The organism is Selenomonas sp. WCT3 (genome assembly GCA_900100835.1).
GTDB classification, from domain to species: domain Bacteria; phylum Bacillota; class Negativicutes; order Selenomonadales; family Selenomonadaceae; genus Selenomonas_A; species Selenomonas_A ruminantium_E.
Genome location: FNCM01000002.1, coordinates 1 through 57,671, shown reverse-complemented (window position 1 = coordinate 57,671; position 57,671 = coordinate 1). Strand labels below are relative to the sequence as shown.

The 57,671-nt window shown below is 50.1% G+C and carries 55 protein-coding genes and 1 tRNA gene (1 of these 56 running past the window's edge); 44 read left to right on the top strand and 12 right to left on the bottom strand.

The features are described from left to right. The 10 genes from sdhA to ilvN form a co-directional block, all read left to right on the top strand. Positions 1-1,481: the 3' portion of a succinate dehydrogenase flavoprotein subunit gene (sdhA, locus tag BLQ36_RS01920; protein ID WP_033169999.1), read on the top strand. Its footprint begins 427 nt before the window's first position; 1,481 of the gene's 1,908 nt are visible here — the last part of the coding sequence; its start codon lies beyond the left edge, outside the window; it ends in the stop codon at positions 1,479-1,481. A gap of 18 nt (positions 1,482-1,499) precedes the next feature. Next, a complete protein-coding gene (gene sdhB, locus BLQ36_RS01915) occupies positions 1,500-2,252 on the top strand; it encodes a succinate dehydrogenase iron-sulfur subunit (RefSeq protein ID WP_074513728.1) in 753 nt (250 codons plus the stop codon). A 184-nt stretch (positions 2,253-2,436) separates the two neighbouring features. Beyond that, positions 2,437-4,137, top strand: coding sequence for a GGDEF and EAL domain-containing protein (locus BLQ36_RS01910; RefSeq protein ID WP_074513727.1), 1,701 nt, complete (start codon positions 2,437-2,439; stop codon positions 4,135-4,137). Beyond that, positions 4,137-4,631, top strand: coding sequence for a preQ(1) synthase (queF, locus tag BLQ36_RS01905; RefSeq protein ID WP_074513726.1), 495 nt, complete (start codon positions 4,137-4,139; stop codon positions 4,629-4,631). Before BLQ36_RS01910 ends, queF begins: the two co-directional genes overlap by 1 nt. 34 nt (positions 4,632-4,665) lie before the next feature. Next, on the top strand, positions 4,666-5,490 hold the full coding sequence (locus tag BLQ36_RS01900; protein WP_143558662.1) for a pyridoxamine kinase: 825 nt from the start codon (positions 4,666-4,668) through the stop codon (positions 5,488-5,490). Position 5,491: 1 nt separating this feature from the next. After that, on the top strand, positions 5,492-6,151 hold the full coding sequence (locus tag BLQ36_RS01895; protein ID WP_074513724.1) for a TatD family nuclease-associated radical SAM protein: 660 nt from the start codon (positions 5,492-5,494) through the stop codon (positions 6,149-6,151). A 765-nt stretch (positions 6,152-6,916) separates the two neighbouring features. After that, complete coding sequence (gene yqeB / locus BLQ36_RS01890; RefSeq protein WP_074513723.1) at positions 6,917-7,759, top strand: selenium-dependent molybdenum cofactor biosynthesis protein YqeB; 843 nt, start codon at positions 6,917-6,919, stop codon at positions 7,757-7,759. Between the two features lie 139 nt (positions 7,760-7,898). Next, entirely contained in the window at positions 7,899-8,420 is a 522-nt protein-coding gene (locus BLQ36_RS01885; RefSeq protein ID WP_318260894.1) for a ComF family protein, read from the top strand. A gap of 123 nt (positions 8,421-8,543) precedes the next feature. Further along, positions 8,544-10,235, top strand: a complete 1,692-nt coding sequence (gene ilvB, locus BLQ36_RS01880; RefSeq protein ID WP_081342197.1) for a biosynthetic-type acetolactate synthase large subunit — start codon at positions 8,544-8,546, stop codon at positions 10,233-10,235. After that, positions 10,235-10,735: an acetolactate synthase small subunit gene (ilvN, locus tag BLQ36_RS01875; protein ID WP_074513944.1), complete on the top strand. Its 501-nt coding sequence runs from the start codon at positions 10,235-10,237 to the stop codon at positions 10,733-10,735. The genes ilvB and ilvN overlap by 1 nt, the downstream gene beginning before the upstream one ends. Before the next feature lie 705 nt (positions 10,736-11,440). Here ilvN and BLQ36_RS01870 read toward each other — a convergent pair. Then, on the bottom strand, positions 11,441-11,785 hold the full coding sequence (locus BLQ36_RS01870; protein WP_074513721.1) for a cupin domain-containing protein: 345 nt from the start codon (positions 11,783-11,785) through the stop codon (positions 11,441-11,443). A 144-nt stretch (positions 11,786-11,929) separates the two neighbouring features. Here BLQ36_RS01870 and BLQ36_RS01865 point away from each other — a divergent pair, with 144 nt between their 5' ends. From BLQ36_RS01865 to BLQ36_RS01795, 15 genes are all read left to right on the top strand, one after another. Beyond that, positions 11,930-12,688 (top strand): YdcF family protein, encoded by a 759-nt coding sequence (locus BLQ36_RS01865; protein ID WP_074513720.1) that lies wholly within the window; start codon positions 11,930-11,932, stop codon positions 12,686-12,688. Beyond that, entirely contained in the window at positions 12,685-14,031 is a 1,347-nt protein-coding gene (locus BLQ36_RS01860) for an MATE family efflux transporter (RefSeq protein WP_074513719.1), read from the top strand. Before BLQ36_RS01865 ends, BLQ36_RS01860 begins: the two co-directional genes overlap by 4 nt. 120 nt (positions 14,032-14,151) lie before the next feature. After that, a complete protein-coding gene (locus BLQ36_RS01855; RefSeq protein WP_074513718.1) occupies positions 14,152-15,834 on the top strand; it encodes a phospho-sugar mutase in 1,683 nt (560 codons plus the stop codon). Between the two features lie 22 nt (positions 15,835-15,856). After that, the gene (locus BLQ36_RS01850) at positions 15,857-16,429 is read left to right on the top strand and encodes a hypothetical protein (protein ID WP_074513717.1); all 573 of its coding nucleotides are present in this window, start codon (positions 15,857-15,859) and stop codon (positions 16,427-16,429) included. Between the two features lie 150 nt (positions 16,430-16,579). Continuing rightward, positions 16,580-18,040: a glucose-6-phosphate isomerase gene (locus BLQ36_RS01845; protein WP_074513716.1), complete on the top strand. Its 1,461-nt coding sequence runs from the start codon at positions 16,580-16,582 to the stop codon at positions 18,038-18,040. A gap of 160 nt (positions 18,041-18,200) precedes the next feature. Then, positions 18,201-18,782: a hypothetical protein gene (locus BLQ36_RS01840; RefSeq protein ID WP_074513715.1), complete on the top strand. Its 582-nt coding sequence runs from the start codon at positions 18,201-18,203 to the stop codon at positions 18,780-18,782. 9 nt (positions 18,783-18,791) lie between these two features. Continuing rightward, positions 18,792-20,159 carry a type II secretion system protein GspD gene (locus BLQ36_RS01835; RefSeq protein WP_074513714.1) on the top strand — a complete coding sequence of 456 codons (1,368 nt, stop codon included), beginning with the start codon at positions 18,792-18,794 and terminating at the stop codon, positions 20,157-20,159. Positions 20,160-20,174: 15 nt separating this feature from the next. Then, positions 20,175-20,846, top strand: coding sequence for a response regulator (locus BLQ36_RS01830; RefSeq protein ID WP_033169982.1), 672 nt, complete (start codon positions 20,175-20,177; stop codon positions 20,844-20,846). 201 nt (positions 20,847-21,047) lie between these two features. Continuing rightward, positions 21,048-21,695, top strand: a complete 648-nt coding sequence (locus tag BLQ36_RS01825; protein WP_074513713.1) for a precorrin-2 dehydrogenase/sirohydrochlorin ferrochelatase family protein — start codon at positions 21,048-21,050, stop codon at positions 21,693-21,695. Beyond that, positions 21,664-22,983 carry a glutamyl-tRNA reductase gene (gene hemA / locus BLQ36_RS01820; protein WP_074513712.1) on the top strand — a complete coding sequence of 440 codons (1,320 nt, stop codon included), beginning with the start codon at positions 21,664-21,666 and terminating at the stop codon, positions 22,981-22,983. Before BLQ36_RS01825 ends, hemA begins: the two co-directional genes overlap by 32 nt. Further along, a complete protein-coding gene (gene hemC / locus BLQ36_RS01815) occupies positions 22,943-23,884 on the top strand; it encodes a hydroxymethylbilane synthase (protein WP_074513711.1) in 942 nt (313 codons plus the stop codon). The genes hemA and hemC overlap by 41 nt, the downstream gene beginning before the upstream one ends. A 32-nt stretch (positions 23,885-23,916) precedes the next feature. Next, on the top strand, positions 23,917-25,431 hold the full coding sequence (gene cobA / locus BLQ36_RS01810) for a uroporphyrinogen-III C-methyltransferase (RefSeq protein ID WP_074513710.1): 1,515 nt from the start codon (positions 23,917-23,919) through the stop codon (positions 25,429-25,431). A 19-nt stretch (positions 25,432-25,450) separates the two neighbouring features. Next, a complete protein-coding gene (gene hemB / locus BLQ36_RS01805; RefSeq protein ID WP_074513709.1) occupies positions 25,451-26,431 on the top strand; it encodes a porphobilinogen synthase in 981 nt (326 codons plus the stop codon). 3 nt (positions 26,432-26,434) lie between these two features. Continuing rightward, the gene (hemL, locus tag BLQ36_RS01800; protein ID WP_074513708.1) at positions 26,435-27,754 is read left to right on the top strand and encodes a glutamate-1-semialdehyde 2,1-aminomutase; all 1,320 of its coding nucleotides are present in this window, start codon (positions 26,435-26,437) and stop codon (positions 27,752-27,754) included. A 390-nt stretch (positions 27,755-28,144) separates the two neighbouring features. Further along, complete coding sequence (locus tag BLQ36_RS01795) at positions 28,145-28,897, top strand: sigma-70 family RNA polymerase sigma factor (protein ID WP_143558653.1); 753 nt, start codon at positions 28,145-28,147, stop codon at positions 28,895-28,897. Between the two features lie 49 nt (positions 28,898-28,946). Here the strand turns inward: BLQ36_RS01795 and BLQ36_RS01790 are convergent, their stop codons facing one another. From BLQ36_RS01790 to ilvA, 7 genes are all read right to left on the bottom strand, one after another. Further along, complete coding sequence (locus tag BLQ36_RS01790) at positions 28,947-29,705, bottom strand: C40 family peptidase (RefSeq protein WP_074513706.1); 759 nt, start codon at positions 29,703-29,705, stop codon at positions 28,947-28,949. A gap of 33 nt (positions 29,706-29,738) precedes the next feature. Beyond that, positions 29,739-30,110, bottom strand: a complete 372-nt coding sequence (locus BLQ36_RS01785) for an ArsR/SmtB family transcription factor (protein ID WP_081342183.1) — start codon at positions 30,108-30,110, stop codon at positions 29,739-29,741. Positions 30,111-30,151: 41 nt separating this feature from the next. Beyond that, positions 30,152-31,234: a DUF871 domain-containing protein gene (locus BLQ36_RS01780; RefSeq protein ID WP_074513705.1), complete on the bottom strand. Its 1,083-nt coding sequence runs from the start codon at positions 31,232-31,234 to the stop codon at positions 30,152-30,154. A gap of 45 nt (positions 31,235-31,279) precedes the next feature. Continuing rightward, on the bottom strand, positions 31,280-32,653 hold the full coding sequence (locus BLQ36_RS01775) for a PTS transporter subunit EIIC (RefSeq protein ID WP_074513704.1): 1,374 nt from the start codon (positions 32,651-32,653) through the stop codon (positions 31,280-31,282). Continuing rightward, entirely contained in the window at positions 32,650-33,561 is a 912-nt protein-coding gene (gene murQ, locus BLQ36_RS01770; RefSeq protein WP_074513703.1) for an N-acetylmuramic acid 6-phosphate etherase, read from the bottom strand. The genes BLQ36_RS01775 and murQ overlap by 4 nt, the downstream gene beginning before the upstream one ends. Positions 33,562-33,711: 150 nt before the next feature. Further along, entirely contained in the window at positions 33,712-35,247 is a 1,536-nt protein-coding gene (locus tag BLQ36_RS01765; protein WP_074513702.1) for an L-lactate permease, read from the bottom strand. A 208-nt stretch (positions 35,248-35,455) separates the two neighbouring features. Beyond that, positions 35,456-36,706 carry a threonine ammonia-lyase gene (gene ilvA / locus BLQ36_RS01760; protein ID WP_074513701.1) on the bottom strand — a complete coding sequence of 417 codons (1,251 nt, stop codon included), beginning with the start codon at positions 36,704-36,706 and terminating at the stop codon, positions 35,456-35,458. Positions 36,707-36,942: 236 nt separating this feature from the next. Here ilvA and BLQ36_RS01755 point away from each other — a divergent pair, with 236 nt between their 5' ends. Further along, positions 36,943-37,374, top strand: coding sequence for a universal stress protein (locus BLQ36_RS01755; RefSeq protein WP_074513700.1), 432 nt, complete (start codon positions 36,943-36,945; stop codon positions 37,372-37,374). Positions 37,375-37,405: 31 nt separating this feature from the next. Further along, positions 37,406-37,822 (top strand): universal stress protein, encoded by a 417-nt coding sequence (locus BLQ36_RS01750; RefSeq protein WP_074513699.1) that lies wholly within the window; start codon positions 37,406-37,408, stop codon positions 37,820-37,822. A gap of 89 nt (positions 37,823-37,911) precedes the next feature. Here the strand turns inward: BLQ36_RS01750 and nrdG are convergent, their stop codons facing one another. The 3 genes from nrdG to BLQ36_RS01735 form a co-directional block, all read right to left on the bottom strand. Next, positions 37,912-38,415, bottom strand: a complete 504-nt coding sequence (gene nrdG, locus BLQ36_RS01745) for an anaerobic ribonucleoside-triphosphate reductase activating protein (protein ID WP_074513698.1) — start codon at positions 38,413-38,415, stop codon at positions 37,912-37,914. A 63-nt stretch (positions 38,416-38,478) separates the two neighbouring features. After that, a complete protein-coding gene (gene nrdD, locus BLQ36_RS01740) occupies positions 38,479-38,766 on the bottom strand; it encodes an anaerobic ribonucleoside-triphosphate reductase (RefSeq protein ID WP_074513697.1) in 288 nt (95 codons plus the stop codon). Positions 38,767-39,085: 319 nt separating this feature from the next. After that, positions 39,086-40,144, bottom strand: coding sequence for a mechanosensitive ion channel family protein (locus BLQ36_RS01735; protein ID WP_074513943.1), 1,059 nt, complete (start codon positions 40,142-40,144; stop codon positions 39,086-39,088). A gap of 120 nt (positions 40,145-40,264) precedes the next feature. Between BLQ36_RS01735 and BLQ36_RS01730 the strand changes: the two genes are divergently transcribed. The 17 genes from BLQ36_RS01730 (at position 40,265) to BLQ36_RS01650 (ending at position 57,278) form a co-directional block, all read left to right on the top strand. After that, positions 40,265-40,813 carry a GNAT family N-acetyltransferase gene (locus BLQ36_RS01730; protein WP_074513696.1) on the top strand — a complete coding sequence of 183 codons (549 nt, stop codon included), beginning with the start codon at positions 40,265-40,267 and terminating at the stop codon, positions 40,811-40,813. A gap of 202 nt (positions 40,814-41,015) precedes the next feature. Beyond that, complete coding sequence (locus tag BLQ36_RS01725; protein WP_074513695.1) at positions 41,016-42,197, top strand: phosphopentomutase; 1,182 nt, start codon at positions 41,016-41,018, stop codon at positions 42,195-42,197. 56 nt (positions 42,198-42,253) lie between these two features. Continuing rightward, the gene (locus tag BLQ36_RS01720; RefSeq protein WP_074513694.1) at positions 42,254-43,576 is read left to right on the top strand and encodes a pyrimidine-nucleoside phosphorylase; all 1,323 of its coding nucleotides are present in this window, start codon (positions 42,254-42,256) and stop codon (positions 43,574-43,576) included. Between the two features lie 24 nt (positions 43,577-43,600). Then, positions 43,601-43,987, top strand: a complete 387-nt coding sequence (locus tag BLQ36_RS01715) for a cytidine deaminase (RefSeq protein ID WP_074513693.1) — start codon at positions 43,601-43,603, stop codon at positions 43,985-43,987. Positions 43,988-44,076: 89 nt separating this feature from the next. Further along, positions 44,077-45,276, top strand: coding sequence for a NupC/NupG family nucleoside CNT transporter (locus tag BLQ36_RS01710; protein ID WP_074513692.1), 1,200 nt, complete (start codon positions 44,077-44,079; stop codon positions 45,274-45,276). Between the two features lie 205 nt (positions 45,277-45,481). Next, positions 45,482-45,868, top strand: coding sequence for a response regulator (locus BLQ36_RS01705; protein ID WP_033169959.1), 387 nt, complete (start codon positions 45,482-45,484; stop codon positions 45,866-45,868). Continuing rightward, positions 45,858-46,499: a hypothetical protein gene (locus BLQ36_RS01700; RefSeq protein ID WP_074513691.1), complete on the top strand. Its 642-nt coding sequence runs from the start codon at positions 45,858-45,860 to the stop codon at positions 46,497-46,499. Before BLQ36_RS01705 ends, BLQ36_RS01700 begins: the two co-directional genes overlap by 11 nt. 154 nt (positions 46,500-46,653) lie before the next feature. After that, positions 46,654-46,745 (top strand) — tRNA-Ser (locus BLQ36_RS01695). Between the two features lie 249 nt (positions 46,746-46,994). Further along, positions 46,995-48,710, top strand: coding sequence for a DNA polymerase III subunit gamma/tau (dnaX, locus tag BLQ36_RS01690; RefSeq protein ID WP_074513690.1), 1,716 nt, complete (start codon positions 46,995-46,997; stop codon positions 48,708-48,710). Next, positions 48,707-49,549, top strand: coding sequence for a MurR/RpiR family transcriptional regulator (locus tag BLQ36_RS01685; protein WP_074513689.1), 843 nt, complete (start codon positions 48,707-48,709; stop codon positions 49,547-49,549). Before dnaX ends, BLQ36_RS01685 begins: the two co-directional genes overlap by 4 nt. A 271-nt stretch (positions 49,550-49,820) precedes the next feature. Continuing rightward, positions 49,821-51,182 carry a PTS sugar transporter subunit IIC gene (locus BLQ36_RS01680; protein WP_074513688.1) on the top strand — a complete coding sequence of 454 codons (1,362 nt, stop codon included), beginning with the start codon at positions 49,821-49,823 and terminating at the stop codon, positions 51,180-51,182. A gap of 40 nt (positions 51,183-51,222) precedes the next feature. Then, on the top strand, positions 51,223-52,491 hold the full coding sequence (locus BLQ36_RS01675) for a hypothetical protein (RefSeq protein WP_074513687.1): 1,269 nt from the start codon (positions 51,223-51,225) through the stop codon (positions 52,489-52,491). Positions 52,492-52,541: 50 nt separating this feature from the next. After that, the gene (locus BLQ36_RS01670; RefSeq protein WP_033169954.1) at positions 52,542-52,844 is read left to right on the top strand and encodes a PTS sugar transporter subunit IIB; all 303 of its coding nucleotides are present in this window, start codon (positions 52,542-52,544) and stop codon (positions 52,842-52,844) included. 14 nt (positions 52,845-52,858) lie between these two features. Then, entirely contained in the window at positions 52,859-53,176 is a 318-nt protein-coding gene (locus BLQ36_RS01665; RefSeq protein ID WP_074513686.1) for a PTS lactose/cellobiose transporter subunit IIA, read from the top strand. Between the two features lie 14 nt (positions 53,177-53,190). Then, the gene (locus BLQ36_RS01660) at positions 53,191-54,609 is read left to right on the top strand and encodes a 6-phospho-beta-glucosidase (RefSeq protein WP_074513685.1); all 1,419 of its coding nucleotides are present in this window, start codon (positions 53,191-53,193) and stop codon (positions 54,607-54,609) included. A 66-nt stretch (positions 54,610-54,675) separates the two neighbouring features. Continuing rightward, positions 54,676-55,467: a beta-glucanase gene (bglS, locus tag BLQ36_RS01655; protein WP_318260893.1), complete on the top strand. Its 792-nt coding sequence runs from the start codon at positions 54,676-54,678 to the stop codon at positions 55,465-55,467. Between the two features lie 17 nt (positions 55,468-55,484). After that, positions 55,485-57,278, top strand: a complete 1,794-nt coding sequence (locus BLQ36_RS01650; RefSeq protein WP_074513684.1) for a glycoside hydrolase family 9 protein — start codon at positions 55,485-55,487, stop codon at positions 57,276-57,278. A gap of 143 nt (positions 57,279-57,421) precedes the next feature. Here BLQ36_RS01650 and BLQ36_RS01645 read toward each other — a convergent pair. Beyond that, positions 57,422-57,671: IS3 family transposase (locus tag BLQ36_RS01645; protein WP_143558652.1), on the bottom strand; the 250-nt coding region annotated here is incomplete at its 5' end.

Here is a 57,671-nt window from a genome sequence, read left to right as displayed (position 1 = left end):
ATGAGCAGGTTCGTCGTTGGGAAGTCAAGGGTGGCGTCAAGAAATATGAGTTCTGGGAATTCATTAAAATCATCAAGAACAAAGATGGTGTCTGCCGTGGTATCGTTGCTCAGAACATGAATTCCAACGAAATCGTTTCGTTCCCGGCTGATGTTGTTATCCTCGCAACGGGTGGCCCTGGCCAGGTATATGGCCGTTGCACGGCTTCCACGATTTGTAACGGTTCGGCAGTATCCGCTGTTTATCAGCAGGGCGCTGAAATCGGTAACCCGGAATTCCTGCAGATCCATCCGACGGCAATCCCAGGTTCGGATAAAAACCGCCTGATGTCTGAGGCTTGCCGTGGTGAGGGTGGCCGTGTATGGGTTTACCGCGAAAATCCGGAAACTCACGAGAAAGAGCGTTGGTACTTCCTCGAGGATATGTATCCGGCATACGGCAACCTCGTTCCGCGTGACGTTGCTTCCCGTGCTATCTACAAAGTCGTCGTTCACATGGGGCTCGGCATGCAGAACCCGAACCGTGTATACCTCGACCTTTCCCATATCCCGGCTGATTACCTCGAGCGCAAACTCGGCGGTATCCTCGAGATGTATGATGATTTCGTAGGTAAAGACCCGCGTAAGGTACCGATGGAAATCTTCCCGTCCATCCATTATTCCATGGGCGGTATTTGGGTTGACCGTGAGCATCATACGAACATCCCGGGCCTCATGGCTTCCGGCGAGTGCGATTATCAGTATCATGGTGCTAACCGTCTGGGTGCAAACTCCCTGCTGTCGGCAACCTACTCCGGTACGATTTCCGGTCCGGAATCCCTGCGTCTGGCTCGCAGCGGCAAACTCGGCGATGCGCTTACGGAAGCAGAGCTCGAGGCAGCTCGCAAAGAGTGCGTAGAAGAATTCGACCGTATCCGCGCAATGAATGGTCCGGAGAACGCACATCAGATGCATCATGAGCTCGGCGATATCATGTACAAATATGTTTCCGTTGAGCGTGATAACAAAGGTCTTGCGCAGTGCATGAAGGAGCTTCATGAGCTGCTCAAACGCTGGGAGAACATCGGTGTTACGGACCATGGCAACTGGGCAAACCAGGAAGCAATGTTTGTTCGTCAGCTCCGCAACATGATTATCTATGCAATGGCCATCACGAAGTCCGCACTGCTGCGTGACGAGAGCCGTGGTGCTCATGCGAAGATTGTCCTCAAATCCGACTATGATCAGTGGGATGATGCAAAGAAGAAAGCCTTCGATGAGAAGACCGGCAAGTATCATTTCGATGCTGAGACTGGCCGTGCTATGACGGATGATGGCAATGATGATCTCGTATTCTTTGGCCGTGATGATGAGAAATTCATGTACACGACCGTTGTTTCCTTCGATGCTGCTAATAACGAGCCGGAGGTTTCCTATCGTGAATTCGAGCATTCTCTCATCAAGCCGCGTCTGCGTAACTACGCTGTAGCTAAGAAAGAGTAATGGGGGAGGACAAATAGAATGGCAGAACAGAAGAAAGTCAGACTCGTTATCGAACGCCAGGACGGCCCAAATGACAAGCCGTACACGCAGGAGTTCGAAGTAGATTATCGTCCGGGCCTCAACATCGTTGCCGCCCTGATGGAAATCCAGAAAAATCCGGTGACCGTTGACGGCAAAAAAGTCGCTCCGGTTGTTTGGGAATGCAACTGCCTGGAGAAGGTTTGCGGCGCTTGCATGATGGTTATCAACGGCAAAGCTCGTCAGGCTTGCTGCTCGCTGGTTGATAACCTTGAGCAGCCGATTCATCTGGCTCCGGCTCGCACGTTCCCGGTTATCCGTGACCTGCTCATCGATCGTTCCGTTATGTTCGAGAGCCTCAAACGCATCCATGGCTGGATTGAAGTCGATGGCACTTGGGATGTCAAAGATGCACCGATCCAGAATCCGCATACGGCTGAGACGGCCTATGAGATTTCGCACTGCATGACCTGCGGCTGCTGTCTCGAGGCTTGCCCGAACGTTGGCCCGCAGTCCGACTTCATCGGACCGTCCCCGACGGTACAGGCATACCTCTTCAACCTCCATCCGCTTGGGAAGTTCGATGCTCCGACGCGTCTGAACGCCCTGATGGAAAAAGGCGGTATCACGAGTTGCGGCAACAGCCAGAACTGTGTCGAGGCTTGCCCGAAGAACATCAAATTGACGACGTATCTTGCACAGCTTAACCGCGATGTCAACAAACAGGCACTCAAGAATATCTTCAATAAGTAAGCGTTAATTTGAACGCAAAAGACCTGCTCGTTATGAGCAGGCCTTTTTGTATTTTTAGAAAGTTTTTGGAGCAGATGAATTGCAGCCGGGTATAAGACTTGATTCTTATTAGTGTTTTGGTATATGATAAGAGGAGAATGGGTGAATACCCTATACGTATAATTTGGCAAATAGGATGATAATTATGAGAAAGAATAATCGTATCCCCTTGAGCCCATGTTTGAAACGTTTTAAGTTCTTTTTTGATCTGCTGAAGAAGACCACCGAGGATTATCTGTTTTTTGCGGATTTACAGGAAAACATCGTAATGGTATCGCCAAATCTGGTGCAGGATTTTGAACTGCCCAGTGAGGTTATGGAAGACTTTGATGCCAATTGGGCACCGCTTATCCATCCGGAGGAGCGAGGCCCCTATTTAGCTTCGATGCGCAGTATTCAAACTTCGCAGAGTTTTTTTGAGCATGCGATGGAATACCGTGTTAAGAATCGGAAAGGCGAGTACACATGGCTTCGTTGCCGTGGCCGCGTTGGGACAGACCGGGACGGAAATCCGAGTATGTTTGTGGGCATGATGTCGAGGATGGCACAGCGCAATCAGGCTGACGAAGTTACAGGACTCTTAAATAAATATCAGTTTGAGCACGCGGTTAAGCGAGCCTTGGCAGAATATCGTGCAACGGGTGAAGGCGGCGCAATCCTGGTAGTTGGGTTGGATAATTTCAAGATCGTCAATGAAACCTACAATCGCTTGTTGGGGGACCAGGTATTAAAGCGCGTATCGCGTTTGATTGCCAACGTCCTTCCTCCGGCTTTGACGCTTTTTAAACTCGATGGCGATGAGTTCGGTATCATCTATCCGGGCGCTGGCGAAGAAGAGGTAAATGATATCTTTGCCAGTATGCAGAGTGCGCTTTCGCGGCCTCAGGATATTGATGGTCATCAGTATTTTTGTACGGCGTCCAGTGGTACGGTATTTTATCCGGCTGCTGGTAAGGATTATCTGGTCCTTCATAAACATGCAGAAGCAGCGATGGATATTGCGAAGCGAGAGGGAAAAAATCGCAATGTGATGTTCAGTAAAGAGGAATATAATCGTTGGGTCCGCTCAATCTCCATGCGCGATAGTCTTTGGGATAGTGTAGAGAATGGCTGTACGGGGTTTAGCCTGTTTTTCCAGCCACAGGTCAGCGCGGTGGAGCAAAAGCTTATCGGTGCCGAGGCACTGTTGCGTTGGAAAAATCCCAAGGGCCGCATGGTAGCTCCGATGGAATTTATTCCGATTTTGGAAGAGACAAAACTCATCATTCCCGTAGGCAAGTGGATTTTTGAGGAGGCTGTCAAAACCTGTAAGCGTTGGCGGCAGGTTGTCCCGAATTTTCGTGTCAGCATTAATATGAGCTATGAACAGGTCAAAGACCTTTCGTTCAAAAAATTCGTCGCCGAATGTCTGCAGCGTTACGATATGCCGCCAGAGGCGATTATTCTGGAGCTTACGGAAAGCAAGATTGTTGCGGATTGGAGCTTTGTCAATAAGCAGTTTGATGAATTCCGTCAGCAGGGCCTGGCCATTGCTATGGATGACTTTGGTACTGGCTACAGTTCCTTGGCTTCTCTCAAGTATCTATGTTGCGATATCGTAAAGATTGATCGCGAGTTCGTAAAGAAGATTCTCGAGAATGATTTTGACCGCCGTTTGGTCAAATACGTAGTAGCCCTTTGCCATAGCATTGGGATTAAATGCTGTATTGAGGGTGTTGAAGAAGAAGCCGAGTACGAGCTTTTGACTAAGGAATGCAAAGCGGATTCCATTCAGGGATATTTGTTTGGACACCCTGAAAGCGTTGAAAATTTCGAAGAAAAGTTTTTGCATATGGAGAAAGATTAATGTCACGCGATAAAGTTGCCGAAGAGATTACCCTTCTGGGAAAGAAGAAGGTAAATTATCATTACGATTACTGTCCGGAGATTTTGGAGACTTTCCAGAATAAACATCCGGAAAACGATTATTGGGTTAAGTTCAATTGTCCGGAGTTTACGGCACTCTGCCCCATCACGGGACAACCGGACTATGCGACAATCTATATTAGCTATGTTCCCCAGGAAAAAATGGTGGAAAGCAAATCGCTGAAATTATACCTGGTCAGCTTCCGCAATCATGGCGATTTTCATGAGGATGTAGTCAATGTCATCATGAAAGATTTGATTAAGCTCATGGATCCGAAATACATCGAGGTTTGGGGCAAGTTCCTGCCCCGTGGCGGCATTTCCATTGACCCGTATGCCAACTATGGAAAGCCTGGTACGAAGTACGAGGAACTGGCTTGGCGTCGTTTTGCTGAGCATGACATGGTAGCAATGGACAAGGTGGATAATCGTTGATTGGTTTGTGAACAGGAAAGGGGTCAGTATGCCGTTGAAACATCAGAAGCGTATCGCATTGGTCAATGATATTACTGGTTTTGGCCGATGTTCTGTGGCAGTAGAACTGCCGTTGATATCCGCCATGAAGATACAGGCATGTCCGATGCCGACTGCCATTCTTTCCGTTCACACGGGATTTCCTGACCATTTTATTGACGATTATACAGACCGCATGCGGCCTTATATGGACAGCTGGGAAAAAAACCGGCTGTCCTTTGATGGTATATGCACCGGTTTTTTAGGTTCTGCCCATCAGATTGAGATTGTGGCAGATTTTATCCGCCGCTTCAAGCAGCAAGCGACCAGAGTGATGGTGGACCCGGTTATGGGGGACTATGGTAAGCTCTACAGTTCCTATACGCAGGAAATGTGCGACGAGATGCGAAAACTTTTGGTCTATGCGGATTTGGTTACGCCAAACCTCACGGAGGCTTGTCAGTTGCTGGGGATTCCCTATCCAGAGGATGGGCGGGTTTCCAATGAAGAACTGGAATACATGGCAGGGGCATTGGCTGACCAGGGGCCTTCACAGGTTATTATCACGGGCCTCAGTGAAGGGGAGACCATCCGAAACTTTATTTATGAAGCGGGACGGGGAACCGTTCTGGAGTCAGAAAAAATTGGCGGTGACCGATCTGGCTCCGGGGATGCCTTTGCCGCCATCGTGGCCGGGAGCCTGATTAATGGCGAAAGCTTGGAGCAGAGCGTTCGCAAGGCAGCTGATTTTATCAGTAAATGCCTGGCCTATGCGGTAAAACTGGATTTGCCCTGGAACTACGGTCTGCCATTTGAAGAATATCTTAGGGAGCTGAAATGATATGTTGGTTTATGCAACCCATGAAGGCGGCAGGTACCTGCCGTTTGCAGAGAGTTTGCGCATTCAGCCGGAGGGCAAGCGCAATCTCTATGTCAATGTGACGAATGAATGCAATTGTGCCTGTACTTTTTGCCTGCGCAATATGAAGAAGATGGCAGAAGAATCTTCCTTGTGGCTGAAGAAGAAGCCGACGGTTGAGGAGTTCAAGAAAGCATTGGACGAAGCTCCTTGGGATTATATAAAAGAAGTTGTCTTTTGTGGATTTGGTGAACCCACCATGCAGCTCGGTACGTTGGTGGAGCTTTTGCACTATGTAAAAGAGAAGCACCCAGAGTTGCCGACCCGTCTGAACACCAACGGGCTGGGGGAATTGGAATATGGCCGTGAGATTTCTAAGGATTTCCAAGGGGTTCTGGATACGGTTTCCATCAGTCTCAATGCCTCCAATGCCCAGCGCTATTACGCCCTCACCCGGGCAAAATACGGGGAGAAGTCTTATCAGGCTATGCTGGATTTTGCCGAGCACAGCAAAAAGTATATTCCACAGGTTGTCTTGACGATTGTGGATCAGGTGGAGGGGCCGGATGAAATCGCCCGCTGCCAGGAGATTTGCCAGGAGCGGGGCCTCACTTTGCGGATCCGCCCTTATGAGGATAATTAAAAAGAAGCAACATAAAAAGCCGGTTCGCATCTTCTGTGAACCGGCTTTTATTTGTTGATAACCATAGATATTAACTGTCCTTCATATTCATTTGTCTGCCTGATTCTCTCTCGAGTAAGAACCACGCGCACTAAGGTTACTACGTATGTAGACGTTCAGCTGAAACCTTGTGATAATGAATCACGATGTGTACACTTTCTCGATTGTCATCTTGCCGTTATCGATAACGATAGGGTTCCTAAAGTTTCGATGGTTTCTAGATGATTCGTAAAGATTTACCCGGGATAGCTGCTACTTCCTTTGGACTTCTGACGTTGTGCTGCAGACTTCCACTGGCTCAGAGTACGACTGGCGGCCACCTGACCATCATTACGTCTCGCTTCCGCCGGATGGATAATCTCTTTCTTCACCGATGCACTTGCTAGTCAGTGCTAAAAGAAGCAGTGTAGCAAAGCGATATCTTCAATAAACAACCACATCCTTTCATAGTTCCAGATATGTTGTTCTTGAAGAGAGCCTGTTTCGGCTGATAAACACCTTGTACAATTTCGACCTCCAGGACTACTTCTGTACTGGTTTGATTATCAATCTCTTCTTTACGCTTTTATATTAACATATTATTCAGACGATTGCAATACTTCACGGGATTTTTTTACAGGTTTCCCCAACGGATAGCGTTCTTTTGGACGTTTGTCTGTCGACAAAAAATGAATAATAGCGTTATAATAAAAGGGATACATAGAAGATTGAAAGGGAGCAATGGTAATGAAACATCTCATAATCGTGCGGGGTGGCGGTGAGCTCGCCAGTGGTGTAATCCACGCGCTTTATCGGACGGGATTTCGCGTGCTGGTGTTAGAGCAGAAAGAACCTACGGCAACACGTCGTCGCGTTGCCTTTTCGGAAGCCATCTATCGTGGAGAGGCAACTGTTGAGCGCATTACTTGCTATCGGGCAAAAAATGTGGAAGATGCGAAGAAGCGTTTGAAGGAGGGTCAGCTGGTAATGTTAGTTGACCCAGAGGCAAAATGTGTTCGTGAGTTCAAACCCCAAGTGCTTGTTGATGCAATTGTTTCCCATGAGAATAAAGGCACGAAGCGGGATATGGCGGAGCATACCATCGCCTTGGGGCCGGGATTCTGTGCTGGCCGCGACGTCGATGCGGTGGTGGAGACCGGTCGTGGCCATAACCTGGGCCGGCTGATTTATGAGGGATTTTCCTATAAGAATCCCGATATTAAGAATTCGACGGTTGGTTTAGAGCATAATTTGGAGCATCTGTTGTTTGCGCCGGAAAATGGCCGGCTGGAGATGCTTCGCAGCATTTCGCTGATGGTTAAGCGCGGTGAGTCGGTAGCCCATCTCCATACTGATGATGGCAAGACCATTGAGCTTAAAGCCACGATTGATGGTGTGTTGCGCGGCGCCCTTCATACTGGGGTGACGGTCCGCAAAGGCCAGAAGATTGGCGATATTCATCCGACAATGGGACAGGAAGAGTGTTTCACGATTTCCGATAAAGCCCGTTGTATTGCCGGTTCGGTTTTGGAAGCCGTCATGGTTTGGGATAGCAAGCGTCCGAAAAGGAGATTTTTCCATCGTGGGTAATTGGTTTGAGGCGTTGATGAATTTTATATTTCCTCCGCATTGCCCCTTGTGTCACAAATACGTAGAAAATCGGGGAGACTGGTGTAAAGTCTGCCTTTCTTTGGCCTGTCAGCCACATCGGCTGCCTATTACAGCGCCCATGCAGTCAGTGATTGACAGTGCATGGGCGCTTAGTGTTTATCGGGGCGGCACAAGAGATCTTATTCGTGGCCTCAAATATCATGACAAGCGCAGCAATCTTCCCTATATCAAGGGCTTATTGCAGGCGGCAGAGCAGTCAGCGGGAGTGGGAAAGCTGCTGGAAGAAAGTGTCTGTGCGGTTCCGGTGCCCCTGCATGAGAAACGGCAGCGGGAGCGTGGCTTTAATCAAGCGGAATTGATTTTTGCTGATTGGCTGCAGGCACATGCGGTGCCAATGGAAAATATGCTTCGGCGTGTCCGGCAGACCAAGCCTTTATATCAGCTTACGGCCAGGGAAAGAATGGCCAATCTGAGTGGTGCCTTCCGTCTGGAATCAGAGGTAATAGTCAGGGGAAAAACAATTCTGCTGGTGGATGATATCATGACCACCGGGGCAACCCTTTATGCCTGTGCTAAGGTTTTGAAACAGGCAGGAGCAGGGAAAATACAGGCGCTTGTTCTGGCCAGTGACCAGGGATAATTCGTGGAACTGCCTTGAATGTATTTTTGAGTTGTAAATATGTATACAAATAGTGTATAATATAACAAAAGAATTTGAAATTGTGTAAAGATGGAGATAGACGAAGGAGGCTTTCGCTTGTTGATGAATGGTGCTCAGGCTGTACTGGAGAGTCTGAAAAAAGAAGGCGTTGACGTCGTATTTGGTTATCCTGGTGGCGCGGTATTGACGCTGTATGATGCCGTGTACAAGATGAAATTCCCTCATGTATTGACCCGTCATGAGCAGGGGGCAGTTCATGCGGCGGATGGCTATGCCCGGGCTACGGGAAAAGTTGGGGTAGTGTTTGCCACGTCGGGACCGGGAGCTACCAACCTCATTACCGGTATTGCCACGGCTTGCACCGATTCGGTGCCGCTGGTCTGCATCACGGGGCAGGTAGCGAATCCATACATCGGTAAGGACTCCTTTCAAGAGGCAGATATCTTTGGGATTACGACGCCGATTACCAAGCATAATTATCTGGTCAAAGACGTACATGATTTGCCGCGGGTGCTGAGGGAAGCCTTTTTCATCGCCCGGACGGGGCGGCCGGGGCCAGTAGTCATCGATGTCGCCAAGGATGTCTTTGACACGAAATTTGACTATCACTATCCTGAGTCGGTTCAGCTTCGTGGCTATTCGGGAGAATATACGGGCCGTGAAGAAGAAATCGACGCGGTGGCCGAAGCCGTAAAAAAAGCCGAGCGGCCCTTGCTGTTTGTGGGCGGTGGCATCATAAGCTCTGGTACCGCGGAACTGGTCCGTGAAATTGCAGCCGTCCTCGGCGCGCCGGTTACGAGTACCCTTTTGGGACTCGGCGTAGTTCCGGCCGATGATAAGGGCTTTTTGGGGTTTGCCGGTATGCATGGCTCCTATGCGGCCAACATGTCCATCCAGGAGTGCGATTTGCTGCTTTGTATCGGCATGCGTTTCAGTGACCGGGTTACGGGCAAGGTGTCGGGATTTGCGCCCAAGGCAAAGATTGTCCATTTCGAACTCGATGAGGCGGAAGTCAACAAAAATGTAAAGGCCGACTACCGTGTATTGGGGGATTTGCGTTGGTCTTTGCCGCTGTTCCTGAACAAATTAAAAGCAGCCGGGCAGGATTTTGTGGCTGCGCATAGTCAGTGGCTTCAGCATACGGTCGCCATGCACAGTGAGCATCCCTTCAGCTATCAGGAGGAAGGGGATTTAATCAAGCCGGGAGCGCTAATAAAGAAAATCAGTTCGCTGGTGGATAAAGACACGATTGCCGTTACGGATGTGGGCCAGCATCAGATGTGGGCGGCCCAGTTCTTTGACGTGTATGAACCGCGCCATTTCCTGACCTCTGGTGGACAGGGGACAATGGGCTATGGTCTGCCGGCGGCTATGGGAGCAAAAATTGGCAAACCGGATAGTTCGGTAATCCTGTTTACCGGTGATGGCAGCATCATGATGAACTGTCAGGAGTTTGCCACCATTGCCGATAATGATATCGATGTCAAGGTAGTCATTGTTCACAACTGCATCCTGGGGATGGTGGGACAGTGGCAGAGACTTTTCTACAATCATCATTATTCCCAATCGGAACTCAAGGGTAAGACCGACTTTGTCAAATTGGCAGAGGCCATGGGAATCAAAGGGTATCGCCTGACCAAGAAGGAGGAACTGGAGTCTGTATTGCCTGCCATACTGGCGGAGAAGGGCCCGGCCCTGCTGGATGTATGGATCCCAGAGGAAGAAGATGTCCTGCCGATGGTGCCAGGCGGAAAACGTCTCGACCAGATGGTGTTGGGAGGTAGCAAAAAATGATGAAAAAATATCTGCTGGCCGTTTTGGTCGATAACAAACCGGGGGTACTGACCCATGTGTCGGGGCTCATAAGCCGCCGTGCCTTCAACATTGAAAGCATTTCTGCTGGTTATACGGAAGAGCCGGAGGTTACCCGGATTAACATTGTGGTATCGGTGGAATCGGAAAATGAATTGGACCAGGTAGTGACGCAGCTTTCGAAACTGATTGATGTCATAAAGATAGTCAACCTCAGCAAAGTGGAGTCCATCGAGCGGGAACTGGTCATGATAAAGGTAAAGGCTGGGCGAGAAAATCGTGCGGATATCATCAATATTGTGGAGATATTCCGCGCGAAGATTGTTGATGTGGGTCCTGAAGATGTGGTAGTGGAACTGACTGGTTCACAAAGTAAGATTGATGGTATTATCGAAGTGCTTTCCGAATACGAAATATTGGAGATTGCCCGTACTGGTGCTATTGCCCTGTCGCGAGGACCTGTACCGGTTAAGCGCATGTAAAATAAGAAATGGGGCTGTTAAATTACAGTTTATCGGTTAGCGGAGCCTTATTCGAAGCAGCTCTTCGCCGCCGCTAGGGACAGTGCCAACACTACGCGGGAGATGTTTTTCTAAACGAAATTTTTATCCTTAATTAAGCATCGAAAAAGTTGCAAAACGCGCTTCGCTTGAACGGTAGCAATTTTTCGACGAACGATGAGGATAAAAATTTCGTTCTTCACGAAAAACATCAAACGCTTCGTTTATGGCACTGCCCCTAGCAGCGGCTGAGTCTTTGGCAAGTTTCGCAGTGCTACCCCCTCCGAGGGCGCAGCAATTCGTGCCGGCTCTAACCGAGGCGGCGGGGGCCCCAGTACCATAAGCGTAGCCTTGACGTTCCGCGTGAAGCAAGAAATTTTTGCCTGCGTTCTCGTTGGAAAAGCAGTTTCGTCCAAGCGAAGCGCGTTTAACTGTTTTCCAACTCTTAATTAAAAGGCAAAAATTTCTTGTAGCGGGTTGTCACCGGTGGAGCGTTGGTACTGGGGCCCCCGCCGCCGGCGACTTGCTTCGAACACGAACTCGCTAATACGAACCTGCAAACTGTAATTTGTAAAAAGTGCGTGGATAAATTTATAAAAGCCTCCATAAGTTAGATTAATCAACCTAACTTATGGAGGCTTTTATTTTTTATGTCAATATGAAGGGGGCACAGTCCCTTTAATTCTATTATTTTTTGATGATCAAAGCCATAAAGACGAGGTCTTCGGTTTTGGAAGCGTTGGCAATGCCGTGCTTCTCACCGTCCGGACAGAAGGTGGTAGCGCCGGCGCCTAAGGTGACTTCCGTGCCATTGTCATTGTAGAGAGCCGTGCCCTGAAGAATGTGGTAGGTCTCGGTGTTGCCATGGTGCTCATGAACTCCGATAGAGCAAAGCGGTGGAATGATAACTTTTGCGTACATGTCACATTTGCCGTCAAGTTCTGCTGGGGTTAGAAGCTTTACGATGGTGATGGTTCCCTTGCCGTCAGCTTTGTTGGTTGCCTGGATTGGATTCGGTTCGATAAAGGCCATAATAAAGACTCTCCTTCTTTTCTTTTTGAAGTTTATTTGCTACAATGATATTATACAACTAATTCGTTTAGAAATAAATGCGGGGATTCCGCCCAACTGGCAGGAATTTGCGCTTTTTATTTTGTCCAAGTCAGAGGTGATTGCATGGTATATTTGTTGAAGTTTGGAGCAAGCTGGATACTGCCACCGGGAATCTTTATCCTGGCTTGTTTTGGCTTGGCGGTTTATATCTGGCGTCGGAATCATGACCATCGGGCGGCCAAAATCCTGGTAGGTATATCCTTTATCTTTTACTTGCTCTGCACGGGAATGGTGGCGGACCGGCTTATGGGGGCTTTGGAGTCTGTATACGAGCCGCCAGCCCATCCCCACGGCGATGTGATTGTCCTTTTGGGGGGCGGTGCGTTTAAGGATGTGCCGGATGTAGATGGCATGGGGACCCTTTGCTCCTATCCGGCTAACCGCATGCTGACGGCGGTAAGGCTTCAGCGGCAGTTAGGGGTACCTATCATCCTGTCTGGGGGAGAAGTTTATCGTGATACGGGGAACGAAGCGGAGATTTCCCGCCGGATTCTGCTTTCCCTTGGTGTGCCAGATGATAAGATTCTAGTGGAAAACAAGAGCATCAACACCACCCAGAATGCCCAGTTTTCCACGCAAATCATGCGAGAGCATGGTTTTACGGAACCTATTCTGGTGACGTCGGCTTTTCACATGAGACGGTCGGTTATTGATTTTGAGAAGCAGGGAATGGCGGTAACAGCTTATCCCGCAGATTACCAGGTTGCCCGCAATCCGGTGTTCCACTATAACAAATTGCGTCCCCAGACCGGGGCGTTGCAGAATAATGTGCTGGTCCTGCAGGAGATTTTGCGGACTTTCGTATCGAGGTATTTGGAATGACTAAGAATTTAACGGTGGGAGAGCCGGCGAAGCTTATCCTGTTTTTTACCCTGCCGCTTATTGCCGGCAATATTTTTCAGCAGTTGTATGCCTTTGTCGATACGCTGCTGGTTGGCCGTTTCCTGGGGGTTGAGGCACTGGCTGCCGTTGGCTGTACGGGCAGTTTGATGTTCTTGATGCTGGGCTTTGTCATCGGTTTTTCTACGGGTATTACCATTTATACGGGCCAGCGCTATGGGGCAAAAGATGAAAAAGGCGTGCGCCAAAGTGCGGCCGCCTGCACAATTTTGTCGTTGGTGGCATCCTTCTTCCTCACGATAGTGGGAGTAGCCTTGTGTCCGTTGTTTTTGGTATGGATGCAAACGCCGCCGGAAATCATGGATGGCGCGGTGTCGTTTATCAGCATTGTTTATGGCGGTATCGTCATGTTTGTATTCTTGCAGATGCAGACCAATATCCTGCGGGCGCTGGGTGACAGCAGGATGCCCACGGTTATTTTGGCATTGACGCTTATGCTGAACATTATTTTGGAGCCAGTGGCGCTCCTGGTGTTGAAATGGGGCATCCCCGGGGCGGCAATTGCTACGGTGGTGGCCCAGTTCATCGGAAATATCGGGTGTTACATTTACATCCGCCGCCGGGTGCCGGCACTGCATACCAAGCGGGAGGATTGGCATGTATCCCGCGAGGTTTTGCTGGAACATTTGAAGATTGGGCTTCCTATGGGATTCCAGTCGTCCATTATCGCCATTGGAGCGATTATCCTGCAGGTGGCACTCAACAATTTAGGGCCGACGGCGGTGGCCGCTTATGCAGCTTCCCAGAAAGTTGACTCGGTGGCCATGATGCCAATGATGTCCTTTGGACTGGCCATGGCTGCTTATACGGCTCAGAACTATGGAGCTCAGCAATACGCGCGCATTGCCGATGGCGTGCGCAAGTGTTGCTACATGTCTGTGGCCTTTAGCATCGCCGCTGGAATCCTGCTTATTATCTTTAGCGCAGATATTATGTATCTCTTTGTAGGGGAAGGTCAGCAGCAGGTTATTGAATACGGCCAGCAGTATCTGCTGGTGAATGGTTCCTGTTATTGGATTTTGGCGCTGCTCTTTATTTTCCGCTATACCCTGCAGGGATTGGGACAGAGCGTTGTGCCGACTATTGCTGGTATCATGGAGCTTATCATGCGCACAGCGGCGGCAATTTTCTTATGTGCTTCTCTGGGATATCTGGGCGCGTGCTTGGCCAATCCCATGGCCTGGATTGGTTCCTGCGTTCCGCTGGCCATTGCCTTCTTTTGGACCGTGCGGAGCTTTAAGCGCAAATATAATCTGACGGAATAAAATGGTGGGAAGGATTTCAGAGACAATTGTCGAAGTTATCTAGAGGAAATGTATTCATAGTGGGTGATGATGACTCAACAAGTCAATGAACTACTGATTCATGAAAGGGATGGATTATCTATGTATCAAGATGAGTACAAACGTTGGGCTGCTGCCGATCTTTTAGATTTCGACCTCAATAAGGAGTTAAACGATATCAAAGATGACGAGGAAGCCATCAAAGATCGCTTTGCTGTTGCTCTGGAATTTGGTACGGCTGGTTTGCGCGGCGTATTGGGCGCGGGCACGAACCGCATGAATATTTGGGTCGTTCGTCAGGCTACACAGGGCGTGGCGGACTGGGTCAAGACTCAGTCCGGTACCCAGACGGTGGCCATCAGCTACGACAGCCGCCTTAAAGGCTGGAATTTCGCCCGAGAGGCTGCTGGGGTTCTGGCAGCTAATGGCATAAATGTCCGTATTTATGACGAGCTCATGCCGGTGCCGGCACTGAGCTTTGCAACCCGTTATTACAAGTGCAATGCGGGTATTATGGTTACGGCATCCCACAATCCGGCTAAGTATAATGGCTATAAAGCTTATGGACCGGATGGCTGCCAGATGACTGATGATGCAGCCGCAGTAGTTTACGAGTCCATTCAGAAAACCGACGTGCTTACGGGAGCAAAATACATCAGCTTTGCCGAAGGCGTTGCCAAAGGCTTGATTCAGTTCGTTGATGACGACTGCAAAAAGGCTTTCTATGAGGCAATTGAAGGCTGCCAGGTTCGCCCAGGTCTGGCGAAAACTGCTGGCCTTAAACTGGTTTATTCGCCCTTAAACGGTACCGGCCTAGTGCCGGTAACCCGGGTACTTAAGGATATCGGTATTACGGATATCACGATTGTTCCGGAACAGGAATATCCCAACGGTTATTTTACGACCTGCAGTTATCCGAATCCGGAAATCTTTGAGGCACTGGAGAAGGGCTTGACTCTGGCCAAAGAGGAGCAGGCGGATTTGATGCTGGCTACGGACCCGGATGCGGATCGCGTTGGCATCGCCATGAAGTGTGCCGATGGTTCCTATGAATTGGTTTCGGGCAACGAAATGGGTGTTCTGTTGCTGGATTATATTTGCCAGGGGCGCATTGAGAAGGGAACGATGCCGAAAAATCCGGTAGCGGTTATGTCGATTGTATCGACGCCATTGGCGGATAAAGTAGCAGAACACTACGGTGTTGACCTGCGGCATGTGCTCACGGGCTTCAAATGGATTGGTGATCAGATTGCCGGCCTGGAGGCCAAAGGGGAAACGGAGCGTTTCATCTTTGGCTTTGAGGAAAGCTATGGTTATCTTGCTGGCCCCTATGTTCGCGATAAGGATGCGGTGGTTTCGTCCATGCTTATCTGCGAGATGGCCGCTTATTACCGCTCCATCGGGTCTTCCATTAAACAGCGTTTGGAAGAAATTTATCAGCAGTATGGCCGCTATTACAATGCGGTGGATTCCTTCTCCTTCCCGGGGCTGTCGGGGATGGATAAGATGAAGGGCATCATGGCCGAGCTTCGCAAGAATCCGCCCCAGTCCTTCGGCAGCCGCAAGGTGGCTGAGCTTATCGACTACAGTGCGCCGGAAAAGACCGGGCTTCCCAAGGCCAATGTCCTGATTTACAAATTGGATGATGGTTCCACGGTGGTGGTTCGTCCGTCTGGCACGGAACCGAAAATCAAGACCTATTTCACCACCCTGGGTAAAGACCTGGATGAGGCAAAAGCAGTGAAAGACGCATTGGCAGAGGCTGTAAAGCCGCTGCTGGCATAAAAAATTATCAGAGGTGTATTGGATGAATATTATGGACAACAATCTGCGGGATGTTGAGCAGTTAATCATGGAAAGTGACTTTGACCCGGCTGGAGGTAATCCGGAGAAGTCCTTGAAGGCAGATGTTATGGAAAATTACGTGGAACAGCTGCTTTCGGTTATTGACCTTCGTCAGCTCAAACCCTATAAGGTGGTTGCCAATACGGTCAATGCAACTGCAGGACCGGTCATCAATGCACTGGAGAAAAAACTCCCCTTTGATGTGGTGAAGGTTCATAATGTTTTTGACCGCAGTTTCCCCAATGGCGTTCCGGATTCCACCAATCCGGCCATGCGTGAGTATACGGCAGCAGCTGTTCGTGGACAGGAGGCCGATATGGGCGTGCTGTGGGATTTGGATTTTGGCCGTTGCTGCCTCTTTGATGAGAACGGCGAAGTAATAGAAGGGGAGTGCGGAACCCGCGGCATGCTGGTTTGGATTTTGGTACTGGCACTGCTCTCGAAATCCTCTTGCCGGACGGTATCGGAACTTTTGCCGGATCATTCCTTTGAGCTCGAGAAACTAGTGGAAAGGTTGAAACAACTTTCCAAATAACGATGAAACGCTAAAAATTCCTTCACAGTAAAAAGGATGCATGCTATAATAATCACGTATTATACGATATGTGGTTTTTTATGGTAGCATCCTTTTTTTACTGCGATGGCACGCAGCGGGGATGTGGAGTACAGAGGAGTGTTGACGAGAATGAGTTTGAAACTGAAATCAGGTTTTACGTTTGATTATGACAACCTGTATGGTGAAGGCAAAGTTACGGATGCAGATCTGAAATGCTACGAAGAAGATCTGAAAAAAGCTCATGAGGCTATGAAAGTAATGCGCGAAAAAGGTTTTATCCGTGCGCATCTTTCCAAAGATGGTGAGCCGGAGAAGGTCCTTTTCAGCCAGCTGCCCTATGTTGAGGAAGGTCATCTGAACAGCCCCAGCTCCATGAAACATTTGCAGGAATTGACGGACCATGTAAAAGACAACGTGGACGTTGTAGTTTCCCTCGGTATCGGTGGTTCTTATCTCGGCGACAAAGTCCTCTTTGATGTTCATTGCGGCGAGTTCTGGAACGCCCTGTCGAAAGAGGAGCGCAATGGCTTCCCAAAGGTTGTCTTCAGTGGTCAGAACATCGACCCGCGCCGCACGGGCGACATCATCCGTTATCTGAAAAACTCGGCAGCAGTTACCAAGAGCCATGAAAAACGCAATCTGAAGGTTCTGCTGCTGGTTATCTCCAAATCCGGCGGTACCCTTGATACCATGTCCAACTTCATGGTTATCTATGACGCGCTGCAGAAATTCGAGAACGTCGATGTGGAAGTAGTAGCCGTTACGGATCCGAACATGGAAAAACAGACGCTCTTGAAGAAGTTGGCTATTGAAAAAGGCTGGCCGCAGTATGCTGTACCAGACGGTGTCGGCGGACGTTTCTCGATTTTCTGCGAAGTCGGTCTGACGCTGGCTGCCTGCATTGGTTTCGACATCCAAGCATTCCTCGATGGTGCTAAAGACATGGACAAGGCTTGCCAGAATGACGATATGTGGCAGAACCCGGCAATGCTCAATGCTGCCCTGAAATTTGCTGCCTCGGAGAAACATGGCCGTGATATCGAAGTCATGATGCCTTATGGCGATTACCTCAAATCCGTTTCGGAGTGGTATATCCAGCTGCTGGCTGAGTCCCTGGGCAAACAGTACAACAAGGAAGGCAAGGAAGTATGCTATGGCCGTACGCCGCTGGTGGCAGTTGGTACGACGGATATGCATTCCCAGACCCAGCAGCATCAGGAAGGCAAACTGGATAAAATCGTTCAGTTCATTCGCCTGGAAAACTGGGAAAATGACCTGGAAATTCCGAATGTATTCCCAGAAGCTCAGAAACTGGCCGACATCTCTGGCGTAACCATGGGTCAGGCTCTGGAGGTTGCTCGTCAGTCGAATGCGGATGCGCTGGCTTCCAATAAACGCTACAACGCTTGCTTTACCCTGCCGAAACTGGATGCTTATCATCTTGGTGAGCTGCTGTACATGCTGGCTATGTCGGTTGCTTACGAAGGTGAGTTGGCTGATGTGGATGCCTTCGACCAGCCGGGTGTTGAGTCCTACAAACGCATCATGGGCCCGAAACTGGCTGAGCGCAAAGCTATGAACCAGAAATAATTTTTAAGTAGGATTAGGAAGAACTTTCTCGTAAGAGGGAGTTCTTCTTTTTTATTGATTGTTTTGAAGTTTTTAATAAATGCTATACAAACACGAACAATGCGAATATAATAATATCGAAAAGCTTCTTATAAAGAGACAAACAGGAGGAGAGTCGTTTATGGATGCACAATATAACAGCAAGAAACTGGCAGCTCTGTTTGTTACGATATTGTTTTGCGGTGTAAGTGTATTGTACGCCGGCAAAGATGGGGAGAGTGTGTCCACAGAATCACCAGAGCCCAAGGAAGCACCAGAGGTGTTGGGGCGGCGAGGAATACGGGGGGCGGATATTCAGGTGGCAGAGGAGGATATCCGTAATCCTTTTACGGCCGTTCATGAACGAGCGGGGGAGGACTGCCAGGCACAAGCAGTATCAAAAGAAGCGAAGCTGTCACCGGAACCGTCAGCGGCAAGAACAACAATGCCGCTGACAAAGCTGCCGGAAAAGCCAAAGCCTCAAGAACCGTCGCTAGAGCCGATGGACGAAGCTCGCCCTGCGGACCCAGAACTTTGCGGGATTATGCAGGGAGATGATGGCAAGGTGGCTCTGCTGCGCATTGGCGGGCAGACAGCTGTCCTGTCGGCGGGAGAAACCTTTCAGGATTGGCTGCTGGTTCAAATAGGTGAGGGATTGGTTATCCTGCGCAGGGATTGGCAGGATAAATGTCTATATCTTCGGTCCTATTACTATGAGAAATGAGGATGAGCGATGAATAAATGGCAGAAAGGGAAGACTATCGTTGTTGGAGCCTTCGTGATTTTTTTCTTGCTGCTGATGGGGCGGCTGACAGCTTCTCCTATGCGGGTGCAGGTGGTCAATGGTGATGTGCGGTCGGTGCTTTTATCGGCGGCTAAAATGGGGCATTTCAATCTGGTATTAGATGATGAGGTCAAGGGGACGGTAACCCTCGATATGACGGAAGAACCAGACCGGGTGATGCAGCTGGTGGCGTCAGCGAAGGGGCTTATTCTCTTTCAAGACGGCGATGATTATATTGTGACCGTTGGTAGCAGGAACAGGAGTTTATCCCATATTCATGCGTATAAAGTGAAATACGCCAATCCCCATGACTTGGCCAAGGCGGTAAATTTATCGCTCTTAAATGAAGGAAAATTTGATTCTGTGTTGAATAAGAATTATAATGATACGAAGAATGAGGCAAATGCCAAAAAGACTGCTGGGCGGACGGCAAATAGGGCTCTCGTGGATGAGACATCCGGCTCGGTTATTTTTTATGGAACGGCGTGGGAGGCTCAGGAAGCTGAGGCTGTTTTGCGTAAATTGGACGTTCCGGCAGAACAGGTATCATTAGAAGCAAAAGTAATTGCACTTTCGCGCAGTGCATCAAAGGATTTGGGTGTGGAGTGGCAATGGTCAACACTGCCACAGTATCCGGATTACCACAAGACGCGATACAAAAACGGACGGGGCGGGGATTATACGGATACGGAAATCCGCCGCCGGTTCAATGGCAGTGAACAGATTCCGGGGATAATCCGTTTCGGGCATGGCCCCGAGGGGAGACCTTATGAATTTTATTTTAGTGCAAAGCTCAATGCTATGATTGCGGATGGCAAGGCCAAAATGTTGGCAAAGCCGAATATTACTACGTTACAGGGGCACGAAGCTGTAATTAATATCGGTGGAGAGGTTCCAGTGCCGACACAGTCTGTCACGGAATCGTCGACAATAACTACGATGACGTATCGACAGACTGGTATTATTTTGCGGTGTATTCCGCGGGTTAATACCGGAGGAAAGATAACGGCAGAGGTTCATACGGAGGTTAGCTCGCCTATGTATGTCAATGATATCAAGGCGTATCGCTTTCAAAAACGAAGCGCCGATACTACGGTTCGCCTTAGGGATGGGGAGACTATGGTAATCGGTGGATTGATTGGCAGCGATGAATCCCGTTCCATGAGCAAAGTGCCGTTTATTGGGGATGTTCCTATTTTGGGGAGCTTTTTTCGCAATTACAAGAGGAATCATACGGAGTCGGAAATCATGATTTTCCTGACGGCCCGTGTACTTAAGGATTCCGGCAGTACGATAGATACAGGCCAATGCGACTAGAAAAGGAGAACAGATATGGCGATTAAGATTTTGATTGCAGACGACCATGCCTTGCTGCGGCAGGGGATCAAGCGTGTGCTGAACTTTGAAGATGATCTTGAGGTCATCGGTGAAGCAGAGGACGGCCAGGAGACCTTGGCTCGTACGCTGATGCTTCAACCGGATGTACTGCTGTTAGACCTCAACATGCCAGGGCTCAGTGGCTTGGAAGTTGCTCGTCAGCTTAAGCAGGCAGAATGTCCAACCAAAATTGTCGCCTTGACGATTCACGATAGCGATAACTACGTATTGGAATTGTTGAAGAATGGCGCGCTGGGGTACTTGTTGAAGGATGTGGAACCGGCGGTACTGGTCAAGGCTATCCATGTGGTAAATGAGGGCAACGCCTTTGTCTATCCTAAGCTGGCAGAGCGGCTCTTTGGCAGCCTGTCGATTTCGGATGATGTGGAAACAAAGGCCCGGGAAATGCTGGATGAGAGCCGTGGCGAACGGTTGACTGCCCGTGAGATGGATGTATTAGAGTGCATTGCCAAAGGTTTTTCCAATCAGGATATTGGCAAGGCCTTGGGGCTTAGTGAAAAGACAGTCAAGAATCACTTGACCAGCATTTTCCATAAACTCAAGGTCAATGATCGTACTCAGGCATTGGTTTACGTTTTAAAGAACAAAATCATATCGCTGGACTGAGGATAATACGCAGGATTGGGACTGTGATCGAACCGTTCTGTATGCAAGAAAGGCCGCGGACTCCAAAACGAGTCAGCGGCCTTTTATGATGAAGGATTTTGCGTATAGAAAAATCTTCCAATCAGCGGTATAATAGTAGAAGCAGTTTGAAAAATGAATCTAATTCGTAAATGATATTCGTTCAGGAAAGCAGGGGAGCAAATGCTTTATCCATTGAATCTGGACCTGTCCGGCAAAGCGTGTGTGGTGATAGGCGGCGGCCAGGTGGCAGAGCGGAAGGTAAAGGGCCTTATCGCCGCCGGGGCTGATGTAACGGTTATTGCACCGGCTGTCACCGAAGGGCTGCAGCAAATGGTGGGGGAACACCAATTGCGCTGGCAGGCTGGCGCTTATGCGTATGGCATGCTGGCACCGTATCAGCCATTGCTGGTATTTTGTGCAGCGGATTCGGAAACAGCCAACCGGGAGGCAGCGCGGGAAGCCAAACAGCTCAGAGCGTTAGTCAATGCGGCGGCGCAGCCGGAGGTGACGGACTTTCAAGTTCCCTCCCGGGTCGTTCGAGGCGATTTGCTGCTGACGGTGGCGACTGGTGGTGACAGTCCGGCGTTTTCACGGCTGTTGCGGAAACGGCTGGAACGGGAATATCCCCAGAGCTTTGCGGAGTTTTTACCGCGGCTCAGGGCTTTACGGGAAGAAATAAAACAGCTGCCGGGAGGTAGTGCGGAGCATCAGCGCCGTTGGCGCAAGGCTCTGAATCAGTGTGTGATAGATTTAGTGAGAGCCGGTCAGCTGGACCGGGCGGAGGAAGAGATACGCAATGGAATTATTGATGCTGGGGCTGAATCATAAAACTGCTCCTGTTGATGTGCGGGAGCGGTTCGCGATACCGAAACAAGCAATACGTGATGGGTTGGCCAATCTCAATGACTACGAGGGCCTTTCGGAGGCGGTGGTCTTATCGACCTGCAACCGCAGTGAGATGTATGCGGTGGTGGACGACATTCGAGAAGACTTGCCGACGCTGCGGCAGTTTCTCTTCGACCTTACGGGGAATGAGGAGAATATCGACGAGTATCTCTATCATTATGAGAATGAGGAATGTATCCGGCATCTTTTCAAGGTGGCGTCAAGTCTTGATTCCCTGGTGCTGGGAGAAGGTCAAATCCTGTCGCAGGTAAAGGCCGCTTATGCCTTAGGACGTGAAGCTGGTACGACTAGTACCATTCTCAACACCCTTTTCCACCGGGCCATTGCCTGTGGCAAGCGAGTGCGGACGGAAACCCGCATTCAGTATAATTCGGTTTCGATAAGCTACGCGGCGGTGGAATTGGCTCGTGAGGTGCTGGGGGAATTGACCTCCTCCAACGCTCTTATCTTCGGTGCGGGCAAGATGGCAGAACTTACGGCGCAGCATCTGGTTTCTCGGGGAGTCAAGAAAATCTACGTGACCAACCGTCATTTGGAACGAGCTGAGCAGTTAGCAGACCGGTTTAACGGCGAAGCGATTCCCTTTGACGAAGCGATGAAAAAGGCGGTGGACGTGGACGTCATCGTGACCTCTACCGGGGCACCCCATTATGTCATTAAGCCCTGGGAGACACGCCAGCTCATGACCAAGCGCAAAGGCCGCCAGCTGTTCCTCATCGATATTGCCGTGCCCCGTGATGTGGACCCTGAGGTAGGGGAAATCAAGAACGTCAGCCTTTACAACATCGATGCGCTGGAAGAAGTCGTTGATGAGCATGTACAGGAACGGCGGGAAGAAGCGGTTCAGGCCCAGAAAATCGTGGAGGAGGAAGTGTTATCGATTGAAGATAAATTCCAATACCTGTCCTTTCGGCCGCTTATGGCCTTGCTATCCGAGCGCTGCGAACGAATTCGGCAGCGGGAAATCAAGCGAGCCAGCTCAAAGCTTCCTGACCTTACCAAGGAAGAGAAGCGCCAGATTGAGCATATGACCCGCATGATTGTGCGAAAGATTTTGCGCATGCCGATGATGAAATTGAACGCATCGGCTGGGACCCCACAAGAAGAATTCTATATCGACGCAATGCGCTCGTTATTTAAACTCGATACGATAGGAGAGACAGCTACCCGTGAAGAAAGACACCATCATTATCGGTACGCGCAGCAGTAAGCTGGCACTTTGGCAGGCTGAGTACGTGAAAGGCCGTCTGGAGGAAGAATATCCAGGGCTTACGGTAAAGCTCAAGCTCATGACCACTAAAGGGGACAAGATTCTCGACGCACCGCTGGCTAAAATCGGCGGCAAGGGCCTTTTTACGAAGGAATTGGAGACAGATATGCTGGAAGGGGGCATTGACCTGGCGGTGCACAGCCTAAAGGACATGCCGACGGAAGTTCCGGCAGGACTGGTGATTTCTGCCATCACCAAGCGCTTTGATCCCGGTGATGCCGTGGTAAGCCCTACGTACAAGAAGTTTTCGGAGCTGCCACCAGGAGCAAAGGTGGGCACATCCAGCCTGCGCCGCAAGGCACAACTTTTGCATGTGCGCCCTGATCTCAATATCTGTGACCTGCGGGGAAATGTCAACACGCGGCTTCGCAAGCTGGAAGAGGAAAATTTCGATGCAATAATCTTGGCAGTGGCAGGACTCAAGCGTTTAGGTTTTGGGGAACGCATTACCGATGTGCTGCCGAAGAGCATGGTGCTTCCGGCGGTGGGCCAAGGGGCACTGGCCATCGAGACCAGAGCCGCTGATAAAGAGGTTCGCGAGCTGATTGCCTTCCTCAATGATGAGGAGACGGTGCAGTGTGCAATGGCAGAGCGTTCCTTCTTGGCACAGGTTGAAGGCGGCTGTCAGGTTCCTGTGGGCGTTTATGCGACTCCGGCAGGGGAGGGGAAACTTCAGGTGGAAGCCGTAATCGCCTCTGTGGATGGTTCAAAACTCTATCGGGATAAGCTTACGGGAACTGCTGAGGATTGCGAAAAAATAGGCCGGGAACTGGCGGATAAATTGTTGGCAATGGGTGGGCTGCAAATCATGCAGGAAATTGGTCTGCTCATGGACCGCTAAAAGAGATTTAAATGGTTAAGGGAGAGATAAATATGGCAGGAATGGTATATTTGGTAGGTGCAGGTCCGGGAGATTACCGGCTGATAAGCCTCAAGGCAGTGGATTGCCTGAAAATGGCAGAGGTCGTGGTTTACGACCGCCTGGCTGATGATCGGATTCTCCAATGGGCTCCGGATGATGCAGAATACATCTATGTGGGTAAGGCATCTAGTAATCATACCATGAAGCAGGAGGACATTAACCAGCTGCTGGTGGATAAAGCCAAAGAAGGGAAATGCGTGGTGCGCCTCAAGGGCGGCGACCCCTTTGTTTTTGGCCGCGGTGGCGAGGAAGGGCTGCTGCTGCAGGAAAACGGTCTGCCCTTTGAGATTGTGCCGGGCATTACGTCGGCGATTTCAGTACCAGCTTATGCGGGCATTCCGGTTACACATCGTGCGGTGGCAACTTCCTTTGCGGTGGTTACAGGACATGAAGACCCCACCAAGGGTAAGAGCAACATGCGTTGGGAGCATCTTTCCACCGGCGTAGATACGCTGGTATTCCTGATGGGGGTGGCCAATTTGCCCCATATCACGAAAAAACTCATCGAAAACGGCCGTCCAGCCGATACGCCGGCAGCTGTTATTCGCTGGGGCACGAAGCCTGAGCAGCGGGTGCTCATGACAACGGTGGGCACGGCTGCAGAGGATGTGGCCAAGGCCAACCTCAAGCCGCCAGCAATCTTTATTGTTGGTGATGTCGTCAATCTGCGTGAAAAACTTCAGTGGTTCGATGAGCCCCAGACTCATCCGCTGTTTGGCAAGACTGTGCTGGTCACCCGGGCGCGCAGCCAGGCATCTAAACTCACGGCCCGTTTGGAACAGCTAGGAGCTAAGGTCATCGAGACGCCAGCTATCCGCATCGAAGAACCGGCGGACCATTACGAAGTCCTTGACGCAGCCATTGGAAAACTCCAAGACTATCAGTGGCTTATCTTTACTAGTGCCAATGGCGTTGACCGCTTTTTTGACCGCCTTATGAAGGCTGGTAAAGATGCTCGGGCTTTGGGCTATGCCCAATTAGCGGCCATCGGCAGTGCCACGGCAGCTAAACTCAAGGAATATGGCCTCGTGGCGGATGTGGTACCGAAGGAATTTCGGGCTGAGGGCGTTTTGGAAGCGCTCAAGGGGAAATTTCCGCCCCATGCGAAGATTTTGATTCCGCGGGCGCAGGAGGCAAGAGAAATCCTGCCAGAGAAGCTGCGTGAGCAGGGTGCTGTGGTGGATGTAGCACCGGCCTACCGGACGGTGGCAGCAGAAGTTGATGCGGAAGCCCTAAAGGCAAAACTAGCAGCTGGGGAAATTGACCTGGTGACCTTTACAAGTTCTTCCACGGTGACGAATCTCATCAAGATTATCGGTTCGGCTGCTGCCTTGGCTCATAGCAAAACTGCTGTCATCGGCCCTGTTACGGCAGATACGGCGAAGAATAACGGCATTGAGCCGGATATTGTCGCCGAAGAATATACGATTGATGGCTTGGTTGAGGCAATTAAAGCGAATATTTGATTCATAGGAGATGGATTTTATGTATACTCAGAAACTCCGTCCGCGTCGCATGCGTATTTCACCGGCTATGCGCGCCATGGTAAGGGAGACGAATCTTTCGGCAAAGGATTTTGTTTATCCGATTTTTGTCGTTCCAGGGGAAAATGTCAAAGAAGAAATCCCCAGCATGCCGAACTGCTATCATCTTTCGGTGGATAATGCCGTAAAAGTTGCCCAGGAATGCTGGCAGCTGGGCATCCCTTCCGTTGAGGTCTTTGGCCTGCCGGAGTACAAGGATGAGGATGGTTCGAGCGCCTGGGATATGAATAGTCCGGTACAGCGTGCTATTAAGGCCATCAAAGAAGCCGTTCCGGAAATGATGGTGGTGGGGGATGTTTGCCTTTGCCAGTACACGTCACATGGTCATTGCGGCCATTTGGAAGACCATTATGTGGACAACGATAAGACGCTGAAACTGTTGCAGAAAGTGGCTGTTTCCCAGGCTAAGGCTGGTGCGGATATCGTAGCGCCGTCGGATATGATGGATGGACGGGTAGCGGCTATTCGTGAAGCCCTGGATGAGGCCGGCTACATCAATGTCTCGATTATGAGTTATGCGGTAAAATACGCTTCGGGCTACTATGGTCCTTTCCGCGATGCAGCCGATAGTGCACCGAGTTTTGGAGACCGCCGTCAGTATCAGATGGATCCGGCTAATGCCCATGAAGCCATTAAGGAAGTTGATCTGGACATTGCCGAGGGGGCAGATATCATTATGGTTAAACCGGCGTTGGCTTATCTTGATGTAGTTCGTCAGGTTCGCGACCATATCCATCATCCGGTAGCGGTCTACAATGTCAGTGGTGAGTATGCTATGGTCAAGGCTGCCGCTGCCAATGGCTGGATTGATGAAAAGCGCATTGTGCTCGAAACGCTTATGGGAATGAAACGCGCAGGGGCAGATATCATCATTACCTATCATGCTATTGATGCTGCCAAATGGCTTAAAGAAGAGGAGTAATTTATGCTGAATCTTGAAAAATCCGCTGCCGCCTTTGCGGAGGCGAAATCTTTGATGCCGGGCGGGGTCAATAGTCCGGTTCGTTCCTATGCTAGTGTTGACTGCAACCCGCCCTTCATTGCCCGGGCTGAAGGCGACAAGATATACGATATCGATGGCAATGCGTACATCGATTATGTAGGCTCCTGGGGGCCAATGGTGGTAGGTCATGCTCATCCCCAGGTGGTCAAGGCGCTGCAGGAAGCGGCAACCCGTGGCACGAGTTATGGTGCCCCCACCTGTATCGAATCGGAGCTGGCCAAGCTCGTCATGCAGGTCTACCCATCCATTGAGGTCATCCGCATGGTAAATTCCGGTACTGAGGCGACGATGAGTGCCCTGCGCTTGGCGCGGGGCTATACGGGCCGGGAAAAGATTGTCAAATTCATCGGTTGTTATCACGGTCATAGTGACAGTTTGCTGGTAAATGCCGGTTCGGGCATGGCAACCTTTGGTGTGCCGAGTTCGCCGGGGGTTACGAAGGGAACGGCACAGGATACGATTTCGGTGCCCTATAATGATGCGGAAGCTATCACGAAAGTCATGGAGGAGATTGGTGATGAGGTGGCAGCTGTCATTGTAGAGCCGGTAGCTGGCAACATGGGCTGCGTGCCGCCGAAGCAGGGGTATCTGCGCACGCTGCGTAATCTTACGGAAAAGCATGGGGCACTGTTGATTTTTGATGAGGTCATGTGCGGTTTCCGGGCTTCTTTGGGCGGTGCTCAGGCAGCTTATGGCATTACGCCGGACCTTACCTGCTTGGGCAAGATTATCGGCGGCGGCTTGCCGGTGGCGGCTTATGGCGGACGCCGTGACATCATGCAGAAGGTATCGCCGGCAGGTCCGGTCTATCAGGCGGGAACGCTCTCGGGCAATCCGCTGGCTATGACAGCCGGTCTTGAAACCTTGAAAATCATTACAGCGGAGCCGGAAGAGGGCAAGGCCGATTACAGCCGTGAGCTCACCCTCAAGACTAAGAAGCTGTTGCTGGGGTGGCAGGAAAAGGCCAAGGAAGCCGGCGTTACGATTCAGGCCCATCAGGCAGGTTCGATGTTTGGTATCTTCTTCAATGATCACGATGTTTTCGATTATGAAGATTCCTGCGCATCGGACCAGGAGGCTTTTAAAGTCTGGTTCAAAGCCATGTTGGAGCAGGGAATTTATTTGGCTCCCTCCCAGTTTGAAACCCTCTTTATGAGTGGGGCGCACAGTGATGAAGACATTGACCGCACCATTGCAGCTGCGGCAGTTGCTTTCCAGGCGGTTGCGGATAGCAGAAAATGAATAAATCGCAGGTGGTGAAAAGCCTGTGAATAACGAAAATGTCCGTTGGCCAAGAACCGACGGGCATTTTTTTTGTAAAGGACAACAAGAATAGGAAAGGAAAATAATTGGAAGTAATAGCAAAATGCAATAGAAAAGAAGTGGTGCAAAACAATATTGTAGGATGTAAGTCCTATATATAATAAGGCGGACTTTTTTGACGATTTGGGAGGGGCTGCGGGATAAAGGTTGATGGCACTGTTCATGCGTGGGAGCAGGGAGCTCGGAATAAGGAAAAATAGGGAAAAAAGTCATATTGTATACACGGTTAATGTCATGTTAATATAGATTAGAGTAAGGTAAGAAAGGAAATGGGATAGAAGAAGATAGGAGTTGAATAGAGTCTTGTCGATGGATATCTGGAAAAAGATGACCGATGAAGAGGTCGTAGCGTTGTATCAGCTGAATGGGGATGATCGGCTGGTTCAAATGATGTTGAAGCGCTATGCTCCGATGATTGGTGGTCAGACGCGCTGGAACTGTCTGCGCAATATTGCTCAGGAAGATTTGTTTCAGGAAGGGCAGATAGGCTTTTTTAAAGCAATGCGGGATTACAATCCGGAGAAGAAGATACCCTTTGGTGTCTTTGCCCAGCATTGTGTGCGCTGTCAGTTTATCACGGCTGTAAAGGCTTTGCAGCGTCTCAAAAATCAGCCCCTCAATACGGCTTATTCCCTGGACTATTCCATTGCAGAAGAGAGTGAGAATTACACGCTGCTGGATATTCTGGTCAGTGATGAGTTAGAGGCGAATCCTGAGTTCTGCTTGGTGATGAAGGAAGATTATGAATTCTGCCAGGCAGTGGTGACGAAGGAGTTGACGCCTTTTGATTACCGCATTTTCCTGTCCTATGTGCGCGGGATGTCTTATCAGGAAATTGCCGATGAAATCAGCGGTTCCATCAAGAGCGTTGACAATGCCCTGCAGCGTTCTAAGCGCAAAATGCGCCGTCATATCATGGCGAAACAGGATATTACCGTTGAGATGTTCCGGAATTATTTGGTAGTTCAGCAGCTGTTGTTGATGACCGAGCGGGAAGACTCCCCCGAAGAACAACTGGTGGCATTAAACCTGCAGGATATTTTGCTGCAGATAAGTGCGTAAGGATTAGAAAGAGCCTCCGACCTAGTGTCGGAGGCTCTTTGCGTATTCGTCATTTTACAATGTGTTTTCCGCCGTAGTAACGCGGGGACCAATAGCTGTTGGACAATTCATCGATGCGGACGCCTTTGCTGGAGCTGGCGTGGATGAATTGTCCGTTACCCAGATAGATGCCGCAGTGGGAGGCTCCGGGTTCATAGGTGGTAAAGAAAACTAAGTCACCTGGAACCAGCTGGCGGCTGCTGGTGGTCCGTCGCCCGAGTTTGTATTGCTCATCGGCGGTGCGGGGAATCGTGATTCCGTTCTGGGCAAAGACGTATTGCAGATAGCCAGAGCAGTCAAAGGCCTTCGGGGTGTCTCCGCCAAATTTGTAGGGGACGCCTAGGTAGGATTTTGCCGTGCGGATGATGGCATTTACTTTGCCAGGGGCAAGTATGGGCTGATTATCCGGTGCTAGCTGGCCGCCACCGGTTTGAGGAACTGGAAGGGGCTGTGGTTTAGGAACATTGCTGCCCCAGGTACGCTGCTTGGCTTTTTGCAGTGCCCGCCAAGTGGCGTTGTTGACGATTCCGGTGATGCGGATTTTTTGGTCACGCTGAAATTCGGCCACAGCTCGTTCCGTCTCATCGCCGTAGACACCATCTACCGAGTGGATGGTGTAGCCGACATTTTTGAGTTTTTTCTGTAACAGCAGCACATCATGTCCGGTGGAACCAGAGCGAAGTGTTGGGGATGCCAGTACCGTGCCGGTCAGCATGACAAGCGACAGGCAGGTGATAAGGCCGGTTCGGAGCAGCTGTGGTCGTTTCATAGTCCTCGTCCTTTCTATCGGTTTCCTTTTCCGTTAAGCCTCGCGAACGTGGTCAAGTCCCTGACGCATGAGTTTTAAGACGTGGTCATCGTCCAGGGAATAAAAAGCCTCTTTGCCGACTTTGCGGAATTTCACGAGACGGGCAGCACGAAGTACACGCAGTTGATGCGAGATGGCAGATTGTCCCATCTGAAGTGCTTCGGCAATATCGCAGACGCAGAGCTCCTCTTCGGAAGCCAGCAGGGAGAGCAGTTTGATGCGAGTCTTGTCTCCTAGCGTCTTAAAGACATCAGCCAATGCCAGGCTGGTTTTGTCATCGAGTTTGTGGATGGCGCAGTCTTGGAGCCGGTCTGGATGGGTATGATAGACCTCGCAGAGGTCATCGTTAGCGGTATAATCGTCCATAAAATCCTCCCATTACATTCAATTATGTATATTATAGCAGTTTATTCTTTGAATCGGAATGAAAACTTTCGTCCTGGGGTGATGTACTGGAGCATGTTGACTTCGCTTTCCTCGACCATGGCGGCGACGTTGGTTCGTGCATCGGCCTCTTGGGGGGTGCGGATAATTTGAAGTTCGCCCATGTAGCGCTGATAATCGACATTGTCTAAAGTTACGGCGCCAATGGGGCGTATGATGGTATTGTCCGGCCGGATTTTCTCGCCCATGTCCTTGAGAATTTGGCGGCTTTCTTCGGCGCGGATGGCATCCCGGGCTTCGTCGGCCCGGGCCGTGAAGGTATGGGAAAGCAGTTCGCGCTGTACTGGGTCCTTGGTTAGGAGCTTAGCCCCCAGGGTGACTTGATTGTTGTTTAGGGAGCCGATGGAATGCAGTTCTTCATCGGTGGGCAGACTATCCGAAATAAAGATGGAGTCGATGCCCAAAGCGATGAGGTGGCGGGCGGCCAGTTCGGCTGATTCATCCCGATGGTCTTCCATGGTGGGGAGGCCGTCCTGCAAGGGGCTGCGGCGGCGTCCTTGACTGGGGACAAAGGCGCCGGTCTTGATTTTCAGCTTATGCAGCATCATGGTTTTGCGCACGAGACATTCCTCGCTGATGCCTGTGCCACGGCGGGGATAGAAATTATGCAGGGCGTCAATCTGGCGGAAGTTAGCCTGCATTTCTACCAGCGCGCTGAGGAGTTTGCCCGTAATCGTGGAGGCGTTGAGTTGAATGCGGATATCCTGTTTGTTGTGGGATAGTTTTACAATATCTTCCAGACCGAAGCCGTAATCTAACCGTAGGGTGGTAATTCCCAGCATGCGGAAGGCCGACGGGGAAAATTCTTTGATTCCCAACAGGTCCATGGTGGTGGGGGAGATATCGGAGATGACTTCCATATTGTGGCGCCGGGCTTCCCGCAGCAGTTCCGACAGTTCCCGCTTCAAGGCTTGGACATTGGTCTCAGGGATGTGTAGGGAGGTGAAGATGCGGCGAAAGCCGCAGGCTGCAGCTTTATCGATGAGTTCAAGATTTTCCTCCAGGGTGTTATCCAGCCCTGGGTAGATTGAAATACCATTGTTCATGAAATATTCCTTCTTTATCGTTTGATATTGTGGTGAGGATGCGGTCTAGTCTTCGGACGGGTCGTCGAAGCCAAGCAGCCAGGTGGCGGCAAATCCCGCTGCATAGGCTGTAATCAGGCCCAAAAGGTAAAGGGAGATGTGGTCGGTACCAGCGGCCAACGGTAGGCCGGAAATACCGAGGGTAGCTGAACCAATGCCGAAGGCGGCTTGAACAGCCCCGCCAAAGGCACCGCCAATGCAGGCGCCGATAAATGGCCGGCCCAGGGGAAAGGTGACACCGTAGATAAGGGGTTCGCCAATGCCCATGATGCCAACCGGGAGAGCGGAGGCAACCGTCTGTTTTAGGTGTTTGTTCTTGGTCTTCAGGTAGACGGCAAAGCTGGCTCCCACCTGTCCCGCTCCGGCCATGGCCAGGATGGGAAGCAGTATGGTTACGCCGTAACGGGCGAGCAGGTCTACGTGAATCGGGGTGAATGCTTGATGGAGTCCAAGCATGACAAGGGGAAGCCATAACCCGCCAAGAACAAAGCCGGTTATGGCACCACCGGCATTTATGGCAGTAGTTACCGTCTGGCCTATGAGATCGGACAGAAAACCGCCTAAGGGTTGCAGAAATAGAATAGCAATGGCACCCGCAAGGAGGAAGGTAAAAAGCGGCGTTAAAAACAGGCTGAACATCTCAGGGATAAGGCGGCGCAAGCGCTTTTCTACCAGGGAACCGAGGGCAGCGATGAGCAGTACCGAAATGACTCCGCCGCGGCCTGGGACCAGCTGGGTGTTGTTGAGGGTGATTCCTGCCAGTCCTGGATGGGTGATAAGTCCACCGAGAATGCCGCCGAGGATGGGGGTGCCACCAAATTCTTTGGCGGCGTTGAAGCCGATGAAGAGATTCATTCCCCAGAAAATGACATTGCCAGCCACGGCTAGCAGCTGGAACCAGGCGGTGGCGGATACCGAGGGGTCCGCTTTGGACACGACGTTTAACAGGCCGCTGATGAGTCCGCAGGCGATGAAGGCAGGAATCAGCGGCACAAATATGCTGGCGATTCGCTTGAAGAACAGTTTAACCGGGGTGGCATTTTGGGCGCGGATTTGCGCGTGAAGTTCTTTGCCATCGCCAATTTTGGCTTTGCTTTTCGCTGCTGCAGCTGGGCTGGTAGGGGCAGAGTCCTTATGGACGAGCTTGGAAAATTCGTCGGTGACGTTATCCACCCGGCCCGGGCCTAAGATAATTTGCAATTCGTCCTCATTCTGATTGACGCCGAGAACGCCTTCGATGCTCTTTAACCGCTGCTCGGCGTCTGGTGGTGTTGTTTCTAGTCCTAGGCGGAGGCGAGTCATGCAGTGGGTTATGGTTTTGATGTTAGCGGCAGGCCCAGTAATTTGGAAAATCTGCCGAGCGATTGTTTCATAATTCATGCGCGTATCTCCATTTCCTGTAAAGCATTGCCAAGTTTTCCCGCTGCTTTAGTGAGCAGCTCTCGTCCTTTTTCGGCGCTACAGCCCGTCAGCTGCAGCAGGATAGCAAGTTTTGCCTGTCCTTCGGCTTTTTCAAGAGCGGCAATGGCTTCGTTGCGGCTGCAGCCGGTGGCCTCCATGACGATGCGGCGGGCTCGCTCCTCGAGTTTGAGGTTGGAGGTCTTTACATCTACCATGAGGTTTCCGTAAACTTTGCCCAGTTTAATCATGGTGCCGGTGGACAGCATGTTGAGTACCAGTTTTTGAGCGGTACCAGCTTTCATGCGGGTGCTGCCGGTAACTGCCTCAGGCCCTGTGACAGGGGTGATGGCAAGGTCGGCAAGGTCGGCTATCTGGGAGTTTTCACTGCAGGATAGGGCGATGGTTGGCGCCTGCAGCTTTTTGGCGTATTCGATGCCGCCGATAACGTAGGGGGTGCGTCCAGAGGCGGCGATGCCAACCAGTACATCGCCTGAGGAAAAGCCCGCGGCTTTTAAATCTTCCCAAGCAAGGTTTGGATTATCTTCTGCCCCTTCCTGGGCTTTGAAGATGGCTGGCGTTCCCCCGGCGATAAGTCCCTGTACCAGCTCTGGTGATGTTCCATAGGTTGGCGGGCATTCCACCGCATCGAGGATGCCGAGACGGCCGGAGGTACCTGCACCGATATAAAAGAGGCGGCCGCCCCTTTTGAGTTTTTCGGTGATGAGGTCGATTGCCTGGGCAATTTGTGGCAATACCCGTTCCACTGCCAGTGGCACCTGCTGGTCTTCGCGATTGATAGCCGTCACCATTTCCAGGGTGCTGAGTTCGTCGATATGGGCTGTATGGGGATTACGACCTTCTGTCGTAAGTTTATTCAACGGAATCATAATTTTCTCCTTTACGCACTGTTTATCCCTAGTATAGCATATAACACCAGAGAAGACATATAACTTAGCGAGGGAAGCAAAAAGCGACTGCCGGAATCGACAGCCGCTTTTTAAAGTGGTTAGCAAAAATGTTTTAATGGTTTCGTTCGGTTAGCCTACGAAGCTCTGGCCGAAGTAGACGATGATGCCCATGACGATGACAAAGGGCACATAGTACTTGACGGCGAATTTCAGCAGCTGGCCGTCAACGCCGGTAACACCAATCGAGGCAACCGCAATGGCGATGCTCTGGGGGGATACCATTTTGCCGGCGCAGGCACCGGTGGCATTAGCAGCGGCAATCCAAGCCTGGGCAGCTGGTGTAGCGCCGATAGCCATGGCGGAGTCAGTCTGCAGTTTACCAAACAGCACGCAGCTGGAGGTAGCAGAACCCGTGATAAAAGTACCGATGGAGCCGATGAAAGCTGCAATGCACGGATAAGCCGTACCTGTGGCAGCAACTGCGGTTACAGCAATTTCATGAGTCATGCCAGCATAGCCCATGACTTTTGCCGTAGCGATGACGGCGATAATCGTAACAATCGTGAAACGAAGGTTTATGACGGTTTTCTTGAAAACGCTGAGCATTTCATCAATGCCAGCGCCCTGAACACTGCCGCCGATGAAGGCAGCCAGGAGAATCAGGATACCCGGTGTAGCAATCCAGGTAAAGGTGTACGGTGCACCGCCTTCACCATCGTAGATGAGGACCGAAGTCTTGATGAGGTTAAGCGGGTCATGAAGTGCCGGAACGAGTTTCGATGTAGCCAGCAGGAATACGAAAATCAGGATGAACGGTAGCCAAGCCTTGAGACCACCAGCAGCGGTAACCGGCTCTTCATCCTCATGAGATGGCATTGCGTATTCCGGGTCGTTTACCGGGAACAGCTTTGCACAGCCGACAATGGCGCCCATGGCACCGATAGCACCAGCGACCACAGCCAGTTCCGGACCCATAAAGTGAGCGACAATCAGCTCCGGAATAAGGAAGCCAAGAGCAGCGGCAATGCACATGACCGTCATGCCTTTGAGAGCTTTGAGCTTGCCGCCGCCAGCAACAATGGTCATAAGGGTTGGGCAGAGAACCGTCAGCGGAGCAAGCTGCAGGCAGGTATAGGTGGCAAGGGTAGTTGGATCATTGCCCGTAACGCTGCCAAGGGTGACGAGCGGAATTCCGATGGAGCCATAAGCGGTTGGTACGGAATTGGCAATCAGGCAGACAGAGGCAGCCATGATCGGATTGATGCCGATACCAGCAAGCATACCAGCCGGGATTGCGATGGCCGTACCAAAGCCGGCCATACCTTCGAGAAATCCGCCGAAGCCCCAGCCAATCAGCAGGATCAGCACGCGGCGGTCATGGCTGACCGAAGTGAGCATTTTCTTGATGACGTCCATGCCTTTGGTGTGAAGGGAAAGATTGTACGTAAAGATTGCGGCGATGATGACCAAAAGGATTGGCCAGCAAGCCAAGGCAACACCTTCGAGGAAAGCCTGGAAAGCGTGCACAGCGGTCATATCATAGAGCCCCATGCCGACAACAATCGAAATGAGGAGGGCCAGGAGGCAGGCCTTGTGACCGGGCATATGAAGGATGCTCAGCGCAACGACCAACCAAAGAATTGGGGACAGTGCGAGTAGAACCAAATGAGTTCATTCCTTTCTTTTGATGACAGATCATCGTGAAAAAATATTAAAAATTATAAATAAGACACTTCATTATATAAATAGGTACTAAAAAAGTCAATGCGTAAGCTAAAAGGTTCTATTTTTAGAAAACTATGAATAACAATACAGCGAGAGAGAAAGAAAAAGAACCCGGATAAAAATGGGTTCAAATTCCGTTAGAACGCTATTAATAGAGGCGATCGACTTCGTAACCGTTTTTGTTCAAGGCTCCGATTATACGGTTGACATGTTCTTCGTTATGGGTTTCGACAGTGACCTCCAAAACCACTTTTTTGAAGCTGTCGGTGACTTTGGCCTGATTGTGGTTGAGTTCGATGACATTGGCATTTTCCTCAGCCAGGATACGGGAAACATTGAGAAGCTGTCCCGGTTTATCCGGCAGCGGAACGGCGAAACAAAATACACGGCTGCGGGCAATCAAAGCCTTCTCAATCAAGGCGGAAATCATGGAAATATCAATGTTGCCACCACTGACGATAGCGGCGACTTTCTTTCCTTTGAAGGGAAGCTTTGTCAGCGCTGCCAGTGAGAGAACACCGGCCCCTTCTGCAATGAGTTTATGTTTTTCGATGAGAGCCAGCAGGGCGCCCATGATTTCCATTTCCGAAACGGTGATGATATCGTCGAGATATTTCTTGCAGAATTCAAATGTCAGTGTGCCGGCCGTTTTTACCGCGCAGCCATCAGCGACGGTATCCGCACTGTCCAAGGTAAGGATTTTGTTGTTCGCGAGAGCTGTTTTCATGCAGGCTGCATTTTCTGGTTCGACACCGATGACCTTAATGTCAGGATTGACGAGTTTCGTAGCCAAGGCTACGCCGGAAGCAAAACCGCCACCGCCAATTGGTACGAGAATGGCGTCGATATCCTTGCAGGCATCGATGATTTCCAGGGCGGTCGTGCCCTGTCCGAGGAGAACCTGCAAATCATTGAAGGGATGGATGTAGACATAGCCATATTTCTTCTGCAATTCCAGGCTGTAGGCATAGGCATCGTCGAACCCGTCTCCGTGCAACACAACTTCGGCGCCTAGAGCCTTGGTTCCTTCTACTTTTAGGATCGGGGTGGTGGCTGGCATGCAAATAACGGCCTTTACGCCAAGTTTTTGGGCGGCATAGGCAACGCCTTGGGCGTGATTGCCGGCAGAGGCTGTGATGACACCTTTGGCGCGCTCCTCTTCAGTCAGTTGGCTTATTTTGTTATAGGCACCGCGCAGCTTGAAAGCACCCGTATGCTGAAGGTTTTCTGGTTTGAGGAATACCTGATTGCCGGATAATTCCGAGAAAAAATCGCTGGGGATCAGCGGCGTTTTCTTGACAACACCTTCGAGTTGGCGGGCTGCTTGATAGACGCCGGAAATAGTAGTAGCGGCAACGATTTCCTGATTGGATGGGGTTGCAGTTTCTTTCTTCGGCATGAAAAAGGCCTCCTTGATAAATACAGTTATATTGAATATTAAGAAATGATTTACAGTGGTGATGGCATAATATCGATAAAAACCCCGTAAATGTTTAATAAAGTTTATCATCTTTTTACAATTATTGTCAACGTGATTTTCGGTGAGAAAAATTTCGATAGTTTTATAAAAATTAGAGGAATTTTGTGGAAATTCAGCGAACTATACAGTATAAGACTCACGGGGGAGGAATCCAGATGAAGAAACTTACCCGTATCCTTGTTCCTGTTGATGCGTCAGAGGGGGCTGAACGGGCTGTAGAGTTCGCCGTTTCCTTGGCGGAAACTACGGGAGCAGTGCTCGATATTCTGCATGTTTCTTATTTCGATAAGGACACGGATGCAGAAGAGGAGTCATGGCTGCCAGAGGCGATAGCCGGCTCTGTCGGGGCAATGGAGAAGGAGGCCTTGGAACGAGCGAGGAAACACGTTCCGCCTTCCGTTACGGCAGAGTATCATCGTCGAACGGGAATTCCCGCTGATGAGATTTTGCGTTTTGCGCAGGAAAAGCAGACAGGACTTATCGTGGTCGGCTGCCGTGGTCTTGGTTTTATGAAGGGACTTTTGCTCGGAAGCGTAAGTCAGGAAATCGTCGAACGGGCAGATGTTTCGGTGGCAGTGGCCAGATAACGGAAGGCATTTTATCAAGGGGGTAAATATTATGATGAAGAATATCCTTGTACCAGTAGATGGATCGGAAGGTTCGGACCGTGCGGTTGCTCAGGCAATTGCTTTAGCGGAAGCTTGCGAAGCGAAACTTAACTTCCTGTATGTAGCAAACATCAACCAGTTGGCAATCAATGCCTGCTTGTCCGACGCAATCTTGGAAGCAGTAACCAAAGCGGGAAATGTCATTTTGGACCGCGCCATGCAGATGGTACCGTCAGATGTGGAAAAGGAAGCCTTCTCGGAAACCGGCTCGCCGGCTGTGGTCATTCTCGACTTTGCCGCCAGCAATGAGATGGACCTCATCGTCATGGGCAGCCGCGGACTGGGCGTTGTCAAGGGCGTTCTTTTAGGAAGCGTCAGTCAGTATATCGTAGAGCAGTCGAAGTGCCCGGTACTGGTCGTGAAATAAGAATCCTTGTATCACATTTCCATATAAAAAAGTCACAGATAAGGATGGAGAAATCGTCCATTTCTTATCCGTGACTTTTTATTTGCCTGTTATTCGTCTGTATAGAGAAGTTTTATTTTCCCGTTTTTTCGCCAGGCCTTCATATCGATGATGCGCTGATTGCGGCTGCCGCGGAAACTCAAGGTGAGATCGCGCTGCTCCTCCAGGTATTTTCCGTCTACCAGCACATCGATTTCGTCGAGCAGGGCATTGATGGCAGGGTTGCGACGGGTGATGAGTTCCTCGAGAGTGTAGCCGCTGTAGCTCCAGACATCTAAGCCTCGGGCATGGACGTCTTTGGCCAGTCGGGTGAGGGGGGCAGGCTGCATGAAGGGTTCTCCGCCACTGAAGGTTACGCCGGATAGGAGGGGATTCTTTTCGATTTCTGCCATGATGGCTTCGGGAGTAGTTTCCCGTCCTCCTTGAAAATCGTGGGTGTCGGGGTTATGGCAGCCGGGACAGTGATGCGGGCACCCTTGGGTGAATACGGTGAGCCGCATGCCTTCGCCGTCGACAACGGAGTCGTCAACAATGCCGGCGATTCTGAGTTTCATGGATGAAGACTTCCTTTCATAGAAAAACCTTCCTCAGTGAGGAAGGTTTTTGGTAATTTGCTTTTAGTGTCGCATCCCATGCTTTACGCGGTCATGTTCTTCGGCGCGTTTGGCATCGTTCCAACGGTCGATGGTGCCCACCAAGTAGCCGGTGATGCGGCGGATGCGTTCGAATTTTTGCGGCTGGAGGACGTAGTCGATGTTGACATCGTCGTTACCCGCAGCAGAAATATGAAGGGTGTCGAGTTTTTCCTTGGTTTCATTCTCGACATAGTCGATGTAATTCACGATTTCCTGCTCGGAAATATCTTCGATACCTTCTACGGTTACGTCAATGCCATTTACTAACATGTAATCCACCTGTCCTTCTATCTTTAATTCTGCTTATTTATTAATACTGGCGCAAACAGTGTTTTTTCGCTTGCAAGGAAATTATACTATATATATGGTACAGCAGTCAATAGGGATACTACATATAGTTGTTTGCGGCAGATAACACACAGGCTTATCCACAGGACGTTTCTGCATGTTATCCGATATTTTGATAGTTTATGCAGGCCATTTCTTGCCTAAATCGCAATGCAATCGATGAAATCCGCGCTTTATCTGATTCCCGCGAAATTGAGAGGATGAATAAACTTTCTTGACGAAAAAAGTTATCCACAGTTCGTCATTGCGGTGATTGATCTGCTTGGATAACCGTGCGGATTGGATAGGGGATTTCGATACCCTCTTCCCGATAGCGTTTGGTCAAGGCTTTGATGAATTCGTGTTTGAGCAAGAACTGATGGTCAAAGCGGCTGGAATGCATGATGACGTTGAAGTTGATGCTGGAGTCGCCAAAGGTGTGGAAGCGAACAGCGGGCTTTATCTTTACGTCTTTGTCGACTTGCTCGAGAATGGCTTCGGCAACCTCGACGGTTACGCGCTCGACTTTATCAAGGTCGCTGTCATAGGCTACGCCGATGGGGATGCGGATAACAATGTCCCGGCGCGGCATGCTGAAGTTGGTGATATTCGAAGAAGCGATTTTCTGATTTGGCACAACGACCATGTTGGCATCGCCAGCTGGTACGATGGTGGTGAAGCGCCAGGTGATATCGGTGACCCGGCCTTCTTCACCGGTGCTTAGACGGATGTAATCCCCAATGCGCAGCTGCTTGGAAAGAATCAGATGGAGACCGGAGAAGATGTTGGCCAGGGTTTCCTGCAAAGAGAGGGCAACGGCCATACCACCAACACCCAGGGCAGTCAGGATGGGGGCAATGGAAATTCCGTAGTATTGAAGAATAACGAGAAAGCCCATGGCGTAGATGATGCCGTTGACAATGGCATTGAGCAAGGTGGTTTTGGGCATCTTCTGTTCCGAGCGCTCGATTTGCATGTCAATGATGCCGTTGACCGTGCGGGCAATGACCCGGGTAATCGATAGGATGATGACGGTGAACAGAACGTAGGAGAAAATCTTGACCAGCGGTTCACTCAAGTGGCTGGTATTGACAATCCAATAGAGACCGACGACGAGGCAGAGAGAAATCGGCACGCCGCGAAGGGCATTGACAAAGATGAACTGCCAAGTGGTCTCGTCGGTGGAGAGGTGACGGGAAACGCGTCGGTGAATGATGCGGTTAATGGTGATGCCGGCGGTAAGGGCAACGGTGAGAATGCAGCCCGGCAGGATAAGCATTTCTAAAAGATGAGCCCAGTCAATCCAGGACATCCATTCCATAGTGGACAAGATAAAACCCCCTTGTTATATGACAGTGATTGAATCACTTGAACTCGAAAATACAATTATTATACTATATAATAGGAAAAAGAAAAACCAAAATAGGAATGGAGCGATAGTATGGCAGAAATTCTGCACGTTGGAGAACGCCTTCAATTGCGAAAGGCTGATTTATCTGACCTCGATTATATTATGAAGCTGGAATATGAGCCAGAGAATCTTAAGTTTATCGTCCCCTTTGACCGGGATTTTCATACAAAGCTTATCGGTGAAGGGAAAGCGGCTATGGATATCATCGTAGAGGAGCGAGAGACGGGCAATTCCGTTGGGTATTTGATGATTAATGGTCTGACCACCGAGGCGAAGGAAATCGAGTGGACCCATGTCATCATCGAGAAAAAGGGCGTTGGTTATGGTCACGAAGCCATGAAGCTGCTAAAAGCCTGGTCCTTTGATGATTTGAAATTCCATCGTGCCTGGATGGACTGTAAGGATTATAACGCCCGGGCCTTGCATCTCTATGAGTCAGAGGGAATGGTGCGGGAAGGCTTGATTCGCGAGACAATCATTACCAACGGGGTATATGAAAATCTGGTAATACTGGGAATTTTGGATCGGGAGTATCAAGCTCGTAAAGAACACGGGTTAGAACTTCCTGCGAAAAAATAATAGGGAACCTGCGAATAAGAAATTGGCAAATCGGACACATGTTTAAGAAACAAGATGAAATCGGCATTGTTTCGAGACATGTGTCCTTTTATTGCAAGCCGGAAAGCGATACAATAATAATAACCTAAGATAAGATTAAGAACAGTAATCGTCAGACAATTATAAACATAACGAACTGTTTTTGGTATGGGAGGTCTTTTTTATGAGTAAATTCAAACGCGCCTTTATTATTGTGCTGGACAGCTATGGTATTGGCCGTGAGCCGGATGCTCCGGAATTCGGTGATGATGTGTGCAATACGTTGAAGTCCATTGTCGCTTCGCCGAAGTATGACACGCCGAATATGAAAAAGTTAGGTCTTTTCAATATTGATGGCGTGGATTGCGGTACACCGGAGGCAAAGCCAATTGGCAGTTTCGCCCGCCTGCGTGAACTTTCCCGGGGCAAGGATACCACCATTGGTCATTGGGAAATTTCTGGTATTGTATCGGAGCGTCCGCTGCCGACCTATCCGGATGGCTTCCCGGCAGATTTGATTGCAAAACTCGAGAAGGCTTTCGGCAAAAAAATCCTCTGCAACAAACCCTATTCCGGTACGGCGGTCATCAATGATTACGGCCGTGAGCAGGAAGCAACGGGCGGCTTGATTGTTTATACGTCGGCGGACAGCGTTTTCCAGATTGCTGCCAACGAAGCCGATGTGCCGGTGGAAGAGCTCTATGGATACTGCAAGACGGCTCGTGAGATGTTGCAGGGGGAACATGGTGTAGGCCGTGTCATTGCTCGTCCTTATGTGGGAAGTTATCCGGATTATACGCGCACTTCCCGTCGTCATGACTTCTCCTTGGACCCGACGGGCGATACGATGATGGATGCGTTGCAGCGCAAGGGGCTCGATACCATCGGCGTTGGCAAGATTTCCGATATCTTTGCAGGCCGCAGCATCAGCCGCAGCCTGGGCATCAACAAAGACAATGTTGACGGCATGGAAAAGACGCTGAAAGTTATGGATGAGGATTTCACGGGCCTTTGCTTTGTAAATCTCGTCGATTTTGATATGCAGTATGGTCATCGCCGCAATATCGATGGCTATGCGGAAGCAGCAACGGTGTTTGACCGTCAGCTGGGCGAGTTCATGTCCAAGATGAAGGACGATGACGTGCTGATGATTACCGCAGACCATGGCTGTGACCCAGGGGCACCGGGAACGGATCATACCCGCGAGTATGTGCCGCTGCTGATTTACGGCAAACAGATTAAAGAGGGCGTCAACCTCGGAACTTATCCGACCTTTGCCATGATTGGCGCAACGATTTCGGATATGTTTGACTGCGACCTCAAAACCAAGGGTGAGAGCCTGCTGCCGCGTATCGTAAAAGACTAAGGTATCAATAAAGTGGGGGAGTGAGGCTCCCCTATATATAAAGGAGAGATTCAGCAATGAGAATGTACGACCTTATCACCAAGAAAAAACATGGCGAAGTTTTGACGGATGAGGAAATCCAGTTCATGATTACCGGTTATGTTAACGGTGATATTCCGGATTATCAGATGTCGGCTATGACGATGGCCATCTGGTTCAATGGCATGAATGACCATGAAATTACGGAACTGACGAAAGTCATGGCAAAATCCGGCGATATGATTGACCTTTCGGCTATCGAAGGCAAGAAAGTCGATAAGCATTCTACGGGCGGTGTCGGCGACAAAACGACGCTCATCGTGGCTCCTATTGTGGCAGCCTGTGGCGGCAAGGTGGCCAAGATGTCCGGCCGCGGCCTGGGACATACGGGCGGCACGGTGGATAAACTGGAGGCAATCCCGGGATATCGCACGGTTCTAGACCGCAAGGAGTTCTTCGATACGGTCAACAAGTGTGGCGTCAGCGTTATCGGTCAGTCCGGCAACCTGGCTCCGGCAGATAAAAAGCTCTATGCCCTGCGCGATGTAACGGCTACAGTCGACAGCATTCCGCTGATTGCATCCTCCATCATGAGTAAAAAGCTGGCAGCTGGCAGCGACTGCATCCTGCTGGATGTTAAAACGGGCAGCGGTGCCTTCATGAAGACCCTGGATGATTCCATCAAACTGGCGCAGACCATGGTTGCCATCGGTGAGGGGGCAGGCCGCCGTACGGTAGCCCTGATTACGGATATGGATACGCCGCTGGGCTTCGGTATTGGCAACAGCCTGGAAGTAATGGAATCCATGGATGTTCTTAAAGGCCATGGCCCAGAAGACCTCACGGAGGTTTCCCTGCAGCTGGCTTCGAATATGCTCTATCTCGTCGGCAAAGGAACGCCGGAAGAATGCCGCGCCATGGCAGAAAAATCCATCGAAGATGGTTCGGCCTTCGAGACCTTCTGCACGATGGTCAAGGCACAGGGCGGCGATGATGCAGTACTCCGTGATTATACGAAGTTTGCACAGGCTCCGTTCAAACTCGACGTCCTCGCTGATCGCGATGGTTTCATCACGAAGATGAATGCTGAGGAAATCGGTGAAACGTCAGTTGTTCTGGGCGCTGGCCGTGAGACGAAAGAGAGCGATATCGACTTCTCCGCTGGCCTTGTCCTGCACAAGAAATTCGGTGATGCGGTCAAGAAGGGCGACAGCCTGGTTACCCTCTACACCTCTAAGGAAGAATCCCTCAAGAATGCAGAGCGTATGTATCGCGAAGCTATCACCATTGGCGACAAACAGCCGGAAAAAGAACCGCTGGTTTACGCTCGCGTGGAAAAAGACAAAGTTGAGAAATATTAATTGAAGCAAGGGGAGGGCTATACGATGGAGGATAAAGAACTTATTGAAGTGGCTAAGAAATATCGCGAGTTTTCTTACAGCCCCTATTCGAAGTTCAAAGTCGGCGCAGCAGTGCTGACGAAAAAGGGAAATGTATATGGTGGTTGCAATATTGAAAACTCTAGCTACCCGGTAACGAATTGCGCCGAGCGCACGGCTATTTTCAAAGCCGTATCGGAGGGGGAGAAGGAGTTTGAGGCCATCGCTCTGATTGCAGATACGGAGGGCCCCTGCTCTCCCTGTGGTGCCTGCCGTCAGGTTATGGGGGAATTCCATATCAACAAGATTATCATGGCAAACCTCAAAGGCGACGTGAAAGTTGCTACACTGGAGGAGATTCTGCCATTTGCCTTTACGGATAAAGACCTTTAAGACTCAGTAAATGTTGACAATAATATGTATTTTGTGAGAGAATAGGACACGTGTCCTTAATTCTCACAGAGTACAAAGGAGAGAAAATCATGTACTTTATTATCAATGTTCTAGGCGTTTTGGTATTTTTGGCAATTGGTGTTCTCTTGTCCAAAAAACGCAAGGAAATTCAGTGGCGTAGCGTAGGAGCTCTGCTGCTGCTCAACCTGTTTATGGCTTGGTTCCTCACGTCCTTCTCGATTGGCCGTGAGATTATCGTGGCAGCTGCTGCTGGGTTCAGCTGGCTTATCAGTGTTGCTTATGAAGGTATTGCCTTCGCATTCCCGGACTGGGTACACGTTCCGCAGATGAACTTCTTTACCGCAGCACTGTTGCCAATCCTGCTGGTCGTTCCGATGTTCGATATCCTTACCTACATCGGTGTCCTGCCGTTCATCATCAAATGGGTGGGTAAAGGCCTGGCCTTCATCACCCGTGAGCCGAAATTTGAGTCCTTCTTTGCCATTGAGATGATGTTTTTGGGCAATACGGAGGCACTGGCTGTTTCTAGTCTCCAGCTCAAACGCATGAAGGCAGACCGTTGCCTGACCCTTGCTATGATGTCCATGAGCTGCATCACGGCTGCTATGGTCGGTATCTACACTCAGATGATGCCGGGCGAATTCATCATTACGGCTATTCCTTTGAATGTTATCAATGCGCTTATCGTTACGAACCTGTTGCATCCGGTTAAAATCTCCGAGGAAGAAGATACGGTGGCAACGGTCACGGAAGGCGGCAAAGAGCGTGAGCCGTTCTTCTCCTTCTTGGGCAACTCCATTCTGGGAGCTGGCCGCTTGATTCTGATTATCTGCGCTAACGTCATCGCCTTTGTTGCGTTGGCAAAACTCATTGATATGCTGCTGGTTCTCGTTCATCCGGCAATTACTCTGGAGAACATCCTGGGCTGTATCATGTTCCCCTTTGCTTGGCTCATGGGTCTCGATTCGGCTGAGGCCTTCCAGCTGGCACAGTACATGGGAACGAAACTCGTCACCAACGAGTTTGTTGTTATGCTGAACGTTCAGGATATCCTCGGACAGTTCAGCCGTCATATGCAGGGCGTTTTGACGGTATTCGTTACGTCCTTTGCCAACTTCTCCACGCTGGGTATGATTATCGGCTGCTTTAAGGGCATTGTCGATGATGACAAGAACGAACTGATTTCCCGCAATGTCGGCTACATGCTGCTTTCGGGTATTCTGGTTTCGCTGCTGTCGGCCGGTATTGCTGGTCTGTTCGTCTGGTAAGTCGAAGGGACTGGACAAGAATCCTTTGTTAGGCGAAAGCTTCGGCAACTCAAATTTTGGGTTGCCGGAGCTTTTTTTTATGGTGGGATAGGGGGGAGGAGGAAAATAAAACGGCTTTGACGAATAGATAGAATATCCAATATTCGGATGAATGGGATAATCGATAAAACAATAAGCAATAGAGATATATTGGGGGGCGACAACATTGGATAGAAAACTCAAGGTTCTCATTACCGATGATTCAAAACTGTTGCGGAAAAAACTTCGTCAGGAGCTGGAGGCTCTGGACTGCGAGGTGTTGGAGGCAGAAAATGGCAAAGATGCCGTCATGCTGAATCTTCAAGAATCGATTGACTGCATTTTCCTCGATATCGTTATGCCGGAAGTAGGTGGGATAGAAGCCTTGCAGGTCATCAAGGAAGTTAATCCGGACTTGCCGGTGGTTATGCTGTCTTCGGCGGGAACGCCCCAGAAGCTTATGACTACCCTGAAGATGGGAGCCATGGACTTTATTCAGAAGCCATACTCCAGCGACCAGATTAAGAAGACCATCGAGTCGGTCCGAAAGAAGGTCGCTGGCGATGAAAAGTAAGTTTAGCATTGCACAATGTTTGTTCAATGAAAAGCACTATGGTCCAGAAGAAATTCAATCCCTGCTGCAGCAGGGGGAAGCGGACGAAGGGGTAATCATGCATCGGATGCCTGAGGTAACCCAGGTAGATGCCCGTCCAATCCGTACGGCGGTAAAAGTGGCGGCTGCCGATGGCTATGATGATGAGCTAAACATCTACACCAAGTACGTGGAGCTGTTCATTGAGAAGATGGAAGAATTAACCCACACGCTCAGCGTTGTGGCGCAGGAGCCGGTTGTAACGGAGGAACCGTCGCCATCCTATGCCGTTTCGATTCGCGTGAGTGGCGACATCAATTTTGTCGGTGGCGTCATCGCCTCGGAGCCGGTATTTTTGGAAATGGCCCGCCGTTATAGCGGTGAGGAAATTGACCAGGTGGACGAATTGGCTATTGATTGCTGCGAAGAGTTTCTCAACGTGGTTCTCGGTCTGTTCAGCATTGAGATGGCCAGAAGGGATTTGGAGGGGGATTTAGATCCACCTCGCTGGAAGAAAGACATCGTACCCCAAGGAAGCCGCCAATTGCGCTTGCGGGTGTATACTGCTTTTGGTTCTTTTCAAATCATACTGGCTGTCGATGAGTTTTTTTGATACAATAGGAGCAGGGCAGCTGCTCCTATTTTCTTTGGTTTATAAATTTTTTTTTTAAAGTGTTGACATCTGGTTCAATACCTCGTATAATAGGTTCTGTTGTTGAGCGACATCAACAACGAAAAATAAATAGCTTCTTTTGGTAGAGCATTGTGGAGAGTTGTCCGAGTGGTTGAAGGAGCACGCCTGGAAAGCGTGTATACGGTGAACGCTGTATCGAGAGTTCGAATCTCTCACTCTCCGCCATTTTTATATCCTTTTTTAGGATGGATTGCAGAAGAGGCAGAATTCTTTTTCAGGTCGGGCCATAGTGCTTTGGTCTTACGCAATGGAGTCCCGCGAACCTCGTCAGGTCCGGAAGGAAGCAGCGATAAGAGGGTCGCTCCATGTGCCGTGAGGGTGCCTGGGGACTGTGGTCCGACGTGAAAAAGAACAGGGATAGCTGCAACAGCTATCCTTTTTTTGTATCGCGGATAATCGGGGGGAAGACAATTCATGGCTTATATTGCATTATATCGGAAATGGCGTCCAGGAAGTTTCAAAGATCTGGTCGGTCAGGAGCATATCAGCCGCACCTTGTCCAATGCCATCACATCGGGAAAGATTGGACATGCGTATTTGTTTTCCGGTCCGCGTGGTACTGGTAAGACCAGTACGGCCAAGATTCTGGCCAAGGCACTGAACTGCGAACAGGGGCCGACGCCAGACCCCTGTGGGAAATGTGCACAGTGCCGCAAAATAAGTGATGGATCCTCCATGGATGTGTTCGAAATCGATGCGGCATCCAACCGAGGCATTGATGAAATCCGCGATTTGCGGGAGACGGTAAAGTTTGCGCCGGTGGATGGGCGGTATAAGATTTACATCATCGACGAGGTTCACATGCTGACCACGGAGGCCTTCAATGCGCTGTTAAAGACCTTGGAGGAGCCGCCTTCCCATGTGGTGTTTATCCTGGCGACGACAGAAGCTCATAAAGTTCCGGCTACGATACAGTCCCGCTGTCAGCGGTATGATTTCAAGCGCATCACCGTAGAGGAGATTCAGGCCCGCCTTCGCTATGTGGCGGATGAGATGAAGCTTGATGCCGAAGATGAGGCGTTGACGATGATTGCCGTCCAGGCCGACGGCGGATTGCGCGATGCCCTGTCGATTCTCGACCAATGTTCGACCCTTTCGGAAGGGACGATCACTGCCGAGCGGGTGCGTCAGATATTAGGTTTGGTGGGGCATGACTGGATTTATCGGATGACGAAGGCTTTGGCGGCACACAAGGCCCAGGAAGTTTTGGAGATTATTGCCGAACTCTTGCGGGATGGCAAGGATCTCAAACAGATTGTAGCGGAGCTTTCCCTGCATTTGCGAAGTCTGATGATTTATCAGGCGGTAGGGACTGTGGCCAATATGGACCTCTATGCAGAGCAGGAGGAAGTCCTAAAGGAGCAGGCGGGGCTTTTCCCGGCGGAGCAGGTCATGCAGATGATACGGCGGCTTCACGAAGCGATGAACGAAATGAAATGGTCGCCACAGCCGCGCATTACGGTGGAGGTGGCACTGTTGTCACTTTGCCGTGAAGAGCAAACTGTGACCGAAAAAGGCGTTTCCGCTGCGGCAGGCGCTGATGCCGAACGGATTGCCCAGCTTGAGGCGAAACTTGCTCAGGTCAGTGCGGCCTTGGCAGCTGGGGCGAAGGCCGTGCCGGCTGCTCCTTCGGCTCCTGTCCGCACGAAAGGGGAAAATAGGCGGATTCAGCCGGAACAGGCAGCAGCACCGATTTCGGCACCGCTAGCGGTCAGTGCCGAGGATACACAAGTCTGGAATACATTGCTTCAGACGCTGAAAGACACGAATAAGATGCCGATATTTGCCTGCGTTTCCCAGGGAACTTTTGCGGGGATGACGGAGCGGCAGTTCTTTATTCAGTTCAAGGGGAGTCTGATGGCGTCGCTTACCATGCGCAACTATCGCACGCAGCTTGAGACACTGTTGCAAGAAATTACGGGTAGAGAACTTCATCTTTCCTGCAGTGGTGAGGACCGCCCCATGGCGCCACCACCACGTCCCAAGAAGCAGCCGGCAGCTCCTGCCATAAAGGAGCCGGAGACGATTCCAGTAAATCTGAATCAGATGCCGCCGGAGGAACGGGCGCCACTGGAAAAAGCCTTTAATTATTTTGGGGATCATGTAGTTGAAATCGAGGGAGAAAAATGACGGGGTTAGTAAAACAATTACAGGATAAAGAAGGTTTTTCGGAATCGGAAGCCATGATTGCCGATTATCTGCTGGCGAATTTCCGTATGCTGCCCGGCATGTCGACGCGGCAGCTGGCGAAGGAAACCTTTACCAGCTCGGCGGCTATTGTGCGGTTCAGCCAGAAACTCGGCTTTGGGGGCTATACGGAATTTCGCGTTAAATTCCTGGCGGAAATGATGCAGTATGTGGAGCGGCCTCATGGCAAGGAACTCATGATGACGGACCGCGATTCTGTTCATTCTATTCTCGATAAGGTAACCAGCATCGAGATCGACGCTTTGAAGGACACCCGCAGTATGTTGGAGCCGTCGGATTTTGTCCGGGCGCTGGCTTTACTCAACAAGACCGAGCATGTGGATTTTTATGCCACGGACAACAATCTAGACATTGCGAATATGGCAGCCTCCAGTTTCATCATGGCGAATAAATGCTCCACGGTTCACCCCGCTATGACCATGCAGTATTTGCAGGCTACTGGTTCGCCTAAGGAGCATGTGGCAGTATTTATCAGCCGCACTGGCGAGAACCGCATGCTGCTGGATATTGGCCGCTTGTTGAAACTGCGGGGCAATCCGATTATCGTTGTGACGGCTTCGCCGCGTTCAAGTCTGGCATCGGTGGCAGATGTGGTGTTCCCGGTAGCAACGGTAAAATCCATGGAGGAGCTGGGGCCGCGGGTATTCCTCATGGGGGCCAAGTATGTCATGGATATCTTGTTTGCAGTTCTTATGACCCGGGTGGACTTTCACAGCGCCCGCCAGAAAGAGCAGTGGCTTAGCAAACACTTCTATTATTAAGCGTAAACAATTCTGCCTTCTCCTTAACAGGAGGAGGCTTTTTTGTGCGTAAAACATGAGAGAAATAACAAAAATATCTGAATATATGTAATATATGTAACAGTGCTACAGGACCAAAAGTCTTTTTTACGATGTTGTGAATCAGTGTTTCGTATTGGTTTAACTTTATTGTTCCGTAGTTGGCATCGTGTTATATTATAATCACCTTAAGGGGAACGGGGGCTGCGCGCACAGCCCCAGGGTAAATCAAATTTGGAAAGAGGAAAAGAAAATGAGTAAACAAGAAATGTTCGATAAATTTATCGAATTCATGGGGGAGTTCGCTCAGATTCGTGCCGTAGCGGCCCTGCGTGATGGCTTCATCATGACGACGCCGTTCACAATCTGTGGTTCGGTGTTCCTGCTGTTGGCAAACCTGCCGCTGCCGGGTTATCCGGAGTTCATGGCTTCGATTTTTGGGACGGACTGGACGGCTCCGCTGAATGCGGTGGCCGGAGGTACCTTCAGTGTCTTGGCACTGATTGTCGTCTTGTCTATCACTTATAAATTTGTAGAAAATGAAGGCTGCGATGCAATCATGGCATCGATTCTGGCCCTTTCGACCTTTTTGATTTTGATGCCACCGACGATTGTCAGCAAAGGTGGGGAAACCATCGGGGACATCATTCCAAAAGCTTGGGCAGGCAGTAATGGTGTTATCACCGCCATTTTCATTGCCTTCTTTGTATCCTATGTATTTTGCTACTGCGAAAAGAATCACATCGGCATTAAGATGCCGGATTCGGTTCCTTCGGGCGTAGCCAAAGCCTTCACGGCGCTCGTGCCGGGCATGATTTTCTTCACCTCGGCTTCCGTTATCTATGGCCTTTGCCATTACATCGGTGCTACCACGTTGCCGGAACTCATCTTTAAAGTAATCCAGACGCCGTTGCAGGGGCTCTCCGATTCTTTGGCTGGCGGTTCCATCATCGTCGGCTTGCAGAGTATCCTGTTCTGGGCTGGTATTCATGGCCCGAACGTCGTGGGCGGTGTGGTAAGTCCGCTGCTCATTGCCAATTCGCTGGATAATCAGCACATCATCGATGCAGGCATGAGCCTGGTCAACAATCCCCAGGCTAAGATTTTCACTTGCCAGATCAATGATGTATTCGTAAAGAGTGGTGGCTGCGGCCTGACGCTGGGGCTTTTGCTGGCTGGTATCTTCACGGCACGTTCCCAGCAGCTCAAATCGCTGATGAAGATGGCCTTTGTACCGGGGCTCTTCAATATTAATGAGCCGATTATCTTCGGTCTGCCAATCGTATTCAACCCGTACCTCTTGGTACCCTTTGTCATTGTTCCGCTGATTGCTATGTTTGTTACGTATTTTGCTATTACGACGGGCTTTATGGCTCCGTTTACGGCTGTTCAGGTTCCTTGGACGACGCCGCCAATTATCGCTGGTTTCCTGTTAGATGGCTGGCAGGGGGCAGTGGTTCAGATTGTGAACCTGGCTATCGCTACGGCAATCTACTTCCCGTTCCTCAAGGCGCAGGATAACGCCTTCCTCAAAGAGGAGATGGGGGAGATGGAAGATGCTGATTCGGAAGCAGACGCAGTAAATGCGGAAATGAAATCGGCAGCAGAACATTAATTCAAATTCATTTAGGAAGCATCGAGAAAAGGGGAAAACGATGATGATCAGCAAGAGAAAAGCAACAGCAATGATTCTCGGTCTTACGATGGGGATTTCGGGTACGGCGATGGCAGCACCCAATGAGGATGCGGATATCAACGCCCGCATCGCGGCACTTGAGGCACAGCAGCAGCAGCTTGCCAAACAGCTCAATGCACTGAAAAAAGAAAATGCCAAGCTCAAGCGGACGGAAAAAATCGCCAACAGCAATAAAAATGCAATCAAGGGACTCAAAGAGGAACAGAATCGTATCCAAATCAGTGGTTTTGGCCGGGTGTCCTGGGATAATGATAATATCCGCGGCTATGCGGACCAGAACGACAACCGCCGTACTTATCTCGAATTGAAGGGCAAGATGCGGGTCAACGATAAGTGGACATTCAACTTCGGCAGTGAAACGAATCAACGTTATGCCAAATTTACGCAAACGCAGGAAGATGGAGGCAATATCCTCTATCACAAAGGCCATGATGACGAGGATGGGGTCATCCAGCGCATTTGGGCCGAAGGTAAAGTTGGCGTGCTGAATGTTGATGTTGGCCGCAGATGGCGTGGCTTGGGTTTCCAGAATGTCCTTTTCGGCAATGAGTCCGACGGTGTAGTTTTGGATGCTGCAATTCCAAAGACGAAGCTGACGGCTAAAGCTTTCCATCTGGCACCGACGGATAAAGGCTACCATTTCAACATCACTGGTGCGGGGGTTCAAGGCCAGGTAGGGCATGGACTTCAGCTACAGGCTGCTTATGCGAAACTCAATATCGGCAAAAATGAGGAGATGGGTAAAGGGTATTACCACGTTGACAATACCGTTGATGCAACGCTTAAAAATACAGCCGGAACCTATGGCTATATGTTAAGCGCTATGTGGAATCCGATGAAGAATATCTTCCTGATCGGCGATTATGCCCGGACGAATCCGGCACCGTATGATGATAACTATCATTACGATAAAAAGGATTACCTGGCCCTTCGCGTCAACTACCGCTGGTCCAATCTCAACGACCCGGGTTCATTCCAGCTGTATGGCCGTTGGTATGATTATGCGCCAAATGGCAATGGACTTGTCGGTATCTTTGGCGATAAAGAATGGGGATTGCTGCAGCCAGGGTCTCACGGCTGGATTTTCGGATTCAAATATATTCCGATGAAGAATATTGAATGGGAAACCTGCTATGAACTCTCAACGGCGCAGGATACGTATTGGAAGAATAAACATAACTTCTATCATCGCAACTTCCTCCGCACGCAGGTTGATTACCATTTCTAATTTTAAATAAACAGTTTTCTTGGGGAATGAATTGAAAAGGAGAATGTATCATGAAAAAGATTGTTTTACTTTGCGCTTCGGGAATGTCCACCAGCATGCTGGTAAAGAAAATGCAGGAAGCTGCCGCTGCGGCTTCTTATGATTGCTCCATCGATGCCTTCTCGGCATCGGAGGCTGCAACGAAGGCTGCGGATGCGGATTGTGTCCTTCTTGGACCGCAGATTCGCTTCCAGAAGAATAAGATTGCCGAGCAGATTCCGGGCATTCCAGTGGATGCCATCGACATGCGCATGTATGGCCGCATGGATGGCAAAGGTGCCCTTGAATTCGCCCGTAAATTGATGAACGACTAAGGAGTATTGTTTGTATGGAAGGTTTAGAACTCACTGCATTTCAGATTATCTCGGCTGTTGGCACGGCGCGCAGCTGTTATATTGAAGCCATTCAGGAAGCCAAAAAGAGCAACTATGAAGCGGCAGAAAAACTTATCGCCGAAGGGGATGAGGCCTTTGTGGAAGGCCATGACGCCCATGCGGGGCTCCTCCAGAAGGAAGCTTCCGGCGAGGGCGGCAACATCAACCTGTTGATTCTTCATGCCGAGGATCAGCTCATGAGTGCTGAAGGCTTTAAGACGATTGCATTGGAATTCATCGAAGTGTACAAGCGCTTCGATGAACAGAAGTAAGGAGGATACCAGTTATGAGTTTTCCAAAAGGTTTCCTCTGGGGCGGCGCTGTGGCTGCCCATCAGCTTGAAGGCGGCTGGCAGGAAGGTGGCAAAGGCATCAGTGTTGCCGATGTTATGACGGTTGGTGGACCGGGTAAACCGCGGGAAATCACCGATGGCGTTTTGCCGGGCAAGATTTATCCGAATCACGAGGCTATCGAATTCTATTCCCATTACAAGGAAGATATTGCCCTGTTGGCAAAACTCGGTTTCAAATGTTTCCGCACGAGCATTGCCTGGACGCGCATCTTCCCCAATGGTGATGAATTGGAGCCAAACGAGGAAGGTCTCAAGTTCTATGATGACCTCTTCGATGAAATGCACAAGTATGGCATGGAGCCGGTTATTACGCTGTCCCACTTTGAGATGCCCTATCATCTCGTTACGGAGTATGGCGGTTGGCGCAACCGCAAGCTCGTTGACCTGTTTGTCCGCTTTGCCGTTACCTGCTTCGAGCGCTACAAGGACAAAGTAAAATATTGGATGACCTTCAATGAAATCAATAACCAGCGCAATGTAAACGAGACCTTTGCCCCCTTCACCAATTCTGGTGTCATTTACCAGGAAGGGGAGGATCGTTACGCAGTGCTTTATCAGGTGGCGCATCATGAACTGGTGGCCTCGGCTAAAGCGGTTATTGAAGGACACAAAATCAACCCGGATTTCCAAATCGGCTGCATGCTGGCCATGTCGCCGTCCTATCCGGCAACCTGCAAACCGCTGGACCAGATTGCCGCCCTCAAAGAAATGGATCGCACCTTCTATTACAGTGATGTGCAGTGCCGTGGTCACTATCCGCAGTATATGCTGAAGGAATGGGAACTTCATGGCTACGACATCAAGATGGAAGATGGCGACCTGGCTGCTCTGGAAGAGGGCAAGGTGGATTACTTCGCCCTGTCCTACTACATGAGTTTTGTTAGCGAGTATGACGAAAACAGCCGTCATCTGGCTAAGGAAATTCCCAACCAGTATGTCAAAGCTTCTGATTGGGGTTGGCAAATTGACCCGGTAGGTCTTCGCTACATGCTCAATGTGCTCTCCGAGCGCTATGAGCTGCCGATGATGATTGTCGAAAACGGCATCGGCTTGCATGAGGAGCCGGATGCATCCGGGATGGTACAGGATGACGAGCGCATTAAATACTTCGCGGAGCATATCGCCCAGATGAAAAAAGCCATTGAAGAAGATGGTGTGACGCTGATGGGCTACTGTCCTTGGGGGCCAATCGACCTGGTTTCGGCTAGCACGGGGGAGATGGAGAAGCGTTATGGCTTTATCTATGTCGATAAGAACAACAAGGGCGAAGGTACATTAAAACGTAGTCCGAAAAAATCCTTCTATTGGTATCAGAAAGTCATCAATAGCAATGGCGAGGATTTGTCGTATTGAAAAAGGGGATGTTTGACCGGTCAAATTGACCGGTCAATTCATAGCAAAGAATAGGGAGGAAGTAAAATGATGGATATTCGCAAGAAAGCATTGGCGGCTGCCGTTATGATGGCACTGGCTGTACCGGTTACGGTTTCGATGGATATGGCGGCTCCGGCTGTGGCTACGGCAACACCGGCTACCGAAACGAAAGCCAGCGATGCTTTTTCGGTTGATTTGACGAAGGGCGAAAATGCTCTGTTTGAAGCTTCCAATGGCTGGACCAACGGTATGCCGTTCAACTGCTTCTGGCATAAAGAAAATGTGACGTTTGAAGATGGCACGCTGCAGCTGACGGTTGACGAGTCACCAAATCCGGCGGCGGACAAAGTCCCGTATTCCGGCGGTGAGTATCGCAGTAAAGCAACCTATGGCTATGGGCGCTATGAAGTAGTCATGAAGGCTATGAAGAATGATGGCGTTGTTTCTTCCTTCTTCACCTATACCGGCCCCTATGATGGCGACCCATGGGATGAGATTGACTTCGAGGTCCTGGGCAAAGACACCACGAAAGTACAGCTCAATTATTTTCGCAATGGCAAGGGCGGTCATGAAAAAATGATTGACCTTGGCTTTGATGCATCGGAGGATTTCCATACGTACGCATTTGAGTGGCACAAGAACTCCATCATTTGGTTTGTCGATGGCAAAGAAGTATTCCGCCGCGAAAATGAAGATCTGCCAGTCACAAAACAGAAAATCATGATGAATGCTTGGAACGGTAAGGGCGTTGATGAATGGCTTAAACCCTTCAACGATTCGAATCTGCCGATTACTGCTGAGTACAAGTCCATCAAATACACGCCGTTTGCAGAATAATAAGGAGCTGAGATATCATGCAGAGCAAGAAAAGACTGTGCCGGATGGTTTTGGCAGGCATTGCCATGCTGGGTACTTGTGGAGTAGCATCTTTGACGGAAGCTGCTGACGCGGGCATGCATGTTGACCAGGTAGGTTACCTCACCGGTCATGAAAAGACCGCTATGGTGACGGATTCCGGTGAAAATTCCTTTAAACTCGTGGATGCTAAGACCGATAAAGTCGTTTACAAAGGCAATCTGTCGGCGGCCAAAGCCGATGCATTGTCGGAAGAAACGTTGCAGCGGGCGGATTTCACGAACTTCAACACACCGGGAACCTACAAACTAAAAGTGGGAAACCGCGAGTCTTATCCCTTTGCAATCGGGGATAATGTCTATGCAGTTCAGGCTGTACAGACGTTGCGTTCCTATACGCTAAGCCGCAGTGGAACGCCAATCAACGATAAAGATATCACAGGCCTTAAAGTCAAAAACGGTCATGCGCAGGATAAAAAGGCAAAAGTATATTTTACCGACAAGCTGAACAAGAAGGGCGATATCGTGGATGTATCGGGGGGCTGGTATGATGCTGGTGACTACGGCAAATATACCACCACGGCTGGCATTGCTGCTGCGGAACTTCTGTTGGCTTATGAAGCTCATCCGGATCATTTTACCAAGGGACAGCTGCTGTTCCCCGAGGGTATCGAGTACGATAAAAACCTGCCGGATGCACTCAATGAGGTCAAATATGAATTTGATTTCATGAAGAAGATGATGCGCAAAGACGGCAGCACCTTCCATAAAGTTTCTGGTGCGCAGTGGCCTGGCTTTGACAAGAGCCCGGATTCAGACACCCAGGAGCGGTTCCTCTACGGCAATTGCACGGCCAGCACGGCTATGTATGGCGCCAGCCTGGCGATTGGGGCACGGGTATACCGCGATCTTGATGCTAACTATGCCAAGGAACTGCAGAAAGATGCCAACAAAGTATGGAGCTATCTTTCCAAGACGAAGGAGTCTCTCTATCGGGTAGATGAAGGTCAGGAGAGCGGTTCTGGCCCCTATGACGATAAAAATGACATTCAGGAGCGCTTGTGGATGGCAGCGGAAATGTTCCGCACGACAGGGGACAAAAAATACGAGAAATACTTAAAGACGAATAAGGCAGAGCTTACCAAGGCACCGGGTTTCTTCACCTGGGATAATACCCTGGCACTGGCGCAGTTTGCCTATGCTATGTCGAAAAATGCCGATGCCGATTTGCAGGCTGAGGTAAAGAAAACATATCTTAACTATGCTGACTTTATCGCCGATAAGATTTCCAAAGACGGCTTTGGCTGCGCCCTGTCGAAGGATGAGTACACTTGGGCTTCGACGAAAAATGCCATGACCCAGGGGGATATGCTGCTGATGGCTTATCAGCTTGAGCCGAAACAGGCTTATGTTGAAGGTGCCTTGTCGCAGATTCATTATATGTTTGGACGCAACTCCCTTGACAAGAGTTTTTTGACGGGAGCTGGTTCCAATCCGCCGGAGCATCCCCACAACCGTATTCACGAGAGTACGGGAGCCTATGTGCCAGGTTTGCTGGTGGGCGGTCCTAATGCTGTTTCGGGAGGCGATCCGGACCAGACGGCATATCTTGCTAGCAAACATGTGCCGACGGCTAAATCCTATCTCGACGTTTTGACGTCCTGGTCTACGAATGAGTATGCTATTGATTACACGGGAACGGCAGCTTATGCTCTGGCATGGTTTGCGAAACCGGTGGACTTCACAGCATCTCAGATAAAACTTTCGCGCGCTTTCCCCAGCGTGACGAAGTGAAACTCTCTTTTTCTATGATCCTTTTCAAGTATCACTAGAAGACTGTTTGGAAAAATCCCTCTGCGTTGTGAACTGCTCCCCGTCAAGAGGACAATAAAAAAATATAAGATTTCTTTGGTCGGCAGATTCGTCTGCCGGCCTTTTTATGCGGCTAAATACAAGGTATGTTTCTCTATCGGTGTTAGGATACCAAGGTTACGTTGCACACGCTTGTGGTTGTAATAATGAATGTATGCTTCAATCGAACGCATAAGTTCACACTTGCTGGTAAAACGTCTGCCGTAGTACATCTCCCGCTTAAGGATGCCCCAGAATCCTTCCATAGGACCGTTGTCAATGCAATGGGCTACACGGGACATGCTTTGTGTCATTCCCTGTTTTTCCAGTTTGTGG

What these genes read in the sequence shown, in the direction of transcription:
- sdhB (WP_074513728.1), top strand. Translation starts at nt 1,500, where the DNA reads ATGGCAGAACAGAAGAAAGTCAGACTCGTTATCGAACGCCAGGACGGC.
- BLQ36_RS01910 (WP_074513727.1), top strand. Translation starts at nt 2,437, where the DNA reads ATGAGAAAGAATAATCGTATCCCCTTGAGCCCATGTTTGAAACGTTTT.
- queF (WP_074513726.1), top strand. Translation starts at nt 4,137, where the DNA reads ATGTCACGCGATAAAGTTGCCGAAGAGATTACCCTTCTGGGAAAGAAG.
- BLQ36_RS01895 (WP_074513724.1), top strand. Translation starts at nt 5,492, where the DNA reads ATGTTGGTTTATGCAACCCATGAAGGCGGCAGGTACCTGCCGTTTGCA.
- yqeB (WP_074513723.1), top strand. Translation starts at nt 6,917, where the DNA reads ATGAAACATCTCATAATCGTGCGGGGTGGCGGTGAGCTCGCCAGTGGT.
- BLQ36_RS01885 (WP_318260894.1), top strand. Translation starts at nt 7,899, where the DNA reads ATGCAGTCAGTGATTGACAGTGCATGGGCGCTTAGTGTTTATCGGGGC.
- ilvB (WP_081342197.1), top strand. Translation starts at nt 8,544, where the DNA reads ATGAATGGTGCTCAGGCTGTACTGGAGAGTCTGAAAAAAGAAGGCGTT.
- ilvN (WP_074513944.1), top strand. Translation starts at nt 10,235, where the DNA reads ATGAAAAAATATCTGCTGGCCGTTTTGGTCGATAACAAACCGGGGGTA.
- BLQ36_RS01870 (WP_074513721.1), bottom strand. Translation starts at nt 11,785, where the DNA reads ATGGCCTTTATCGAACCGAATCCAATCCAGGCAACCAACAAAGCTGAC.
- BLQ36_RS01865 (WP_074513720.1), top strand. Translation starts at nt 11,930, where the DNA reads ATGGTATATTTGTTGAAGTTTGGAGCAAGCTGGATACTGCCACCGGGA.
- BLQ36_RS01860 (WP_074513719.1), top strand. Translation starts at nt 12,685, where the DNA reads ATGACTAAGAATTTAACGGTGGGAGAGCCGGCGAAGCTTATCCTGTTT.
- BLQ36_RS01855 (WP_074513718.1), top strand. Translation starts at nt 14,152, where the DNA reads ATGTATCAAGATGAGTACAAACGTTGGGCTGCTGCCGATCTTTTAGAT.
- BLQ36_RS01850 (WP_074513717.1), top strand. Translation starts at nt 15,857, where the DNA reads ATGAATATTATGGACAACAATCTGCGGGATGTTGAGCAGTTAATCATG.
- BLQ36_RS01845 (WP_074513716.1), top strand. Translation starts at nt 16,580, where the DNA reads ATGAGTTTGAAACTGAAATCAGGTTTTACGTTTGATTATGACAACCTG.
- BLQ36_RS01840 (WP_074513715.1), top strand. Translation starts at nt 18,201, where the DNA reads ATGGATGCACAATATAACAGCAAGAAACTGGCAGCTCTGTTTGTTACG.
- BLQ36_RS01835 (WP_074513714.1), top strand. Translation starts at nt 18,792, where the DNA reads ATGAATAAATGGCAGAAAGGGAAGACTATCGTTGTTGGAGCCTTCGTG.
- BLQ36_RS01830 (WP_033169982.1), top strand. Translation starts at nt 20,175, where the DNA reads ATGGCGATTAAGATTTTGATTGCAGACGACCATGCCTTGCTGCGGCAG.
- BLQ36_RS01825 (WP_074513713.1), top strand. Translation starts at nt 21,048, where the DNA reads ATGCTTTATCCATTGAATCTGGACCTGTCCGGCAAAGCGTGTGTGGTG.
- hemA (WP_074513712.1), top strand. Translation starts at nt 21,664, where the DNA reads ATGGAATTATTGATGCTGGGGCTGAATCATAAAACTGCTCCTGTTGAT.
- cobA (WP_074513710.1), top strand. Translation starts at nt 23,917, where the DNA reads ATGGCAGGAATGGTATATTTGGTAGGTGCAGGTCCGGGAGATTACCGG.
- hemB (WP_074513709.1), top strand. Translation starts at nt 25,451, where the DNA reads ATGTATACTCAGAAACTCCGTCCGCGTCGCATGCGTATTTCACCGGCT.
- hemL (WP_074513708.1), top strand. Translation starts at nt 26,435, where the DNA reads ATGCTGAATCTTGAAAAATCCGCTGCCGCCTTTGCGGAGGCGAAATCT.
- BLQ36_RS01795 (WP_143558653.1), top strand. Translation starts at nt 28,145, where the DNA reads ATGGATATCTGGAAAAAGATGACCGATGAAGAGGTCGTAGCGTTGTAT.
- BLQ36_RS01790 (WP_074513706.1), bottom strand. Translation starts at nt 29,705, where the DNA reads ATGAAACGACCACAGCTGCTCCGAACCGGCCTTATCACCTGCCTGTCG.
- BLQ36_RS01785 (WP_081342183.1), bottom strand. Translation starts at nt 30,110, where the DNA reads ATGGACGATTATACCGCTAACGATGACCTCTGCGAGGTCTATCATACC.
- BLQ36_RS01780 (WP_074513705.1), bottom strand. Translation starts at nt 31,234, where the DNA reads ATGAACAATGGTATTTCAATCTACCCAGGGCTGGATAACACCCTGGAG.
- BLQ36_RS01775 (WP_074513704.1), bottom strand. Translation starts at nt 32,653, where the DNA reads ATGAATTATGAAACAATCGCTCGGCAGATTTTCCAAATTACTGGGCCT.
- murQ (WP_074513703.1), bottom strand. Translation starts at nt 33,561, where the DNA reads ATGATTCCGTTGAATAAACTTACGACAGAAGGTCGTAATCCCCATACA.
- ilvA (WP_074513701.1), bottom strand. Translation starts at nt 36,706, where the DNA reads ATGCCGAAGAAAGAAACTGCAACCCCATCCAATCAGGAAATCGTTGCC.
- BLQ36_RS01755 (WP_074513700.1), top strand. Translation starts at nt 36,943, where the DNA reads ATGAAGAAACTTACCCGTATCCTTGTTCCTGTTGATGCGTCAGAGGGG.
- BLQ36_RS01750 (WP_074513699.1), top strand. Translation starts at nt 37,406, where the DNA reads ATGATGAAGAATATCCTTGTACCAGTAGATGGATCGGAAGGTTCGGAC.
- nrdG (WP_074513698.1), bottom strand. Translation starts at nt 38,415, where the DNA reads ATGAAACTCAGAATCGCCGGCATTGTTGACGACTCCGTTGTCGACGGC.
- nrdD (WP_074513697.1), bottom strand. Translation starts at nt 38,766, where the DNA reads ATGTTAGTAAATGGCATTGACGTAACCGTAGAAGGTATCGAAGATATT.
- BLQ36_RS01735 (WP_074513943.1), bottom strand. Translation starts at nt 40,144, where the DNA reads ATGGAATGGATGTCCTGGATTGACTGGGCTCATCTTTTAGAAATGCTT.
- BLQ36_RS01730 (WP_074513696.1), top strand. Translation starts at nt 40,265, where the DNA reads ATGGCAGAAATTCTGCACGTTGGAGAACGCCTTCAATTGCGAAAGGCT.
- BLQ36_RS01725 (WP_074513695.1), top strand. Translation starts at nt 41,016, where the DNA reads ATGAGTAAATTCAAACGCGCCTTTATTATTGTGCTGGACAGCTATGGT.
- BLQ36_RS01720 (WP_074513694.1), top strand. Translation starts at nt 42,254, where the DNA reads ATGAGAATGTACGACCTTATCACCAAGAAAAAACATGGCGAAGTTTTG.
- BLQ36_RS01715 (WP_074513693.1), top strand. Translation starts at nt 43,601, where the DNA reads ATGGAGGATAAAGAACTTATTGAAGTGGCTAAGAAATATCGCGAGTTT.
- BLQ36_RS01710 (WP_074513692.1), top strand. Translation starts at nt 44,077, where the DNA reads ATGTACTTTATTATCAATGTTCTAGGCGTTTTGGTATTTTTGGCAATT.
- BLQ36_RS01700 (WP_074513691.1), top strand. Translation starts at nt 45,858, where the DNA reads ATGAAAAGTAAGTTTAGCATTGCACAATGTTTGTTCAATGAAAAGCAC.
- dnaX (WP_074513690.1), top strand. Translation starts at nt 46,995, where the DNA reads ATGGCTTATATTGCATTATATCGGAAATGGCGTCCAGGAAGTTTCAAA.
- BLQ36_RS01685 (WP_074513689.1), top strand. Translation starts at nt 48,707, where the DNA reads ATGACGGGGTTAGTAAAACAATTACAGGATAAAGAAGGTTTTTCGGAA.
- BLQ36_RS01680 (WP_074513688.1), top strand. Translation starts at nt 49,821, where the DNA reads ATGAGTAAACAAGAAATGTTCGATAAATTTATCGAATTCATGGGGGAG.
- BLQ36_RS01675 (WP_074513687.1), top strand. Translation starts at nt 51,223, where the DNA reads ATGATGATCAGCAAGAGAAAAGCAACAGCAATGATTCTCGGTCTTACG.
- BLQ36_RS01670 (WP_033169954.1), top strand. Translation starts at nt 52,542, where the DNA reads ATGAAAAAGATTGTTTTACTTTGCGCTTCGGGAATGTCCACCAGCATG.
- BLQ36_RS01665 (WP_074513686.1), top strand. Translation starts at nt 52,859, where the DNA reads ATGGAAGGTTTAGAACTCACTGCATTTCAGATTATCTCGGCTGTTGGC.
- BLQ36_RS01660 (WP_074513685.1), top strand. Translation starts at nt 53,191, where the DNA reads ATGAGTTTTCCAAAAGGTTTCCTCTGGGGCGGCGCTGTGGCTGCCCAT.
- bglS (WP_318260893.1), top strand. Translation starts at nt 54,676, where the DNA reads ATGATGGATATTCGCAAGAAAGCATTGGCGGCTGCCGTTATGATGGCA.
- BLQ36_RS01650 (WP_074513684.1), top strand. Translation starts at nt 55,485, where the DNA reads ATGCAGAGCAAGAAAAGACTGTGCCGGATGGTTTTGGCAGGCATTGCC.